Source organism: Rummeliibacillus suwonensis (assembly GCF_007896435.1).
Lineage (GTDB): Bacteria > Bacillota > Bacilli > Bacillales_A > Planococcaceae > Rummeliibacillus > Rummeliibacillus suwonensis.
On the sequence record NZ_VCBL01000001.1, the window covers coordinates 1,986,628 to 2,044,050 of the forward strand.

Genomic DNA, 57,423 nt, shown 5'->3' on the forward strand with positions numbered 1-57,423 from the left:
CCTTCCTACTGCTACATGGTTCTATAACACGGATGCAAAATGATATTAATATAGAATTATAGGCATCACTTACTGAGCTTTATCATACATATGAGGAGATGGTACAAATGAAAATAGTAAAGGTTTTACTATCTTTCATGGTCACATTTGGAACTTTGACTTTCTTTATTTTTTCAACAAATAGTGACGCAGCAACAACAAATACAGTAAATGCAAAAGTAGCAAATAGCGTATACGTTCACCTGGAGCCTTCAGCTAATGCGAAAAGAATCGGTACGCTTTGGAAAGGCGATAAAGTCGTTGTATATAGCCAATCCAAAACAGGTTGGGCTAAAATTAAGTTTCATAAAAAAACAGCTTATGTATATTCGTCATACTTAATATTCAGCCCAAAAACATCTTCACCTAAAAATTCAGATAATAAAACAAACACTCCAAAACAGGATAGTTTATCCACTAGCCAAAAAACATCCTATCGTCCTGTAACGACGAATATCTACTACTATATTGAAAATGGTCAAAAAGGTAAAATGTTTTCAAGTAACAAACGTAATTCAACAGGTTGGACCTATTGGTACAAAAAAACAAGTACTGCCCCAAAACAAATCATTTTAATTCGTGAATCTTCTAATGGTTTAGATTACAGATTTGCGAAAATCGGTACCGTTCGTCAAATCATTTATCCTTTTACAAAAAATCAAGTATTTAAAACAAACCACAAAAGTTACAAAGTCGTTTCTATTTCAAATAAATTCACTGTAAAAGCAGGCACATTTAAATCTGTTGTTGGTATTAAAGGCGCTGATGGATCGATCACTTATTACGCTCCAAATGCTGGGGCAATCAAAATAGTAAAAAACAAAAAAGTCATTTATGAAGTTACAAAAATTATATCTAAATAAATCAATTTCATAAATCATTTTCTTCTTAAAAAATACGAACATTTAATAATAACTAATTTTGATAATTGTGTAGCGGAAGACGGCGACTCCTACGGGAAAAGCTTGAGCTGAAAGCCCCGCAGGAACGTAGTGACGAGGAGATTGAAGCCAAGCCCGTGGAAAGCGCCGTCTGGAGTGGAACAAAAACTTCTGAACATTAATGTTCATGCTGATTAGAAATGTTCGTGTTTTCCATCTGGATTTTGCATTATGAAATTGATTCAAATAATTAAAAAAGAACAAAAAAATTTTTTAGTAACTTTTTTATCATTTAAAACAGAAAGCTCTCGCCACTAAAAAAATTGGGACTCTAAATTTTTAATTACCCTATTGCATAGTTTTTCCTAAAGTGTTACTATTTCATTAATTCATTTTTTCTAACAATTGAATATTGTTTCTTATCCAGAGAGATGGAGGGACTTGGCCCTGTGAAATCTCAGCAACCACCGTTTTTGGTAAGGTGCTAATTCCAGTAGACGTATGTCTAGCAGATAAGAAGATTGACTTTGTATATTTAAGGTCCTCTTCTTAAGAGGACCTTTTTATTTTATAATAAAAAGGATGATGAACATGTCTAATAATCATATTTCCACTTGTTTAGCTCAAATCGGCACGAACACAGATCCTCTAACAGGATCCATCAATACCCCTATTTATCTTTCGACTGCATATCGTCACGCGGGACTTGATCAATCAACTGGTTATGACTATACAAGGTCCAAAAATCCAACTCGATTCGTTTTAGAAGAAGGAGTTGCAAAATTAGAAAATGGAGATGCAGGATTTGCCTGTAGTAGCGGGATGGCCGCTATTCAATTAGTACTATCCCTTTTCAAAACAGGTGATGAAATTATCTATTCAGATGACATCTATGGCGGTACTTACCGACTCGCAAGACAATATGAAAACCAATATAAGATCAAGGCTCATTTTTCTTCATTTCAATCAATAGAAGAAGTTGAAACAATTGTTAATGAAAATACGAAAGCACTATTTATCGAATCACCTACCAACCCATTAATGCAAGAAGTGGACATCGCACAATTTGCAGAGTTTGCGAAAAAACATCATCTATTACTCATAGTGGATAACACCTTTTTGACCCCCTACTATCAACGTCCAATTGAACTTGGTGCAGATATTGTCGTGCATAGTGCCACAAAATATATCGGTGGACATAATGATGTGCTTGCTGGTCTTGTTATAGCAAGAGGAGAAGAACTCTCTGAAAAATTGCTATATAACCACAATGCATCCGGTGCAACATTGGCACCCATTGATAGTTGGCTACTACTCCGAGGATTAAAAACCTTACATGTTCGCATGAAACAACATACAGAAAACGCCCAAAAAATCGTTGCATACCTAGAACAAGAACCTTTAGTGAAGGATGTTCTCTATGCAGGATTAGGAGGTATGGTTTCTTTCCGCTTACAACGTTCGGAATGGGTCCCTTCTTTCCTTGAAAATTTACAGTTAATCGCATTTGCTGAAAGTCTGGGTGGTGTTGAAAGCTTTATCACTTATCCTGCCACTCAAACGCATGCAGATATCCCTGAAGAAGAACGAATTGCCCGTGGAGTCGACAATTCATTGTTACGCTTTTCAGTTGGAATTGAAGAAGCTGAAGATTTAATCGCTGATTTGCAACGTGTGTTTGCTATTGTTAAAGAAGAGGTGTCCGTCCATGAGTCAACAAAATAAACAATCCATTGAAACAAACCTAATTACTGCTTCCACAAGAGGCGATTATGAACAAAAGACCGGAGCTGTCAATGTTCCTATTTATCTTTCTTCTACATTTGATCAAAAACATTTCGATTCTTTTGGGCCATATGATTATAGTCGCTCAGGAAATCCGACTCGCGATGCGCTAGAAAAAACAATTGCTGAATTAGAGGGAGGAACAAGAGGTTTTGCCTTTTCTTCAGGCATTGCAGCGATCTCCTCTGCCCTGCTTACTTTAAATGCTGGTGATCACCTCGTCGTAACGAATGAAGTGTATGGTGGTACTTATCGATTGGTAACACAAGTATTAACAAAATATGGTATATCTCATACGTTTGCAGATTTTACAAATCTACAAGAAGTGGAAGCCGCTATTCAACCGAATACTAAGATTTTATATGCTGAAACTCCTGCCAATCCACTTCTTGGTATTACAAATATTCGAGGAATTGTTTCGATTGCTAAAAGACATGGCTTGTTAACCTTTGTCGATAATACCTTTATGACCCCACTTTATCAACGACCTCTTGATCTAGGTGTCGATGTAGTATTGCATAGTGCAACAAAATTTTTGGGTGGTCATAGTGATATTATTGCTGGATTAGTTGTCACAAAAGATGAGGAACTTGGAAAACAAATTTACTTTATGCAAAATTCAATGGGGGCTATTTTGGGGGCTCAAGATTCATTTTCTTTAATACAAGGAATAAAAACACTGAATGCTCGTCTAACCCAGTCATCTCAATCAGCCATGAAGATCGCTTCTTATCTCGATCAACATGAATTGGTAGAAGAGGTTCATTATCCTGGATTGCCTCATCATCCAGGCTATGAAGTCCATGCAAGTCAGGCATCAAATGCGGGTGCTGTGTTATCCTTTACACTCCCCAATCGTGAACTAACCAAAGCTTTTGTCGAACATGTACAAATTCCTATTTTTGCCGTTAGTCTAGGCGGTGTTGAATCTATTCTTTCATATCCTGTAACCATGAGTCATGCAGCGATTCCAAAAGAAGAACGTGATAAACGAGGAATTACAGATGGCCTTCTTCGCTTTTCAGTTGGTTTAGAAAATGTGGATGACTTAATCGCTGATTTTGAACAAGCTTTCCAAGCAGCAAAAAAGATTGCCGTGGTTTCAAAATAAAGAAAAGACTTATAAAAAAAGACTGTTATATGGATTGTTGTTTTTAAACATATGATAATAGCAGTAAAAAGTGACGACTCCTCAAAAAATGCATTTCGCATGTTTGAGGAGTCGCTGTTTTTTGCTTTATCATCTATTAAATGGAGATACTATACAAGACGCAGTGTCCATGTTGTTTTGAACGTAGATGTCTTCTGCTAAATCAAGATAAATAAGTCACTCAACTTTACTTTTCAAAAAGTTTCTCGAATTCTGCATAGCCTTCCTCTGCTAGTTTATTTTTGGGAATAAACCGTAACGCAGCAGAATTAATACAGTAACGCAAGCCACCTGTTTCAATCGGACCATCTGGGAAAACATGACCGAGGTGAGAATCCGCTTCCTTACTACGCACTTCAGTCCTTAGCATGCCGAAACTCGTATCCTTATGCTCTGTAATGCGCACATTTTCTACAGGTTTCGTAAATGCTGGCCAGCCACAACCTGATTGAAATTTATCCTTTGAGGAAAATAATGGTTCCCCTGATACAATATCTACATATAATCCATCCTCAAAATGATCATCAAATTCATTTTGAAATGGAGGCTCTGTTCCCTTTTCTTGAGTTACATGATATTGCATTGATGTTAGTTGTTTCAATCTGTTTTCCTTCTTCATATCAATGAGACCTCCAATGTTCCTTTTGAAATGCAGTGCGTCCTGAGCCGATGGAATAGAGCTCATAGTGCATCGGATTTTTTTTATAATAATGTTGGTGATAATCCTCAGCTGGATAAAATGGCTTTGCTTCTAAGATTTTGGTTGCAATTGGAAGTTTGAATTTTCCTGATTCCTCCAATGCCCTTTTTGACGCTTCTGCAATCTTCTTTTGTTCCTCATTATGATAAAAAATAGCCGTCATATAGGATCTACCACGATCATGGAATTGACCACCCGCGTCAGTCGGATCGATTAAAGTCCAAAAAGTTTCAACTAGTTTTTCATAAGGAAAAATTTCTGGGTCATATGTGATTTGAACCGCCTCAAAATGACCAGTCAAATCAGAACAAACTTGTTGATAGCTTGGATTTTCTATATATCCACCTGTATATCCAGAAATAACAGACTCAATACCTGGTTGCTCATCAAACGGTTTGACCATACACCAAAAACACCCACCAGCAAATGTTGCTTTTTCTGTCGCCATACGAAGACCTCCTATTTTTTAGGAATTACTACATCCAGTATAATGCGATTTTCCTTCAAATTGAATTCTTTTGCTTGTACATTGCCTTCTAAATCATCACTTAGCGGAATATCCATTTCTGTTAAGTTTAAATATATTTGTTCCTCTTTCGGTTGGATCACCATCCAGCTTGGTAAGTCAACGGAATCCTTTAATAACTTTAAGGCTGTCGCAGGAGGAATATCGAGCATGCCCACTTCAACCGTTTTTTGTTTCAACAGTAAGTTGCCTTTTTCAATCGTAGGTTCAAATGTCATAACAATCGGCAAATCCATATCGAAAACTGGCAATGTCCCACTCAATATGACATCTTCTTCATTGATATACATCTTGACCGGAATCTTAGAGCTCTTCATAGAACTGGATATAAGACGATTCGCAATATTCTCGAAGTCATCGGAAGTTGTTTGAACTTGTAAATGACTGCCTTCAGGAAGTTCACTTGCAGTTGGAGTTGGTGTCCCAGGAACTGGTCTTGTTAATAAAAATACAATAGAAACAATCACTACTACCACAAGTGTAGCGAGGAGTATAAATGCTACTTTCCATCTATTCATCAAAAGACTCCTCCTTAAAATCGAATTGACCTTGTGATAGTTTGTTCAGATCATATTCACGTAATGTTTGAATAATTCGTGCTGTCATTAAATCATACCCTTTTGCATTTGGATGAAAAAAGTCTGTATGATAGACAAGATTATTATTTGAATCGAACAAATCCTCAATATTAACAAATGCCGCATGTGCATCGTTATTGGCAAAACTCCGAATGTCCGAATTCCATTCTGTTATAATCGTATTCATATCCGATTCTTCTTTCGTAAAGATGGATAACGGATTATAAACACCGATCAACAAAATAGGGGCATTGGCATTCCGTTCGCGGATTAGAGATAGGATAGTTTCATATCTTTGTTGAAACTCAGGTCTTTTTTTATCAAAGGCCTGTTTGTTCAATTCTGTAATATTGGAACGAACGATCTTCATTAAATCGTTGCCACCAATGGTTAATGTAATAAAATCTGCCTTTTCAAGCGCATCATCAATTTTCCCTGATTGGATTTGATCGATCAATTGTTCACTTCTTCGGCCTCTTTTGGCTGTATTTGTAACAGTTACAGCCTTCACACCTTGCCATGATTCCATGTCTTTTTCTAAACGTCCAACATATCCTTGTTTGCCTTGTTCATCTCCAACTCCTTGCGTTAAAGAATCCCCTAATGCAACATATTGGATATCTTTCGACTTGATCATTTTCGTAACGGCTATTTTTTTACTTGCCTCTTTAGAAATGCCCATACTATCCGTAATCTCACATGCGGATAAAATCAATATAGATAACATTAGTATTATCCATTTTTTCAATTTCATTTCTTCCTTTCATGTCGACCTTGTCGCTCAGAATGAAAGAAAGCAGGGAATGGTCATAACTCCCTGCCGCCTATAATTAGTCTGTATAATATGAAAAACCAATTGCTCCTGCTCCTGTGTGTGTGCTAATAATTGGCGACGTATAGCCAAATTTTACATCATGATAGCCTGACTCTTCAATCAATGCTTTTAATGGTTCAAGCATATGAAGACCATTTGCATGGGCTATCCCCACACCTTTAACCTTTTTTCCATGGGTTTCTTCTTGGAATCGCTTAAACAAATATTTGACAACTTGTTTATGGCTGCGTACTTTTGCAACAGGATTATATGCTCCACCTTCAAGTGAAGCAATCGGTTTAATATTCAACAATGAACCTACTAAACCGGTTCCCTTACCTATACGGCCACCTTTAATTAAGTTTTTCAATGTATCTACAACTACTAATAAATTTGTATTTGAACGTACATGATCGACTCTTTTCAAAATTTCTTCCATTGTCTTACCTTCTTGAGCCATTTTCGCGGCTTCTAACACCTGAAAGCCAAGAGCATAGGAAATAAAGCGAGAATCCACTACGACAACTTTTGTATCTGACATCATTGCTGCCGCTTCAGCAGATTTTACTGTACCGCTCATACCGCCAGTCATTGTGATGACCAATACTTCATCTCCATTACTACCTAATTCATCAAATAGTTCTTTAAATACGCCTACTGCCGGCTGAGAACTTTTAGGTAGTTCAGATATATTAGCCATCTTCTCAAGAAATTCAGCAGGACCAATATCCACGCCATCGATGTATGTTTGGTCATCAATTTGAATAGTTAATGGTACTATATGGATATGGTACTTTTCAATCTCTTCTTTTGTTAATTCACCGGTCGAATCAGTCACAATATGAATTCGTCCCACATTGACACATCCTTCAATAGATTCGTTTCATGATAAAATGATATTGCTATATAGTAAACTAAAAGTCTATTATATTTGAAAGCCCTATCATTTATTTTACTAATGAATCTCTCTTTCAGCATGTGACATTTGTCAATTGTTTTGTGGATATTAAGAAATAGCAAAGAAATCGATTACAAAAATTCACTATATTGGAATACTTTTTGACTTATACGTCCATTAGAAAAAGAATTCACTCTCTATATACTATGCAGTTATTGAAAAAAAACACGTTTTTGACGTATTTTCATCAATAAAGTGAAACTTCACACGAATGAAGGTTTTCTTCATCCCACACTGTATACAAGTTAGAATCCTCTAGCTTTTCCAGGTAATCGATTCCCCAACCTATCCCTTGCTTTTTCTAGAATCTTAATACAAAGTGTTGACCACACTCATTAACATAAGATCAAAACAGCTTCGATTATATGATAAAGTGAAGCTTCCATCAGTGGGGTTCTTCATCCCCCACTGAAATAGAGGAACTCAGGTTAAAAGCGCCACGTCCTTTGGCAACACCTGAGGGACCAACATCTTGTTGGCCCGAACCAATCGGACTTTTACGGGCAGTTGTTCCCCACCTATCTTTCTCGTTTCTCTCTAAACCTTGAGGTGGGGGTCTTACTGCCCTTTAAAACGGGATAAATCTATTATACTATTTTTGATAGATTAAATAAGAAAATTTTATACCTTCTTTTGTTTCATGCTCTTCTGATTCAGATACGATCTTCCATTCATCGCTTATTTCGGGGAAGAAGGTATCTCCTTGAAATGCATGTTGAATCTTTGTCACATACAAAACATCTGCGATTGGAAGAGCTAATCGGAAAATCTGCTCTCCCCCTATAATCATGATCTCTTTTTCTTCCTTTTTAGCGACATCTAGAGCCTCTTCAAAAGAATGTACAATTATAATTCCTTCAGCCTTGTAATTCAAATCTCTTGTGATCACAATATTCGTTCTTCCAGGTAAAGCCTTTCCAATCGACTCAAATGTTTTGCGCCCCATAATCATTGGCTTTCCCATCGTAGTCTTTTTGAAATAAGCTAAATCACCTGGTAAATGCCAGGGCATCTTATTGTTATAACCCATTACACGGTTGTCATCAAACGCAACGATCAATGAAATCATCCTTTTAAACCTCCTCACACAGAAATTGGTGCTGCAATACGCGGATAAGGATCATATCCCTCAATTGTCAAATCCGCCATTTCATAATCAAAAATCGAATCCTTATTCGTTTTAATCACTAGTTTAGGTAATGCCTTCGGTGTGCGGGATAATTGCTCTTCCACTTGAGCTAAGTGATTTTTATAAATATGCGCATCTCCTAAAGTATGCACAAAATCTCCTACCTCTAATTTGCATTCTTTAGCGATTAAATGTGTCAGCAATGCATAGGATGCAATATTAAAAGGAACTCCAAGAAAAACATCTGCACTGCGCTGATACAATTGACAAGACAATTTACCATCCGCAACATAAAATTGGAAAAGCGAATGACATGGTGGTAAAGCCATGTCATCCACTTCAGCAGGATTCCATGCAGACACAATATGGCGTCTTGAATTCGGATTCTTTTTAATGGATTCAATCACATTTCGAAGCTGGTCGATTGTTCCACCTTTCACATCAGGCCATGAACGCCATTGCTTTCCATAAACCGGCCCAAGATCGCCAAATTTCTTTGCAAATACTTCATCTTCCAAAATGCGTTTTTGGAAAACCTGCACTTGCTCGTCATATTGTTCTTTAAATAGTTGATCTTGTAATACGCGATGACCAAAATCTGTCATATCTGGTCCTTTGTAATCTTCACTTTTTACCCATTTTTCAAAAGCCCATTCATCCCAAATATGATTATTTTGTGCAATTAACGTACGTACATTCGTATCCCCTTTTATAAACCATAATAATTCTGTTGCTATTAAACGAAAAGCAATTTTTTTCGTTGTCATCAATGGGAAACCTTCTTGCAAATTGAATCTCATCTGATAGCCAAAAACGCTCCATGTTCCCGTTCCTGTACGGTCTCCCTTATCATTGCCATTTTCTAAAATATGACGGCAAAGTTCTAAGTATTGTTTCATCGACAAAGCCTCCCATTACATACTATTTTTAATGATAACATTGACGATAATGGTCGTAAATTATGAATTTCAATTTTACCAATAAAATGAGAAGGAGCTTATTTTAGACAATACATAAAACTTATATGGAAGCAGGTGTGTTGATTTGGAGTTTATAATAAAGAATATTTCTTATTTAGGCTCATATATTCACCCTAATTTTTTCTAATTAACAGGGCTGATATGGAAAAAATAATTATTGAAAATATGATTGTTGAAATAGTAGCTATTTATTGCCTAAAAAGGGTGTACCCATAATAATTAGGCACACCCTCACTTACCATTTTTCAAAAATTTCTATACTTTGATTCATGATAGATTTTCAAACAGATCTCTATTTTCTGAATCAGAACTTTGTGAATCAGAATCGAAAGAATCTTCATTATCTTTGTTTTCCAAATTATCTTGAGAATTATTTGTCCTATTTCCCTGAATAGATTGAAGATTATTGCTTATTTTTTCTTGAATAGATTGAAGATTTTCTGCTAAATCACTCAAATTTTGCTGCTTATGTTCTACATTCACGCCTCGGCTTGCATCATCTTCGATTTCTGATTCCATTACCCTTTTTTGTCCTTCCAGCTTATTTGCAAGTCCATGTAACATATCAGCTTGATCTAATGATATTGCTTGAGTAAATAACCTTTCCTCATCACTTTTTGGAGCCTGCTCATCTTTATCCTTATCTAGTCCCAATGCATCACTACGAGTTTCCGCTTGTTTTTCGGCAATTTGAGAATCAATATCCGCAATTTGCTTTTCATAATCCTTCAGTTGTTCTTTAATACTCGATAAATCGCCACCTGAATCAAGCGTATTTTGCATCAAATCACTTTTTTGTTCCATCAATGCTTCACGCTGCTTCATTAAACTTTCAACCATCGAATTTTGCCTTTCCTGTTGCATATTGCCAAATAACTGACGTGCTTGACCGCTAATCGTCACAGTATCTTTAAAAATGCTACTTTTTGAAAATATACTCTGAGACAATGTTTTTGAAGTTGCCGCTACACCAATCGTATAAATTGTAGCATCCTGCATAGATATTCTCATTAAAATCACCTTCGTGTAATATTATCGTCTAGAAATGAACGATCTTTAAAAACTACTTTCCATAACCATCATAAAACGATCATCTAGTTACTTTATGAAAAATTATTGTCATTGTTCATAGATTATCTGTTATCTTTATTGGGGCTGTCTCCTGTTTACATGCTCATAAAAATTCTGAAAATTAAAACTTATTATCACTCACTTTACACGAGTGATAATAAGTGGTATTATAATAACTGTAAAGAGGATCAGTAAAGTGATTCCCTTCCGAAGAAAAAATAAAAAAAAGAGGTAATGTACTATGTCAAACTTATTTCCAACAAGTCGTAATTTCTTTTTCCCACAATTCTTCGATCAAGCATTTGATTCTTTCTTTACACCTATGAACCAACCAAGTGTAGACATTGAAGAAAAAGACCATTCTTATGAAGTTACCATGGATCTGCCTGGTATGAACAAAGAAGACATCAATGTCACTTACAACAACAATCTTTTAACTGTGGAAGCAAATCAAGACCAAGAAACAGAAAAGAAAGATGACAAAGCAAACTACATTCGCCGCGAACGTGTAAGTCGTTCTTTCAAACGTCAATTTGTTATCGATAATGTACAATTTGAAGGTATTGAATGCAAATATGAAAACGGCGTACTGAATATCGTTTTGCCAAAGAGCGATCAACAATTAGTTGAAAATAATCACAGAATTGAAATCCAATAACTTTTCCCGAATGTTTCCTCTTGCGTTTCATTTAGGAAAAGGAAAGCCGGATGTGCCATCAACATCCGGCTTTTTTATGTTTTACTGATGATTGATGATACTTGAATATATCATAAAGTACAATGGAGATTTTCCCCCTTTAATAAAGACGGGAAGACTTACTACCTTACTTGTTCATGTGGGGGTAAACTCACTCACTCTAAAAAGCCATTACAATTCGTATAGTTTATCCCATTTTGCATATACTACAGATTGAGTGGAATTTTATAAGGTCCACCCAAAATTTATATAAAAAGAGGTATGTTCAATGTCCAATTTATTTCCATCAAATCGTGATTTCTTCTTTTCTCAGCCATCTGTATTTGATCGAGCATTTGACTCTTTCTTTCCCAAAATGAATCATCCTAGCTCTGATATTGTGGAAAAAGAAAATGGATACGAAGTGAAAATGGATATTCCAGGTATGAAAAAAGAGGATATTCATGTCACTTACAATAACAATGTTTTAACAGTGGAAGCTAGTCAGCGGCAAGCGATGGAAGACAAGGATGAATCAACCAATTTTATCCATCGTGAACGTATGAGTCGCTCCTTTAGACGTCAATTTGTTCTCAATAATGTGCAAGCTGACACGATTCAATGCAAATATGAAGATGGTGTATTAGCCATCACATTACCGAAAAACCCTCAACAATCTATAGATGAAAACCATCGAATTCAAATTCAATAATATTATTTCAATCATTGAGAAGACAAAAAGAAATTGAGAAAAAATGGAATAAGGAAAGGGTGCGAAAACCTGCCAACAATGATGGTTTTTCGCACCCTTAATTTTTGTAGGCGCAGAAAAATATAAACCTAGTAAATGGATAAAATGGCACGCGTGTTGATTTCACAAAAATTAGGAGTACCTGCTGGGGATAATTTTTGAAAAACCCTGTATTTTTAGGAATATTTATATAGATCTTCGCTGCGGCTTGCTCGAGTCCTCGAAAATGCATGCGCATTTCCTTCGTGCGGTGTGGATTCGATGAAGCCAATTCAATGTCCCGCGGGAAAAGCGAATAGATGAGACCCCACAGCGTAGCGATTAGCGATTAAGGAGCGGAGTCTAAGGGCGCCACGTCCTGTGGCAACGACTCCGTGACCAACATCCTGTTGCCCCCAGCATTCGCCCGCAGGAAAGCGAGTAAGCCTTCGCTGCAATCAACGAATCTCCCTATTTTTATGGATTATATTAGATAATCAACATACCTGATAAAATGGATACCATTTATCTTGGTAATGAAAATCCTTTCCCAATAATATCGGATGCATTTAAAAAGATGACAAATGATTCGGTTGCTTGGCTTTGAATCAGCTCTTTTAAATAAACCGCCTCTGATTGCTCCACTACGCTAAATAGCAACGCTTTTTTATTGCGAGAGTAACCACCTTCCGACCAAACTTTTGTAAAGCCACGATCAATCTCATTTTTTATAAGATTCGTTACTTGCTCCTCTTGTTCCGTAATGATCAATACTAATTTTGAAGAAGAAGAATGTAATTGAACAAAATCGATCACCTTACTGCAAATATAGATTGTAATCATAGCATAAAGTGCTAGTTCCAAGTCAAAGATAAACATGGCAGCAACAACAATCATCGCGTCAATAATCATTTGTGCATAGCCGCTTGATAGTCCCGTATATTTTTTGATCAGCTGGCCAATAATGGTCGTGCCTCCAGTTGAACCATTTCCTCTAAATACAAGTCCTAGACCAACACCTGTCATAATCCCACCATAAATCGCCGCTAGCATCGGGTCTTGAACACCATAAGATAAATTAGACGTTACCCAAATAAAAAAAGGTAAAAGAATGGTACCAACCAACGTTTTGATACTAAAATCTCTACCTAGTAGAAAATACCCTAGGATAAAGACCGGGATATTAATACACCACTGCACAATAGCCGGTGTCCACTGGTATAAATCATACAATAGTGTACTAATCCCCACCACACCACCTGCAGCTAATCTGGCTGGCAATAAAAACACATTGTAAGATACGCTAACCAATAATGCGCCCAATGCAATCAAACTATATGAGCGTAGTTCTTTTGAAAAACTCATCGAAAATTCCCTTTCTTTTTTACTAAATCTTATTTAAACAGTTGTTATCGATTCATAAATCGATCCCCATATATCATATGACAATTCTTTTTATGATTCTACCAATCATTTCTCCTGTAACTTAACTGACAGGCCCAATTCTTTCACGTACAATTTTATCGGACCATCCAATCCAGCGTTTAGATAAAATAGACGAACTTTCTCCAATTATTTTTACTTTATGACAGCATGATTGTTATAATATTTACATAGTAGAAAAGGAGGAGAAAGTCATATTCACAGGAATCTATTTATTGTTAGCTATTGTCATAATCATTGCATTGATTTTTACGCTTACGAATGGATTACATGATGCAAGTTCAGTTGTTGCAACGATGATTGCTTGTAAAGCTGCTAGTCCAGTCCAAGCGATATTGATTGCTTCCATTTTTGGTCTACTAGGTGTCTTTTTTAGTGGAAATCAAGTTGCCGATACTGTATCAGCTATCATAAAAGTTTCTCCTAGCATTAATCTTATACATATATTAATCGCTTCACTTTTAGGTGCAGTAGTTTGGAACATCGTCACTTGGAGAATCGGCATTCCTTCCAGTTCAACACATGCTCTTGTTGGCGGCCTTATCGGAGCAGCTTGGATAGCAAATGGGCCCGATAGCATTTTATGGGGCGTATCTGAGCTATTTTCAGGTAATCATCAAGTGGTTGGGATCATGAAGGTTATCGTCTCACTTATTTTTTCACCAGTTCTAGGTTTCAGCATTGCATATGTGATTCAAAAAATTTCTATGTTGCTGTTAAGAAATGCTAAATTCAGCATTAATCATACCATCAATAAGTTGCAGTGGATTGTGGCGGCAGCACTCGCATTCAGCCACGGAGCCAATGATTCTCAGAAAATAACCGGACTGATTTCACTAGCACTAATATCTGCTGGTGTCGTGAATTCACACGCTGTTCCACCTTTTATAAAAATAGCCATTGGTTTGATCATGTTTCTCGGTACCGCATTAGGCGGATGGAAAATAATGAAAACAATAGGAAACAAAATATATGATCTCAGACCTATTCACAGTTTGAATTCCATGATATCTTCTGGGACCTCTATTCTGTTTGCTACCTTTACTGGTGCTCCAGTTTCCACAACACATGTAGTTGTAGGTGGGATTATGGGTGTAGGTTCAGCAGATGAATATCGAATGGTCAATTGGAACATAGGGAAGGAAATAGTGACTGCCTGGTTTATAACCATTCCATGTTCTGCTATAGCTTCTAGCATTATCTACTTTTTAATAAATGGGGTGATTTTCTAATGAAAGAGAATAATTTTTTTGATAAAATATTCCCTAAAAAATATAATTTCTATTCCTTGCTTTTAGCTCAAAGTAAAACAAATTATGAAGTCATTCATACTCTGGACAAGTGGATCAAGGATAGAGACGAGTCCGGTGCTAATGAGTTGTTTATTAAGAAAAAAGAGGCAGATAAAATACGGCTTCAGCTTGAGCATGATCTTATAGAAGCATTCGTCACTCCTTTTGACAGGCAAGATCTATACTCCATTTCTGTGGAAATGAACAAAATAAGTGACTGTTCTATATCCATCTTTAAAACCATTAAATCTTTAAACATCGAAGCAGATTCTACAATAATAGGAATGTCTAGCCTATTAAGCCAAGGAGCTATAGAACTTAATGAGGCCATTTTAATTTTAGAGAAAAATCCCGCTGAATCCCAAAGTAGAATTGAAGAAATTAGAATCGCACAAAAATCAATGGAAGATATCTATATTTCAGGTTTATCAGAACTTTTCATAAATAAAGATTCAATTACCATTTTAAAATATAGAGAAGTATATAATGTTTTAAAAGAAGCGGCCATATTACTTGGAGATACAGTAGATATATACCACAGAATTTGTGTTAGAGTGATTTAAAATATCAGGTGTGTTGATGGTCCATTTTCTTCACAAAAAAGAGTATATTCGCTGATTTCCGCTACGGCTTATACGCTTTTCTCGTGATTTATTCTCTCTTCTCATGGGTGGATTTGCTCTTTTCGAGGGTTTATTTGCTCTTTCTGAGGATTTATTCGCTCCCTCGGAAGGGTTATTCGCTCTCTCAGGAGTTTTATTTGCCCTTTTCGAGAGGTTATTCGCTCTCTCAGGATTTATTTGCTCTTTCGGAAGGGTTATTCGCTCTTTCCGAGACTTTATTTGCTCTCTGCGGGACATTGACTTAACTTTCTGAATCAACACGCCTGTTAAAATATTGATGATCCTTTATGCTACTCCTGCACGAATATCAGCTAAACAATATGTACTTTTGTTATTTTGTTTTACTCCTCACAAAAAAAGCTTACCTATGGGCAAGCTTTTTTATGACAACCATTTAGGCGGAGTATTTTTCGACCAATAGATTTCTCCTAAATCATAGTGTGAAGCGAATTGGTCTGTATATGTGTGATAATGGAAATTATAATAATATCCGTCGAATGGTCGATTTTCTGTACGTACATGAAAACGGATCACATCTTTGCCAGTGGATGCATTGTAGATATGAAACATTTTTTCTGAGTAGTTACCACTTGGTTTTTCAGTGATTGCTAAATTTTTCATTTCTTCTTGATTGACATTGTCTAAAGTCATGTGAATAACTTCTTCGATTTTTGGAAAGATAATATTGTCAAATTCGTTACTAATCTTTGGGCCAATTTTACTGCCGAATTTCACGTAGGCTTGTTCTTTCGCTTGCGCTAAAACGGCTTCAGATACTGCTTCAGCATCCTCTGCTTCATGAACTTGAACTGTATCTATGTAATTTTCAGTTGCTGTCGACTGCTTGGAAAGTTGAGTTCTATGGTTATTATTGTGTTCTAATAAGTTTTCCCATATAGCATGACTTGGTGTGATGAGTCCAAGTGTCAAAACGGCGACTGTTGAAACTAATAGTTTTTGAAGCCAATTTTTCATAACCATCTCACCTACTTTTGAACATTTTTTTACATCTCTTATATACTAGATACGAAATTTGTAAGTAAAGGTTTCATCTTTAGGTAAATCATTGTACAATAATGTAGAAGTAATTTGTTCGTTTTTGTACAAGAAGGAGGGCAACTTTAATGTCAATTGCAATCGGTATTGGATTTTTACTGCTATTATTCTATTTAATGTCTCTTTGTATTACAGACTAAAACAATCCATTATATGATGGCAAGAGCTATGGGAACTTCTCTCATAGTTCTTCTTTTTTTCTGCAATTAATGGCCAGTAAAATCAATTACTTCAAGACTCCAGTAAAAAAGCAGCAGATAAGTAAGGAATCCATTCCCGGTAGATTCAAGCTCATCCCTTATAAGAGATGAAGAAAATCTTCACAAGATGGAGTTTCACTTTATCAACTCGTGATAATAATAGCTGACAGTCTTAGTTCGCAATACTAATAGATTGGTGAATATATTTTGGATCTAGCAATGTTTTCATAATAAAATTTGCAACATCCGCCCTCGCTATACTTTTCCCCCTTTCAGGGATCCCCTCTACTGCCTCTCGATAGTTTCCAATCGGTGCATCATCGGTCAACCCCATTGGTCTAATGATTGTATAGTCCAGATTATAATGGACAATTGTGTCAACAGCATGTCGATGATCCATTAATGGATATTTCAATGTTTTCATCATCATCTTACCAGAAATCCCTGGAATCTCTCCATCAATACCAGCAGAAGCTACATAAATGATTCGTTTTATCTGATGTTTTTGCATTCCAAACGCAATATTTTCCACCATTCTCCCTAACTCCGTTGATTTCTTCAGTCCTTTGCTAGAAGCTAGGCAAGAGATAACAGCGTGCTGTCCTTTAATCGCAGCAGCCACATCATCTGCCTGTAAAGCATTGCCATGATAAATATGTAAAAATGGGTGTGAAATTTGTAGTTTTGAAGGCGTACGGACAAATGCTGTAACTTTCATCCCTTGTTGAAGGGCTAATTTCACTACATGTTGTCCAACTCCACCAGATGCTCCAAAAACAACAAGCTTCATTTGATCAACTCCTTTTCATTTATCCCGCTTTAACGGGCAGTAAGACCCCCATCACAAGATTTAGAAAGAAACGAGAAAGATAGATGGGGGAACAACTGCCCGTAAAAGTCCGATTGGTTCAACTAACCATCAGTGGGGATGAAGAAAACCCCCACTGATGGAGTTTCACTTTATCCCGCTTTAACGGGCAGTAAGACCCCCAAGATTTAGAGAGAAACGAGAAAGATAGATGGAGGGCAACTGCCGCATGCGTCCAATTGATTTGGGTCAACAAGATGCTGCCGCAGGACGTGGCGCTTTTCACTTTCGTTCCTCTAGCCCAGTGGGGATGAAGAAAACCCCTACTGATGGAAGCTTCACTCTATTATAGCGAAAAGAAGAAGTTATTTTCATGTATAGAAAGATTTACTTATTCAAAAATTTTTACCACCATATGTCATCCAACGAAAACTTATGAATATGCCAATTCGGACTTTAACCTTGGAAAAACAAATATGATTGATCAGCAGTATTTGAAGAATAGTAAAAATACCGCCATTAGTAAAACAAAAAAGACCTGCGACAAAAATCCGATCGCAAGTCTTCAGTCATTCAATAACACCATAATGAAACTTGGCATTTAAACGAATATCACGTTTAAAATGATAATGCTCAAATAGAGAGGAACGAAAATGTGCTTTTAAAACTACTCGCTTCTTTGCTACCCGTTTTGCTTCTGCGACCCATTCATCTGTCAATTGTTCATGCAAACCTGCAAACCTTAAAGGTGCAAAGTTCGTTGACTCTTCGATCGTTTCCTCAAACATAGGATCCATATATACCACATCAAATGATTGATCCGGCTGTTTCTTCAGATAATCAATCGCAATAGCGGGAACAACGATAATTCTTTGCATGCATTTTAACAATGGTAATTCTGTAATATCATAATTTTGCATACCTTCACGAACAATAAATGCAATATTAGGATTGCCTTCACACCCAACAACTTTTCCAGTTTCTCCAACAGCAAAAGCGGCTAACATGCTATCTGAACCAATGCCTAGTGTACAGTCGAGTACCGAATCACCTTTTTTCAGATTCATAGCATTTAAAAAGGGATCGTGTTCCCCTCTTGCAACTCGCTTCAAACGAAATGCCGCAGAACTTGGATGAAAGAAAAATGGTTTTTCTATTCCGTATGGATAATATTCATACCGATTTTTACCTGCCACAATAACGTTTGACTTTTCAAACTGCGCTATCTTTTTGACAGATCTTTTGCGTCTTTCTACAAAAGGAACATGTAGTGACTGGCAAGCCCTTTCAGCTAATTGTTGTGAAGTGGGATCAGGACGCCCAGCCGTTGTAACAAGCGTTTTTAATCGGCACATACTTGGTCAAGAACACCTGCTAAATGATCACGAACTTGTTCCATCGCAAAGCCTTCGATTTGTTCACGTGGAATAAAATAGGCTAAATTGCCATCTTTCCAAATCGCTATAGATGGTGAACTTGCTGGTATCTCTTCAAAAAAGCTACGCATTTGCGCAGTTGCTTCACGGTCCTGCCCTGCAAAAACAGTAACCAAATGATCTGGTTTATGTTCTGTCTGTGCAATAGCTTCTATTACGGCTGGACGAGCAAGACCAGCCGCACAGCCACAGATGGAGTTAATCACGATAAGCGAAGTCCCTTTTGATTCTTGCATATGATCAGCCACTTCATCCACTGTTTTCAATTCTGTAAAACCAGCATGAACTAATTCCTCACGCATTGGTTTGACAACACCCTTTATATACTCTTCGTATGCATTCATGGTTTCAGCCTCTTTCAAATTTGTTTAAAATCCTTGATACATAAGGTTTTCACTATTTCCATTGTAGCGAGTATTTCAAAGAATTTCATCTTTTTTCTCTCTAAATGTGAGATTTTGGTGATTTCCATGTAGGATTTTTTATTCATAAATAGTGTAATGGTCCGTTTATATGCAATATATATTTGTTTAAGCAATGAAATATGTGAATTTTTTCATTCATTTATATTACAAATTATAAATTTGAATAGCATTTCTTTGTAAGTCAACAATGCTTTTTATTTTCCAAAAAGGTAAAGAGTATCCCTAGACAATAAAAATATAATTAAATTCAATGTTTTTTTATTGAAAAACGATAAATTTTGTTTTAAAATCATTTTAAAATTAATTTAATGAGGTGTTTTTATGAAACAGGTTACGACACTCTTCTTAAAGGTTGCTGTTATTTTTATCGGAATTCCAGTTCTTGTGTTGTGCATCTTTTTGGTGCCTGAGTTAGGGAATGCTACAGCAAAATTCCTTCCAAAATTTCCTTATATAAAATATCTTGTTTTACTTGTTTTTTATGTATCAGCTATACCTTTTTACTTTGCTTTGTATCAGGCTTTCAAGCTGTTACGCTATATTGACAAAAATAAAGCTTTCTCCGAATTATCTGTAAAAGCTTTAAAGAAAATTAAACACTGCGCCATTACAATTAGTATTTTGCACGTGTTCGTCTTGCCACTGTTCTATCTCTTTGCCGAGAAGGACGATGCTCCAGGTGTTATCTTTATCGGATTAGGTGTTCCTTTTGCTTCAATGGTTATCGCAGTCTTTGCTGCTGTTCTTCAAAAGCTGTTAAAAGAAGCGATTGATATAAAATCAGAAAATGATTTAACGGTCTGAGGTGAATAAGATGGCGATTATTATTAATATTGATGTGATGCTGGCCAAAAGGAAAATGAGCGTTACAGAACTTTCGGAGAGGGTTGGAATAACAATGGCTAATCTTTCTATATTGAAAAATGGAAAAGCAAAGGCGATTCGATTATCAACTTTAGATGCGATTTGTAAAGCTTTAGAATGTCAGCCTGGAGATATTTTGGAATATAAAAATAACGAAGACACTCAAGGATAATAAAGTATAGAAAACTGCTCCTCTGAAATAACTAAAGCCTAATTTCTCAGCTGTAACATCCGATAAATTAGGCTTTTTATATTTTACGGCAATCAAATTAAAACCCCATATCAGGCGTGTTGATTATCCAATTTAATCCATAAAAATAGGGGGATTCGTTGATTGCAGCGAAGGCTTGCTCGCTTTCCTGCGGGCGAATGCTGGGGGCAACAGGATGTTGGTCACGGAGTCGTTGCCACAGGACGTGGCGCACTACAACTCCGTTCCTTAATCGCTACGCTGCGGGGTCTCATCTATTCGCTTTTCCCGCGGGACGTTGAATTGGCTTCATCGAATCAACACCGCACGAAGGAAATGCGCATGCATTTTCGAGGAGTCAAGCAAGCCGCAGCGAAGATCTATATAAATGGTTTTAAAAATACAGAGTTTTTCGAAAATTGCACTAAATATGTATTCCTAATTTTTGTAAAATCAACACGTGTGACCCCATATAGTAGTTTAAAAACACTTGCCACTTTTCACGTAATAAAAAGTATATAAACGATCATCTATCATCATCTAAATCATTATCAAAAAAAGATTTTTTCTTTTCTTCTGTAATTCCAATCCTTTTCTTCATTGTCTGACCAATTATTGAACTATTAATCCCTTTTCTAACAGCTGATTCTATCACTATATAAAGAATAAATAAGCTAAATAGATAAATCACTATAGAGATAAAAGTATTCATAACGATTCCCCCATTTACTTTTTCTCTATATTCTACCATAGGATAATCTTATGACAGCTTGAGCTAATTTGCCTGTATTTCGTTAATTGGAAAATAAAAATGTAGCAATAAAACTATTATCGTTCTTTATGAAACATAAAAAGCGCTTACTATCAGGTGTTATTAAGATATGATTTTCATTAGTTATATAAGGAAATTGAAGATAGGCACTCTTTAAGACTGTTTTGAAGAGGAATTAAGTTACTATTAGATTGAACTTTAATGTAAAAACTTTTTAAAAATGTCTTACAGTTAAAATATAAGAACCAATACTTTTCTGCTTCAATCTGTTCTTTTTGACTTTTTAGTTTTGTCGGTACATTTTGAATCAATGTTTCTATTTCTTCTTGTTCCAATCCTCTATTTAGCATTTCCATTATAGGTATTAAAATCCTTTCATCTTCATCGTGAGCATAAACACTTGTAGACACAAATATCTTATTCCATAACGTTTTTAGAATATCTAAATAGAACTCCTGATTTATTTTTGGATTTTTTACAAGTTCATCAAAAGCATCAGCAACATGAGCTATACTGTGAGCCCATCCTTTTACAGCGATATATCCTCTTAAATCATTTTCTAAGCTAATATAATCGATTAATTTATCCTTTATTTTATATACCATACTTTGGGAGAGAAAATTATCTTCATTATCCCTGTATAAGATAAGTGCTATTAAAAGAGAAGTAAAGGATCTTGTAAAAACTGTATCAGTCTCAGTTCCTCCAATTCCTTTAAATAACAAGTCGCTCAAACCTAAATCTAATAATTCAATTAATAGCGCATGCTCAAGTAGATTTTTTTCTATAATCAATTGATAAAAAGAGCCATAAATCAATTGGTCTCTAAGTTCACTATCAATTGAACCGATATGTTTAATCATAGATTTAACTATAAAAACCTTATTTTCCTCATTCCAAATCTTTTTCTTGTTCTGGATCTCCTTTAAAACCTTTTTTAATTCGTTTTCCTTTAAAAGAACTGTATTAGTTAGTAAATTCATTATTGATCCCCCTACAGTTTTCTATAATAATATCATAATTTTTGGGGGAGGACGTTGGATCTACGTCAAGTATCTGGACACACAAAAGTTTATTTTTTGGTGTCCATACATCTATACTACTTTCATACAAAACACTTTCTTTTTACAGTTAAATGTAAATATATTATAAATTTTAAAAAAATACTTAATTTGAAAATAATTACATGTTATAATTTTTATGTATTAAAATATTAAGAAAAGAGGTTATAATATGAAAGCACAAAAAATTTTAACATGTACACTTTTTTCTTCAGTTCTTTTGGGCTCAACAATTTTTACTGTTTCTACAAATGCCAGCGCTTCTTCAAATACTAGTGCATCTGAAAATACCCAAGTAAGCCAATTTGTGAAACCTAGTGAATTAGAAAAAGTTATACAAGAAGAAAACTTATCTGTAGAAGAATTAATTGCGTATGGTAACTATGTGAAAGCAGAATCTTCACAAGGCAACTCTCTGTATTGGAAAGGAGCAGCTGTAAAAAAAGCTGTTAAATTTATGGTTGATCATTCTAATATTATTCCTTCAAAAACTGTTCGAAATGCAGTGGATAAATATGGTTCTAAAATTATTAATGCGATCGATACAGCGGAAACATATACATGGTACGGAATAGCAAATGCATTAAGTAAAGCAGGTATACCTGATAAGTATGCTGATCTGATTGCCGATTTTATTGTTACATTCTTATTATGAGACTATGATTAAAAAATTTTACTCTCTACTAATCACTCTTCTTATTTTTGGAACTATATTATTCCCTATCCTGATTATAGATATTCTTATCATTTATTTTACAAAAAATTATTATTCTAAGTTAATATATTTAGTATTATTTCTTTTAATTTTTTATATACTTGATTTGCTATTAGGTATATTTATAGACAATATATTAAAGATTAGTAATGATTTTAACTTATTCAAAGTTAATCATTTATTTTCTGGAATTTTTGACTTTTTAGGAAGCTTTATTATTATCATCTATCTCGATTCCTTTTTTAATTCAATCAATTTGTCTATTAGCATTAAATTATTGATTGCTGGATTACACACATTACTATTCTATCTAATCAATAGATTTCATGATGAAAATGATCAAAATGATATTCATATTGAATCTTCTGAGATAATTAAGTCTATTGAAAAGGAAGTAAATTGCATTTTAAAAAAGGAAGATGAAGATATGTTAACTTGTATAAAATTAATGAGAGAGAAATACCCAGATGTTCCCCTAAAAAATATTATAAAGATCGTCCGTAAAACAAATAATATCAATCATTAATTTTATACAAAATCAAGCCCTCTTCCAAACAACAGAGGGCTTTAAATTGTTTTCATTCAATCTTTTAACCAACAAAATATATTGACTAAATACTATGAAAACTATTTTAGAAGTATTTTTTCCTCCATAACAGTTCGTTTAAATTCCTTTCGATATTATTCCACAAGTTTACTACATAGTAAAAATAGTTTTATATTGTATCAAGCGTGTTGATTATCCCATTTTCTCTACAAAATATAAGTGTATTCACTGATTTCCGCTACGGCTTGCCCGCTTTCCTGCGGGCGAATGCTGGGGGCAACAGGATGTTGGTCACGGAGTCGTTGCCACAGGACGTGGCGCCCTTAGACTCCGTTCCTTAATCGCTACGCTGCGGGGTCTCATCTATTCGCTTTTCCCGCGGGACATTGAATTTACTTTCTGAATCCACACCGCACGAAGGAAATGCGCATGCATTTTCGAGGAGTCGAGCAAGCCTTCACTCCAATCTACATAAATGGAGCTAAAAATACATGTTTTTTTAGAATTTTGTGCAATTTATCACCTATTTTTTTCCTAATCAACACGCCTGATATTGTATACTTAACTATATACTAATTAGAATCGGGGGATCATCATGTCATTAGATACGAATTCATATGTTTGGAGACCTTTTTCCATATCACCGCCACCGTTTACTCAACAATCCGCATTGAACACGCTTATATTAATAACAGATTAAGAATCTGCGAAATATAAGCTGTTTCGCAGATTCGAAGGAGTAAACGATGAAATCTACGATACAGTTTATCTTATCAATGATCATTTTTGGTACAATCGGTTTTGTTATCCGATACATTGATTTAGCTTCGAGCGAAAGAGCTTTATTCAGCAGCTCCATTGGCTGCTTATTTTTAATATGTATATTTTTAATGATGAAGAAAAGTATGCCTTGGGCAGCCATCAAAGTCCATGCAACCATCTTATTTTTTTCAGGAATAGCATTGGCTGGTAATTGGATTTTTCTTTATCAATCATACGATCATACGACGATTACAAACGCCACACTAAGCTATTATTTTGCACCTGTGTTTGTCATGATTCTTGCACCGTTCGTCTTGAAGGAGTCATTATCCATTAAGAAAATCATTTGCATTGCAGTCGCAATTATTGGAATGATCTTCATTATGGGGAATAGCTTCAGTACATCTGGAAAACAAGATCTAATAGGCATTTTTTATGGCTTGATCGCCGCTGCCTTCTATGCCGCGTTAATGATCATCAATAAATTTATTTTAGGAATCGGTAAATTAGAGCTAACCATTATTCAACTTGCTATTACCTCTTTACTTCTTTTGCCATACGTATTTTTGACAGAGGGATTTGGGATTTTTGAAGTACCTACTTCATCTATTCCATTTATTATCATCTTAGGTTGTATCAATACTGGTATTGGATTTTGGTTATTTTTTTCTGGTATGGAAGGATTGAAAGGACAAAGTATTGCGATGTTAAGCTATGTAGATCCATTCGTAGCTATACTTGGTTCATCGATCATATTACGGGAACAAATGACCGTTATTCAAATGCTTGGCGGAGTACTGTTATTAGGGGCTACCTTTGTGAGCGAATTGACCTTCATCAAATTCTCAAGACATTTATAAAGGAATAGGTTAATAACGTACTAAACAGTGGGAGATATTCGTCTCCCACTGTTTTTAAATAGGAACTTGCGGAAAAATTTACCTTGAAATCATTTTGGTTCATCTTTTTGAATCAATGAATTTTCTAATTCTATAAATTATCAAACGTGTTGATTAGAAAGAAATCAGGAAATATATTTAACATAATCCTAAAAAAATATATTTTTCGCCTTTCTAATAAAGTGAAGCTTCCATCAGTGGGGGTTTTCTTCATCCCCCCACTGGGCTAGAGGAACGGAGGTGAAAAGCGACACGTCCTGTAGCAACACCTGAAGGACCAACATCCTGCCCGCCCAAACCAATCGGACGCATGCGGCAGTTGCCCTCCATCTATCTTTCTTGTTTCTCTATAAATCTTGAAATAGGGGGCTAACCGCCCATTAAAGTGGAATAAAAGAATTACTAACCATTGAAAATTTTTTGAATGTGCTAATGAAGAGCTTTCGTCTCCTATTTTTCATTTCAGTTGTGTATTCTTCATACCCTTTCCTTCGTTTCATAAGATCAGACTCATTTCTTATGCTTGTATCATAAAAATAAATCTCACACCAAATGAATAGCCTATTCATACAATACATACGGAGTTCGTTCTTATGAAAACTAAAAGAGGTGATGAGAATTATGAGTAAAAGTGTAGATTATGCCTCTCCATCCGCTCAGTTTACTTTTGATGTCAATAAAAGCCCTTTATTTATCAAAAATAGCCAAAATTACATTAACGTATTAGGGATCAATCAGTTGAATACATTAGACAATGTATCTCTACTCGATATTTTTCTTAGTCGAAGTAACATCGTAGAGCCCCACTATCATCAAAACGCATCTGAACTTGTCTATTGTATTTCAGGTGCTGCTGTTGTATCCATGTTAAATCCATTTACAAATCAAATTCACAATTATTATATTACACCAGGCCAGGTGACAAATATCCCACAAGGCTGGTGGCATTATGAAGTAGCGGCAGTTGATCATACGCACCTTCTGGCCATTTTTAATGCTCCTACCCCGCAAGTCATTTTAGGTTCTAACATTTTGAAATTTACACCTTCCAATATCATGTCCCATACTTATGGCTTCAATGAAAATCAGTGGAAACAACTAACCGCATCCATTAAACCAAACACCTATATAGGACCTCAATAAAAAGAAGTAGATGGTACGATTTCGTTCAGCCATTCTAAAAAAGAAATCGTAGTCAATTGGTTTAACTACGGTTTTATGATCTCTTATGACAAGCAACAAATTCTACCATCTCTATCTTTTAACTCACTTAATAAGATACAGATATTTAAACTTGAAAGTTTTTTTCAAAGATGTTGTTCGTTTATTTTCGCTTACTAACAATAACGTTTCCCTACAATCAGAACAGAAAAAGGCCAGGAAAACATGAATCTTATATTTTCACATTCTCAGAAATCAAAATATGATCGTATATTACATGATTAATATGCAACCTATAAATATGGTTAAAACATTTCTTTAGTAAAAGCATATAAATTTGAAGTGATATTATTAAGACTCTCTATGATCTCACTAAAATCTTGAGCAAGTTTTGCTTCTTCAGTAGAGGCAATCGTTATTTGCTTCATATTTTCCTGTAAATTTCCGATATTATTTTTTACATTATCAAGAGAGGTTTCTATTTCTTTTGCTGAATCTGCTGTTTGATTCGACATTTTTCGCACTTCTTTTGCAACAATATTAAATCCAGCGCCATGCTGACCTGCACGTGCCGCTTCAATTGAAGCATTTAATCCAAGTAAGTTCGTTTGTCTAGAAATAGATTTAATAAGTTGCGTAATTTCATTTGTTTTCTCGGAATCTTCTAACGCTTTTTGAGATTGAACATGAATTTCCTCACTCGTTGCAGCTAACTCTTCTGAATGAGATGCAATGACATGAGATTTATCCTGTAAATTCATCACAATTTGTCGAACAGTATCAATATATCCCTCTAGTTTTTTTTCTTTATCTAAAGGTTTCCCAAATGCTAAAACGCCCACTAATTTATCCTTTTCATAAACAGGAAAAGCATATGCATTGATAGGCATACCATATACACTTTCATCTAAATAAATATCAGAATTTTTCCCATTCAGGGCGGTTTGAAGATTTTCATCATCTTTTAAAACTTTTGCCCCTACTTTATAACCAATTTCTAAATTTTCTCCTGGTAAATATTTTGTTATCGTTTCATTTTCTTTTTCAACAACAACTACTACGGCCTCTTTCTTTAATGCTAAATGTATATAATCAGCCGATATCGTTAAAGCTTCAATAATATTCAAAATAAAAACCTCCACAGTTTAATAGTCAATTATGCTTTTTAGTAATTATTACCCATTACATTGTCATTATAGCAAAAAACAATTTACAAATATAATATTCTTCATCAAAATTTAATGAAAAAGTTTTTCTTGATGAAAGCATATGGAAAAGGCAATCATATAGTCTTAGGCCTCTACTTTCTTACTTCATTGAAAAAAGATCCATTTTTCTTTTATTTAATTTCAAATGATAAATGTCCCAGAAGAATTCTTAAAGCTTCGATTCTCAATAAATCGAATTTTCTTTATAGAGACCCATAAAGACCTATATTTATATAAAAATCCAACAGTAAGCCTACTGGCCCGTTCTTTTCGTTTTCCTATTATTAGGTATAAAGTGTGTATTCATAAAGTTTTTAATCCACCCATTATCATTTTCCCAATTACACGGAATTGTCTCTTCTTCAAGAAGATAAAAGGATTTTCCATTGCAAAACAACATCTTTCTGTTTAATATGGAACTTTTCCACACAAAACTAGATGAACATCTTAATCCCAAAAAAGATTAGGATCATCCCTATTACATAATCAATATATTGTAATTGGTGTAGATCAACGAGCCGATTTAGATATTTTCCTGATAAACTGGTAAATCCCAAAAATAAGAAAGTTGCAGTTATACAACCGAACGCATATAGTACAGTTGGAATGAAACCAACAAGTTTATGCGAAGCTATTAACGAACCAAACGTCCCGGACCAAAAGACAATCGTTAATGGATTAATCAACGTTATTTTGATGCCATAACTAAAACTATTGCCTTCAAATGCTATTGACTTGTTAGTCTTTTTGCGAGCATTTCTTATAAAAGTTACCCCAAAATAAATAAGTATGACCATTCCTAGGAAACTGATCATGTTTTTTATGTGAGGAATTTGTAGCAGAGCGGATACGGACGTGAACGATAAACAAATATAAAAAGCATCTACTAATGCAACGGCGCAAGTCATTTTGAGTCCTTCCATGAATCCTTTATTGATTGACAAATGCAATACTGTAAAAAATACTGGACCGACAGACAATTGAAGCAACAATCCTAGCATTAATCCCGATATATATTCCATCTCATTTCTCCCCCACATTTCTGCCTTTATACTTTGACAATATTCTTTTTCTTGGCTTTCTTAATGAAGTTGAGACCATCCTCATAAAGTGAAGCTTCCATCAGTGGGGGTTTTTCTTCATCCCCCACTGATGGTTAGCTAAACCAATCGGGCTTTTACGGGCAGTTGTCCCCCCACCTGTCTTTCTCGCTTCTCTCTAAACCTTGTGGTGGGGGTCTTACTGCCCGTTAACGCGGGATAAATTTTAACCATTGATTTTCGTCCATTATACTTTTATCTATCGGACGTATAGCTGCAAGCTTTTATTTTTTCGTAATATGTACAATTCAATTGTGCCTAACCCCTATTTAAAATGCTTAAAAAGAATCATTTTGGGACAAGTTTCAAAATGATCAGCCAAGAATAAAATATTTATCATATGAGTTGAATTTTACGATCCTTTATTTGAAAGTGAGGAGAGATAAAATGAAAAATAATCAATCTTCTCAAAAACCCGAATTATCTGAAAATTATGCAGCAAAATTAGCTGTCATCGCGGGAGCCATAACCACACTTGGCGACGGACTTGCAACTATTGCGGCCGCGATTGCTTTACAAGAAGCAGAAAATAGTGATTCTAAAACGTCGCAAAATAATACAAATCATTCTAGACAACTCGATCAAATTCAAAGACAATTGGACCAATTGTCTCGTAGAATGGATAAGCTTGAGCGCAGAAAATAGGAACTCTTCAGTTACGAGATATGAATTATTTCTAAATAGTTTTATCTTGTGGCTTCGTTAAATATTCAATTTGCGTAATAAATAACTCAATCAATTTTTAAAAATTCCAATTCCTGTGATAGAATTTGAACATAATCCTACATAGGAAGGGACGTTTTTTCATGAAAGAGTATTTTGTCAAAAAAGCGAATGGTATTCTTCGTTATCATGATTTTCCTGGTCAAGAAATACCCATTCTATTTATCCATGGGCTTGGATGCGCTGGCTCATTTGATTATCCGCTTGTAGCAGCACAGGAAACCCTAAAAAAACACCGTTGTATTTTAGTTGATCTTTTAGGTTCCGGGTATAGTGACAAACCAGATGATTTTACTTATACAGTTAATGATCATGCAGAATATCTTGCGGATTTTGTTACTTCCATTGGATTGCAATCTTTTGTCTTATTTGGTCATAGTCTAGGAGGAGCCATAGCACTGTCTTTAGCCACTAAATGCCGTGCTCAAATCGATAGAATAATCTTGAGTGAAGCCAATTTAGATAAAAGTAGTATGGGCTCAACCAGCAAGTATATTGCGGATTTTGATATGCAGGATTTTCAAGAGAATGGTTTTAGTAAATTGGTACAAGAAAGCCGAACAAACGGAAACCAAATGTGGGCAGCAGCCTTATCATCATGGTCGCCTACAGCAGCTTATCTCATTTCTAAATCAGCGGCAGAAGGAGAAGAACCATCATGGAGAGAACTATTATACTCGCTTGATTGTCCTAAAACCTTCATCTTTGGAGAGAATTCATTACCCGATCCTGATCTGCAGGTACTTAATGCTCACAATATTCATATTGAAGTTGTAAAAAATGCGGGACACTCTATGGCTTGGGAAAACCCTCAAGGATTGGCTTGGGCAATCGAACAAGGCATCCAAGCAAGATAAACTTTCATGGGTCATGGCTTCTAGCTACACATGAAAAAGATGATTACACAGGAAATATACATATTAGTTTAGAAAAATTTTTTAGACTTGATCATTCAAATCAGCTTTAAGGAATGTTTTTCCTTAAAACCTATTGATGATAAGGCGAACATTCATACAGTGGGTAGTTTTCTTTATCCCACTGTATGTTAGTTGACCCAAGCTAGCGTTTGCAAACAGTCGCTCCTACACCTATCCCCTTGTTGATTACTTAAATCCTAAAGCGTGGGAACTACTACCTTGTTCATACGGGATCAATTGCGTCCTAGTGTCATTACGTCCAGATTTTTTCGAGCTTGCTTGAAAAATTGCCCTGATTTAGCGAAAGTTTGTACATCCCATTTCGCCTCCTATAGAAGAGGTGAGTGTCTTCTGTACCTGTCACGACTCTTTCGGTACATAAAATATTGGCTCCTGTCGCTACAGCTTTCGCCGCATAAAACATTGCTGAATCAAGATAAAAATTCATGTTTTCAAGCTTTTGAGCAATTCTATAATTTCTCTTCTCAACTTTTGTAAATTCTCGCTAAGCATTTGCAATTCTATTTTAATTTGTATAATTTTTTCTTCCATCCACTACACCCCTATTCTATAGCTCTCTATTATATCTATAGTTCTATGAATAGGTATTATATCCCTCTTTATATATTTAAAATGGAAAATAAGTAAAATAATTAATTTTTATGTTAGAAGTAAAAAAATAAACCCTCACCATAAACTGAGCAACATCATCGTTAGGATCCAGCTTAGAATGGTTGAGGGTAATTATGTACCTGATTTTTATTGAACTTTTTCAATAAGTACTCCCTTGATCTGATCAAAATTTATACAACATAGTCCTTCAATCATGATCATATCTAGTTCATTAATCCGTACACGCTTTAAAGATGGCAGATCATTATCTGTATAGTAATCTAAAACTTGCCCATTTTTAAATCTCACATAGACATTGTATTTATCTTCCATTTCTCCACCTCCTATGTTTTTAATTCGCTGCTTTCTACAACTTACCTTTGAAAATATTTGGATAAATTATGACAACTAAATGCTCACAACTCGAATCTCGTTGAATATCGATGGGCTCATTGAAAAACAGAATTGCACGTATGTCTGATTGAAGACCGACTTTCACTTTAGCTATATTTATCTTTGTTTTAATCCCTTATCTTTCTTTCATAAAAATCTGCAAAATACGATCCTGCGCTGTTTTTCCATTTGTACATCACAAAAAAATAGCACGTTGGTAGTTAGTATCCCTTAACATGCTATTTTCTGTGTAAAAATCTTCAGGTATAGGTATTTTTCTTTCTTATTTCTTCACATCGACAATTCTACCCTCTGTTACAGGGGCCACTGTTTTTAGTTTTGTTAAATGCTCTGCTAGGTTCTCCCAATCTGATAGGCCAAGATCTGTTACACGACCTTCTTCATATGCTTTAGCAAACACCGTATAACCGTCTCCACCTTTTGCTGTAAAAGCATTTGTTGCGATTTTATAGGTTTGTTGATCTTGAATCGGTTGGTAATGGCCGCTTTCATCCTTATACGAAATTGAAACGACTCGTTCTCCTACCGGTTTTGAAGAGTCAAATTCTACTTTACCGCCAGATACATGTAAGAAACCGCCGTTTTCTTTTGGATATTCTTTAAAACTGATTTCAAAGGCTGATTTTAATTCGGCACCTGTTAATGTCATTGTGGCAAGTGTGTTGCCAAATGGTAAAACAGTAATCACTTCTCCTACCGTGATATCACCGGCTGGGATTGCAGATCGAATGCCCCCACCATTTTGCAATGCCAACACAATATTAGGATCATATGTTTTTGCTTTTGCCAGCATACCATCTGTCACGATATCACCTAGTGCCGTTTCACTATTTCGTACACTAACGCCATTACCTTCTGCATCCGTTCTTGGGTTTGGAAGTTCGCTTTCTGCAATCGCTCCAATTGATTGGTTCGAAATTTCTTTCACTTTATCCGAGTAATCCTTTAGCATTGTAGCTACTTGTGGATCTTCGGGTAAATCATTTATCTTGATCAGCTTACCATCTGATTTCACGATTTTACCATCACTATCAAATTCAACATCTACTGTTCCTAAGAAATCGCTATATTGATAGGCTTGTACAATGACTGTCGAATCTTTTGCTTTGTTGTGATTATCTTTATCGATAATTACAGGTTGATCTAATTGTGTATGACTATGTCCACCGACAATTACGTCGATCCCTTTAACGGATGCAGCTAACATTCGATCATTATCAACAACTGGATTATCATCATAGCCAATATGCGTTAAAGCAATAATTTTATCAACATCTTGACCTTCGAATGCTTTTACTGCCTTTTGAGCTTCTTCAATATAATTTTCAAAAGCTATACTTCCTGGACTTGAAATATCTTTTGTTTCCGCTGTCGTTAAACCAAATATCCCCACTTTTTCGCCATCGATTTCTTTAATAATGCCGTTATAAATCTTACCTTTTTCAGGCTCACTTGAAATCAAATCGGTGAATAACCCTTTAAAGCGATCATCCGCTGAAAAATCAACATTTGCACTAACGAATGGGAAATTTGCCCCTTTAATAAAATCCGCAAGCGCTTGATGACCTTCTGGGCTTGATCCTAAATCAAACTCATGATTTCCAAATGTCATGGCATCATATCCCAATGCATTCATAAATTTAAGATCGGCTCTTCCCTTAAACTCATTGAAATACAGTGTTCCACTAAATACGTCACCTGCATCTAGTAATAGTGAATTCGGTTTTTCGAATCTAACATTTTGAATAGCTGTGGCTCTTTTAGCTATATTATCTAAATGTGCATGCGTATCATTTGTATGCATAATGGAAAGCTCAAAGTCCTGTTCTTTACCATTCACCACTCGAATTTTCTTACCATCTGATGTTGTGATCAGACCATTGGCTAAAGTCGCACCACTGTACCAGAGCCCCTTATATTGAACGACCCCTTTGTTTAATTTGGAATCCTTATACAATTTTCCTTTATAAAGAGTTAAACCTTTATTCAATTTCGGGCCATTATATAAATTACCTTTGTATAATACGAGACCATGATTAACCTTTCCTTTAACGTATAATTTACCTGTTTTCTCAACAATTCCTGTATAAGGCTTACCGTTTTTGTAGTACTTACCTGTTTGCTTGACAATCCCCGTATAGGGCTTACCGTTTGAATAATAGATACCTTTATATTTGCCTGTTCCCTTTTTACCATTTTTATAGTAAACGTTGCCTTTTAAGCCTTTGTATAGTTTGCCATTTTTATAGAGTTTGCCTTTAAATAGTTTAAATCCTTTTACAACTTTGCCATTCGACTTTTGGACAAGCTTATTGTGTGAAATTTTATATCTAGATGCTGCATCTACCTCTAGTTGTGTAGTACTAATCGTTCCAAATATAACTGCACTCCCTAAAATCAGCGACGCCAGCGGATTAACCCGTTTCAAATTATACATTTCTACTCAACCGTCCTTTATCATATTTTTATTACTACTTTTAACATAGTAATATATACCATTATAAAAAATAATATCTATCTTATCCTATGTATAACAAAATATTTTCAATAAATTAATATAACCTCAATAATTAAATTTAGGAATGGATAAGGAGAGAAATAGGCAATGATCCTACTTTTTACTATAAAAAATTTTTCATACATGGTTGGAGACAATCATTTCACAAAGTTTTCTTGATTATGCCAGTGAAGTTATGTTGATGCAGGATAAAATGATCTTTTAACAGCCAAAAAGCACGAATGTTGATAAAACAACATTCATGCCTTTTCATTCTCTAAATATTTAGGTGAAAATTTTTCAAGACAAACTCTTCTTAAATAAGCATTTACTATTTGACTCATTATTTTAATGACACATAGGTACTCACTTTTTGATAAAATGCATGATAAATTGTACCAATTATAAAGGATATTCCCCAACAGCTTGCAAAAATAATTAAGCAATATCCAATCATTTTAAAAATAATCAGCTGATCATTTGTGGCAATAATATCTTCTATAATCCCTAGCTTTCGCCATAGCAAAGGCCGGACTGTACTCTGTTCATGAATTAAATAAATACCAAAAACATATTTTGAAGCGAAATTGATGTTCGGTGATTGTATTTTTAACTTTTTAAAATATTGAAATAAGCTATAAGCCATGATCAATACAAGTGGAGAATTGTATGAATATAATTGATCCATTAAACCAAAACGATATATTAGTAAACTATTTATGAGTGCGAAAAAGAAAAACATGAGTAAATAGATATTCCGATGAAGATCTTTTATAAGAAAATCATACATTCGAATGTATGCAGCTAGAATATAAAGAAATAAAAAGTACACAAGCCCATATCCATCTGAAACTCCCACTAACGTATTGGGATAAATAAATTGCCAAACATTACAAATCAGAAAGCCAATTAAGATTAAACGCGCATGTTCTTTTTTATCTATCCCCCCTATCAATTTGTTGATAAAAGGTGATAGAGCATACATAGCAAAATACACTGTTACAAACCAATACTCACCTGTGAACACTGAAAATAACGATTTTACGAATATAGCTATATTAAAGACGGTATTTCCTACGAGGACATTTACAAGATAAATCATCGTTGAAAAAAAGCTTACTTCTAAAAATAAATGAACTAACTTCTTCAATTTAAATGTTGAATTTGTAAGAAAATATCCACTCACTAACACATACAGACTTACGGCAATAATAGCCAATGATCGGATAAAGTAATATAATCCTTCATTGAAACTGGATAAAAAACTCGGTACATCCACGTACTTCGAGATTCCATGTGTTCCAATATGTAAGATAACAATCATAAACATAGAAATAATTCTTAATAACTCAAAATTCGAGTCTCGTATTTTTCTTTTAACACTGCTTTGCATTATAGACCTCCGAATAATATACTACAAAAACGAATCCATCATATCATATTATAGAAAATAATCCGTCGTTATTTATAAAAATGTTCTGATATTTTTTTAAAAATTATATTAAAAATACACTACCTAATAATTATTTATCAAGCAGTGTAAATAAATATAGCTATCATTTTTTTATCAAAAAGTGTTGTTCTATGAAATTCTACATAAAGCGAAACTTCACCCAGTGAGGGCCTCTTTCATCCCTCACTGAGTGTTAATCGAACCATTGATCTTTTGACAGTAGATCTCATCTCTGCTTTTTCTGTGTAAAAACCTTTGCCATGTACAAATTGAGAGCAGTTGCTCATGAAAGTTTACTTACACCTTGAAGAATTCTTTCTGCCCATTCATTCCGGTTAAAAAACTCTTCACTTATAAGTATTTAAAAATAGATGCCTATTTATACTTTTTGGACAAATTCTTTTTTGGCAGTGATATATAGACCGGATTTCGTTTTTAAACGATACACATTGCCATAGCGAACTACACCTACGATCGTATAAACTGTATTTTTAGGACACAGTTCTACTCGATTCTTTTTGTCAAATTTCAAAGAATTATAGGCCCAGCAGTTCTTTTTGATTTTATATTTGCCTGTTCCACTTTGATAGTAGTTACTAATTGTCACTTTTTTTGTATAATCCAGTTCTTCTGCAATCACTTTGGCAATAGCTTGGCATAGCTTTTCAAAGTTTTCACGATAGGCAGCCGCATCCTTCTCACTTGTCACAAAACATACCTCTAATAAAATGGCTGGTTTTATCGTATTTTTGAGGAAATACAGCTCTTTACGTTCTTTTGCCCCTCGATTCGTAATACCCAGTGCCGTTGCCATAGCCTTTGCCATTGCAGCTGATAGCGACTTCGCATCATAGTATAAGCATTCAGAGCCAGTCGCACTTGCAGAGGCACTATTAAAATGAACACTAATATCCAATAAGCGTGATTTACTGTTGTGATAATTAACAATTGTTTCCAAATTTTTATTTTGCGTCGTTGATGTAGTATCGTGGAATTTATAACCCGCGCCATTGTACTGAGTGGTCAAAATCGTATATACGCGATCGACCACTTTCTTTGCTTCGTTATGCTCGTTTAATACACCAATAGCACCCGGGACCTTTTCTCCATGACCTGAACTGATTACGAATTGTTTTACCATTATTTTTTGTCTCCTTTCATGATTTCTAATGCTTTTTTGATGGGTTCTGGTACATTAATGCCTAATTTAATGCTGTTTTCACCTAAAGATGTGATTTCATTGATAATGAATAAAATAACTACTCCATCTGGAATGATTTGTGATAAATCGAATCCTTGTTGAGCTAATATCCTATAAAGAAGATTTGCAACAACAATCCACACCCACATCACACATTTTTTTATAATGCCTTTTAATCCTCGTTTACTTGAAAGATTCCCCCAATTTGCTGCTATGCCTGTCAAATAATCAAATATATTTAAGATTAATAAGGTGGTTAATAGTATACTCCACCCCCCTAAAAAATAAGAAACCATCGCTCCTACTACTAAAATTACTGTCTTTATAGCATGCTCCATTTTCCAACACCTCATATTTGTCTGCATATAATGGGATTTTAATTAGACGAGTTATTGTAATATACTCAATTTTTACTTAAAAATAAACGGCTTTTGCCTTTGTTTTCTATTTAAATAAAATAAATTCAACATAAGAGGTCTTATTCAATCAGAATATTTAAATATTCAAAAAGAAAAGTGAGGGATTAGCTGATGTTGTTTTGGATTATATTAGTTTGGACATGCATATATATTAAATGGATTGATGTTATGACAGGGTTTGTATTGGAAAAAATCTTACCAAGTGTGTTGATTAAGAAAAATGATGATGAATATAATCGTGAAAAGCTCCTATTTTAACTTCGTTTTTATGGATTGTAGTGGAGATATCAGTTGATTATCTATCTTTTCATGAATAAAACTGGATAATCAGCACACTTGAATTTTTACATAAAAAATGGAGGGATTTTAATTTGAAAAGACCAATTGGGGTAACTATCATTAGTTACTTATCTATTTTTGGAATAGCTGCTTTAATCTCCACAACATTTTTCTTTAACCAAATTGCCAATAAATTTGGATTTGCAGAAAAATTGGGATTATCTGATTTTCCTGAAGAACTATTCCGAGTTCTCCTAGCGATCGTGACGTTAATCATTATTTATGGATATATGAACTTAAAGCCATGGGGTTTTTGGCTGATGGTTTCCTATTGCATTAGTTTAGGAACCATTAGTTATCTTATAATTCTTTCTAATAACAAACGGTTGTTTATCGGAAATTTCGTCTGGTCATCTATTGTCTTCATCTACTCCATAGCGGTTCATAAATCTTTCTTTAACGAGAAACACACTCAGAAAATAAAATTTGTGAAATAGTTGCTTTTTCTTTACTTTAAAAATTCACCTGATTCAAGATAGGTTTTGATAAAGTGAAACTCCATCAGTGTAGGATTTTCTTCATCTCCACTGAGCTAGAAGAACTCAGGTTAAAAACGCCACGTCCTGTGGCAACACCTGAGTGACCAACATCTTGTTGGCCCGAACTAATCGGACTTTTACGGGCAGTTGATCCCCCATCTATCTTTCTCGTTTCTCTATATCTTGCGATGGGATCATACTGCCCGTTAAAACGGGATAAATTGAATACATTCGTCTGCTTTACGAAAACATTCATGGAATACATCTGATTGAAGCATTTCGAAAAAGTGATCTGTTCTTTGAATACAAATATTTGATAAAATAAAGCTTCCATCAGTGAGGTTTTCTTCATCCCCCACTGGAATAGAGGAACTCAGGTTAAAAGCGCCACGTCCTGTGGCAACACCTGAGTGACCAACATCTTGTTGGCCCGAACCAATCGGGCGCATGCGGCAGTAGCCCCCATCTATCTTTCTCGTTTCTCTCTAAACCTTGAGATGGGGGTCTACTGCCCGTTAATGCAGGATAAAAAAATTTCTTGTCCTGCTATTAAATTATGTATTTGTTCTATCATAGATTTTAAATTTGCTTGTTTGTCCGCATACTCAAACAAGTCCAATTGACGATTCAAAGTTAAACGACTCCTCACCAATAATAATTTTTTCATGGTGGGCTCACTTAGGATGACCTGTGCTCCGCCAGTGTGTTCTCTATAGAATTATTAAGAAAGAAGATTATTGTTAAATTTTCATATATGAATCAATTTCATAAATCATTTTCTTCTTAAAAAATACGAACATTTGATAATAACTGATTTTGATAGTTGTGGAGAGGAGGACGGCGACTCCTACGGGAAAAGCTTGAGCTGAAAGCCCCGCAGGAACGTAGTGACGAGGAGATTGAAGCCAAGCCCGTGGAAAGCGCCGTCTGGAGCGGAACAAAAATTTCTGAATTCTGAATTCTGAATATTAATGTTCATGTTGATTTAAAATGTTCATGTTTTTTATCTGAATTTTACATTATGAAATTGATTCATATAGATAAACAAAGATCATATTGTTTAGTTTTTATATTTTTAGAAGTTTGCAAAAATTGAGTTAAAAAATGGGTGCTTAAATGTGTAGAAAACACGATTAAGCCTTCCCATTTGTGTGTAGATTATTGATCCATATATGGTCTCAATGCATTTACCCAAATCGCATAGCCTTTTCCATTTAAATGCAGTCCATCACTCGTATATTGGCTATCTAATTGGCCATCCTTTAAAAATTGATCATGAATATTGACCATTGGGATTTTATGTTTGCTTGCTAGCTTTTGAAGGCCGTCATTTAAAAGAACCACTTGTGAATTATGTACACGATGACCGTATAATTTGTTATTCACAGGTAATACAGACGTCATAATGATTTTTGTATTGGGGCTTTTTTCTTCAATATCGGAAAGAATTTTATCATAATTATTTAACGTTTGTTCTCTTCTAAAGCCTTTTGCAATATCATTTACGCCAATCATTAAAACGATTCGCTTTGGCTGTCCGTCTGTAATAGTGTCCAACCTTTTCAAAAGACCAAACGTAGTATCTCCACCAATCCCACGATTTAAAATAGGCTTAATTGGAAATTCTTCTGCCCATTCATTGTATAATATCATACTATCACCCAGCATGACTGTGGATTCTTTTGTGATCGCTAACCGTTCAAATAATGTTTGTCGCTGCTCATAATGTTCTGGACGTAATACAACTGATTGAGAATCCATCACTTTATGATCCATTTTTGTTTTCACATCAGCAAAGCTATTCGTTTGAACAAGTACAGTTATCAAAGCAGTCAACAATACAATATTGACGATAAATGATACTTTTAATCTTTTTGTCATAAAAATCACCTTCTAGCAATAATCCTGTTATTTTGTTACCTTTATGACTCTATTCTATATTTTTTGGTTCCCATAAGCGAATAAAAGCTTTTTCCAACGTTTAATTTTGGATACTCTAAACATTTTCTTTTATAATTTTTTGCGTGATTATTCAATGAAGCAAATTCAATATCTTGCGGGAAAGTAAGCAATCTATAGGGGAAATCCGTTGATTATCTTAATGGGCAAAATTAAATAATCAATAGACATGATCATTCTATTACAACTGTTACATTTATTTTACTACTTCAATACAGCTAATCATCGGGAGCTTCGATTATTGAATACTTTTTCGATAGTTTGTGCTGCTTTATCGTTAAAATACATTCCCTGCTCAATCAGATGATTATTCTCTAAACATACACTTATAAACAAGTCCATTCTTTTTCATTCAATCCCTCTTTTATAAATACATAGAGAAAAAAATAGGAAAAAGGACAATATAAAAATATAATCTGCCATTTACGTTATCGCGTTTTGATTAAAGTTTTGAATGATAGATATGATATTGAGTTACAATGCAAAAAAACTTCTTGAAAATACAATACCCAATCCTTATGGCATATCGGATTGGGTATTGATCATTCATTGTGCAAAACCGTATTAACATGGTAATTGTACAAGTTATTTCTGATTTGACTATACGCGCGATATCTGAAGTTAGGGGACTATGAAAGCGAACGTATGTAAATAAAATAAATAGTAGCACAAAGTAAACCATTTGTTACATCACTGTTTTGCACGTATAAACATGTCATTTTAAAAACTATACAAATATATTGGATTCTTCATGATTCTATTATAATGCAAATATATCATAAATATAAAAAATATATGGTCGTTTTTGAAATTAATTTTGAAAATTATTTTACAACAATTGAAATTTTATTTTTTCAAACGCATCATTTCACACAAATATTGGATACAATCGACAGCCATCATAGAAACTGAATGATTGTTAGGCTGAAATCCACTCTAATACCTCTATTCGATTGCCAAAAGGATCAAAAAGATAAATCCTATTTGCACCTGGAAGCTTGTCATCTTCTATAAATGGAATGTTGTTTTTGGCAAGATGCCCTTTCAATCCCTCGAGATTATTGATCTCAAAAGCGGGATGTGCTTTTTTAGCAGGTAAAAAAGGTTCTTCAATCCCTATATGAATTTGAATATTTCCTGTGGCAAACCAAACTCCACCATTTTTCTTCAATGTATCTGGTTTTTCAATCTCTTCAAACCCCAATATATCCTTAAAAAAGGGGCGATAGATATCTTCACTGTTTTTGGGGGCTGCTAGCTGGATATGATCAATCCTTTGAAATCGGAACGACATTTAGTCCACTCCTATCACATTTAATACTTCCTCTTACATCATTTTACATCTAGCATACATCATAAGTAAATTTTAACTTTTTTATATTTTTTCATAAATAAAACTTATGGCTCTTAACTATCAGCACTTGGATATTCCTTTGAAAACTTCCTTATCAATATACCTGATTTTATTTAAAAAATTTTTCAAAAACAAAGACCACTCTTCCTTGAAGAGCAGCCTTCGTTATATAGTATAAAGAATCACTAGTACTGTAGACACTATGATATCTAATTATTTTTCCCATTACTATAGATTGGATGATGATACAGGATCATTATTAATTATTGTTTTTCAAGCTTCTTTCGTTACACTAATTGTAAATGAAAGGTTTGAAAATCATTCGTTTATTTCGTAGCCTATTTGAACAAAATCTACTTATTTCAATTTGTATAGTTCTATCATATTCACTCAGTCTAAAAATAGACGCTTCCTATTTTAAAAATTTTTGAAATAATTGTGTGCTTTTATAAGCAATCACTCCCACTTGTCCTCTGTTTTTCACTTGAATCTTTAAAATAGATGTCTTATGGTCAGCCAATGTGAGATAAAATCTGTGAGGCAATTCGAGCTATTCATTTTTTCAAAGATGATGCAAAATCATGAAAAGCTACTTGTGTAAAACCTGTATAATCTGATCCGTCTATTTTGGCTTGTGCAGTATCTCCGTCAAAGTCTTTTAGTGTTAGCCATTGACCATGTATATCAATATATTTTAGTGGTATATAGTTTTGAAATAACACTGTTTTTTTATTTTTTTTCATATTCCATTTATAGAAATTAGAATCATTTTGTAAAGTATAGTAAAAATTATTTTTACCGATATTGAAAGCTTGTGCGTTCATAAGGAATTCATATTTTTGGCTTGTAGCTGGCGTTTCAGAACGATATTTCCATACATGATCTTTTGCTAATTGTTGATCGCTGATTAAAAAATAATTTAAACGATAGCGATCACCGCGGTCAGGCATAGGATCATTCCAAGTGATATCTAGGTTGTACCATTTGCCATTTACTTTTACTTTATTCCACGCATGATTTGACCCTTTTACTTGACCAGTAATATATTTCGTCTCAACACCTGCTTCGGTAAGTATCCGATATGCTGCTAGTGCATAGCCTTGGCAGACAGCCTTATGATCGAACAGTACCGCATATGCAGAATGACCTCCGTCAGTTGCATCTGAACTGTACTTCGTATGAGATGCTATATATTTATTGACAAAATAAACTTTTTCAAAGTCAGTCATTTCTTTTAAATGGTTATGCTTCACAATATATGCTATTTTACGATTAATCTTCTGTTCTTGTTGTGATGTTGTTAAATAAAAAGACTCTACTTTTATTTGGATAAAGCCCATTTTAGACGAAATATAATAAGAGTAACCCGTCAAATTACCAAATCCATAATTGGCGGTTGTGCTTAGCTCATCGATGATATTCTTGAACATTTCATCGACTTCTTTTGATTGATAAATAGGGATTTTTGTTGAAATGGTAAAATCAGGGTTAACTTGATCTAAATTTTTTAAAACTTCTTGCTTTATTTGCGCTTTAGTTGTAACTGCTGGAATATCGTCATCTGCATAAACATCATAGTGTAAATAACCTGCTGTACCAAGACATAGTAAGAATCCTAGTAACAAAGCAAGAAATCTTTTCATTAATTTCTTCTCCTTTCCAACATTTTATCTATCATAAATGAAGTGAATTTTTAAGATATCTGTATGAATCAATTTCATAATGCAAAATCCAGATGAAAAACACGAACATTTCTAATCAACATGAACATTAATATTCAGAATTTTTTGTTCCACTCCAGACGGCGCTTTCCACGGGCTTGGCTTCAATCTCCTCGTCACTACGTTCCTGCGGGGCTTTCAGCTCAAGCTTTTCCCGTAGGAGTCGCCGTCTTCCGCTCCACAATTATCAAAATTAGTTATTATTAAATGTTCGTATTTTTTAAGAAGAAAATGATTTATGAAATTGATTCGTATACATAACTATAAATCTAAAATAAGAAAAGTAGACAAGTAATTTATGGTACATTATCCAATGTCAATAGAACGTCATGGATATTGAACATAGTATTCTAACACTTTCCAATTTGACAAAAAAATTTAGATGAGGTTTTACTTTTGATAATTGGGGAAAAATGATACAATAAGGGCAAACACAACGGAAGGGACGATGGGTGGACAATGATTCAATAATCTTATTTTTAACGATTGAAATTTCATGTTTCGATTTCAAAAATAGGATTAGTCTGCTCATTTTCTCTATATACAGTTAAAGCTATTGATAATAGCTTGTTTAAATAGGCAAAAAAGCGACTAATCCTTCCAAAAACTTTGGGAGGATTTTTTCTCTTGATTCAGCAATTTTTTTGCGAAGAAAGCGTACAACAGAAGCAGATGTTTGGTGCGACGAAAACGTAGTGGCAGGAGCCAAATCTTTTTTTGTACTGAAAGCATAGCGGCAGGTACCGCCTCTATAGGTAGCAAGATGAATGCGAGCCCTACTCAACAGGTGTACAACGTCCGCTGAATCAAGATGAAGTCTCTAGTTGATGTCACGAATTTTAAAGAAAAACTTTTCAAGCAAGCTTATCGGAAAAATCCGGATATCATTACGCTAGAGTCTAATGGATCCTCCCTAAAAAAGAGAGGTGTATAATATGCAAGAACTACTGAAACTTCAACATATAAGCTTCGAATTTCAAGATCAATCGTTGCTGGAAGATTTAAATACCACGATTCAAAAAGGAGAGATTATTGGACTTATCGGCAAAAATGGTGCTGGAAAATCCACACTCCTGCAACTTATACAAGGAAATTTAAAACCGACAAAAGGCCAGCTCATACAAATTCCGAAGAATATGACCACTTTTTATGTAAAGCAGGAAGCTGAAACATACGAATCTGAGAATATCGATCAATTAGAGGCAACGCTCCTATCAAAATGGCATGTCCCCACTGCTCATTTTTCTTCTTTAAGCGGTGGTGAAAAATTAAAAGCGAGATTAGCTGAAGGCTTTTCAAAGGATGTCAATCTTTTATTACTTGATGAACCGACAAATCATTTAGATCAAGAGAGTACAGAATTATTGATCAAGCAAATACAAAATTATCAAGGGACAATTGTCGTTGTTTCACACGATAGACGTTTTCTTGATGTCGTTGCAACAAAGATATGGTCGATTGAAGAAAAAAGATTATTTGAACATAAAGGAAATTATACGAGTTACATGCATCATCGAGAGCAAAGAAGGCGTTCTCAACAACAAGAATACGAAAAGCAACAAAAAATGATCAAACGAATTGAATCCCAAATCAATGAAATTTCCAACTGGTCTCAAAAAGCACACGCACAATCAACAAAACAGGAGGGAGTGAAAGAATACTATCGTGTCAAAGCAAAAAAGATGGATATACAAGTAAAATCCAAACAAAAACGTTTAAAAAAGGAGCTTGAGAAAACAAAAGTGGAAAAAGTGGCTCCTGAGTATTCCGTTCAATTTTCAATTCACTCAAACCAAAAACGAGGAAAACGATTTTTAGAGGTTAAAAATTTAACAAAGTCGTTTGAAAATCGAACCTTGTTTCAAAATGCTCATTTTACGATCCAGCATGGTGAAAAGGTCGCTATAATCGGACCAAATGGTAGTGGAAAAACAACATTCTTGAAGGTTCTAATGGAGCTTGAGAAAGCAGACGGTGACATTTGGATTTCTCCAAGTGCTAATATCGGCTATTTAACACAGGAGGTATTTGATTTACCACTCGATCAAACTCCGGAGCAGTTATTTTATAAAGAAACTTTTCAACAACGTGGAAAAGTTCAAAACTTGATGAAGCACCTTGGTTTTACCGCAGAACAATGGAAAGAACCCATCTCCAATATGAGTATGGGTGAACGTGTTAAATGTAAATTAATAGCCTATATCTTAGAGGAAAAAGACGTCCTTCTTTTAGATGAACCAACCAATCACCTAGATTTACCATCACGGGAACAATTAGAAGAAACATTAGCCAGTTATAATGGTACATTGCTTGTTGTATCACATGATCTCTATTTTTTAAATAAGATTACGACCAATAAGTTAGTCTTTATGGATCAAACGATTCAAAAACAATTTGACGCGCCATCAACTGAAAACAATAATGGCAACTCTGAGCTCCGACTAAAACTGGAAAATGAACGACAAGAGGTTCTAGGCAAACTAAGTTTTTTATCTCCAAAAGATAAAGAATATGCTAAATTAGATCAAAAATTTAATGAGCTGACCAAGCAAATCAATGCATTGAAATAGTCTCTCTTACTTCTTTCTCCACTGCCAACTTTTAAGCATGTGATACGAACAAAACAAAGAGTGGTGTCCAAAAAGTATTAAGTATTTCGTTTTGCATTCAATTCCATGATCCTTTTTTGTCATTTCTAAACTGTTGATTTCCGTTACAGGCGTTCAGCCGCAGAGTCGTGCCAGCCGTAGCGGAAATCAGCAAATACACTATATTTTGTAGTGAAAATTAAATCATCAACAGTTCAATCATTTTATTAAGATAGACACTTATCAAACAGCCATTTTTATCAAATTACAAATAATAAAACACACATAAGTACATCGCTGCACTTCCAGCTAGCACAAATAAATGCCAAATAACATGATTATAAGGAATTTTACGATTTTGATAAAAATAAGTGCCAACTGTATATAAAATCCCACCTATTAATAATACAAGAGCCCCATTTGGTGTAATATGTTCAACTAATGGACGGTACGCAATGACGATAAGCCACCCCATCACAATATACAGCATTAGCGATAAAGCGTTAAAGCGATAAATGAAAAAGTGTTTAAAAATAATCCCTACAATCGTGAGTCCCCATTCGATACCGAAAATGACCCACCCAAGTTTTCCTCCTACTCCAATTAGAGCAATTGGTGTGCAAGTACCTGCGATTAATATATAAATGGAGGCATGATCTAACTTAGAAAAAATAAGTTTGTACTTTAGAAACCTATGAAATAAGGTGGAAGCTAAATATAGTATCATCATGGATACACCAAAAACAACGAAACTTACCATATGTAACGTTGAACCATGCTCATTTGCTTTGATAATCAGTAGAACTAGGGCGGGAATAGAAAGCAAAAAGCCTAAGCCATGTGTAACGACATTCCAAAATTCTTCCTTCTTATATTTATTTTCAATTTGCATAACCGTTTCACGTACATTTGTTGATTCATTCATGAAACAATCCCTCCTAAAGAAACTCTTCTTACTATTAAGTATGCTTTCTTTAAGGGATTTATAGTATTACCATATGTCATCGATAACTTATTACAAATATCATATGCATCCCTTTCAATGTTACTGATTATGGAAGAAAATGGACTGTAATAATGAGCAATTGGCGTTAAAATACAACTATTATGTCAAATGTATTCACTAATTTTCTCCCAATCAAAACACTTGATATTCCTATGTTTATACCATTATTGATAATTATATCTGATCATTTAGTCAATGATAAATATCCCCATATCACCAAAAGACCTACCACGACGTAAAAAAGAGCTCGTCCAAAAGAAGATTGCCTTACAGCCTCTATGAAAATTTCTTTAATAGTGACAACCACGATAATGCCCAATGCAAAACTAATAATAAGTGCCCATAATATTGGGTATTTCATGCCAATAATACTTCCTACAATCGATCCAAAGGCAACTGGCAAAGAAACAATACTAATGATAAACAAAAATACTTTAAATCGGAGACCTGCTAGAAATAAAGGGATAAACGTTGCGATCCCTTCAGGAATATTATGCAAAATAAGCGCTTGAAGTATCGGCTTACTAATTCCAAGATTCTGACTCGCTCCAAATGCTATACCTAGCGGAAAATTATGAATGGCAATACTAATCGCCAATAAAAAGCCCGTTTGAATAAATCGATCCTTTTGGAAATTTTCCGTTGAAGGGGCTATCTTATGAGAAAATTCGTGAATATTTATAAAACTAAAAACACCTAACAAAGCTCCAATCGTAAAGACAATCCAGCCACCAAGATAAATACTTTCGGGTGCGATCTCTAAAGAAACCAATCCTAATATCAAACCCGTGCATAAAGCATTGATCGTAGAAGCCTTTTGCTGAATTTCTTTTAAAAACAGCGCAATAATACCACCAAAACCGAATCCTACTACAGTAGCTAAAAAAGCAACAGTCCCGACATAAAACATCTGATCACCCCAATCCCTACATATAAAGATATATGGGAATATAAAGGAATTTATTCAAATGAAAATTAGCTTTACACGCACGATTAAATCGCTCAAAATAATTGCTGATACAAATGAATTAATCATAAAGTGAAACTCCATCCGTAGGGGGTTTTCTTCATCCCCCACTGAACTAGAGGAACTCAGGTTAAAAGCGCCTCGTCCTGTGGTAACACCTGAGTGACCAACATCTTGTTGGCTCGAACCAATCGGGCTTTTACGGGCAGTTGATCCCCTATCATCTATCTTTCTCGTTCTCTATATCTTGAGATGGGAATCTTACTGCCCGTTAAAGCGGGATAAAGTGAAACTTTCATCAGTGCGGGTTTCTTCCCACTGATGAATAGTTAAACCAATCGGACTTTTATGGGCAGTTGATTCCCCATCATCTATCTTTCTCGTTCTCTATATCTTGAGATGGAAGTCTTACTGCCCGTTAAAGCGGGATAAAGTGAAACTTTCATCAGTGCGGGTTTCTTCCCACTGATGAATAGTTAAACCAATCGGACTTTTACGGGCAGTTGTCCCCTATCATCTATCTTTCTCGTTCTCTATATCTTGAGATGGGAGTCTTACTGCCCGTTAAAGCGGGATAAAGTTTCATTTCTAAATGCCTCTTTCATTCTGCCCTCATTTTTTATGATAATCTCTCTGAAAATATGTTAACCTTTTTTATAATTTTGTTTACATATTGTTTTTTACGCGGTATGATTATGCCAATACATCTATCAAAATAGATGTTATTCATTTTAATATTTATCGGAGGTTGAACAATAACAACAAAAGAAATGGTTTATGCAGCACTATTTACTGCATTAATCAGCGTATTAGGAGTGGTTCCCCCCATTTCACTAGGTTTTATACCTGTACCTATAACAGCACAAACACTTGGTGTAATGCTTGCAGGATGCTTTTTAGGAAAAAAATCAGGGACGATTAGCTTAATTCTATTTATCATATTGGTTGCTTTAGGTTTACCGATATTACCAGGTGGACGAGGCGGTCTATCCGTACTAGTTGGACCATCTGCTGGATACATATTAAGTTGGCCACTTGTAGCATTCCTTATTGGCTATGCCTCAGAAAAAGTATGGGGTTCTTTAAAAACATGGAAATTATTTATCATTAACTTTGTTTTTGGTGTGGTACTTGTGAGTCTAATTGGTGCACCCATTATGGCGATCATCACACATACTTCTGTTTGGGCAGGCCTTGTCGGTGCGACAGCCTTTTTACCTGGTGATACCCTAAAAGCGATTATTGCTGCTTTTCTTGCAGTGCAACTAAAATCCATTAGCCCAATAGAACAAAAATCACAAAGTTAAAATCGATAGAATGGTGTGATTACATGCAAATAATTGAATCCATATTACAGCACGCATTGACTCAACCTAATAAAATTGCCCTATCAGATGGTCAAACACAACAAACCTATTGGCAATTGGTCCAGAAGATGAAGAAAGTTGCCTATGGCTTACAACAAATCGGCTGCCACAATGATAAAATCGCAATCTTATCAAAAAACCGCATGGAATTTGTAGAGGTCTTTCTTGGAACCATATATGCTGGCTGTATCCCTGTTCCCCTCGACCCTAAATGGAGCTCAAATGAGGTGAAAGTGATTGTTGATAAATGCCAGCCAAAAGTGATTTTTGCAGAGATAGACTATATCCAAAAAAACATGGATGATTTTCAACATTACAGCGATTATCTATTCGCATTTGCAGATGATGAAAAAGGATCCTATTCTCAATGGCTAGCAGGGCTTCAAGCATTGGACACATTCAAAACAAATGAGGTACTGTTTATTGCTTTCACATCAGGAACTACTGGAATGCCAAAAGGCTATATGAGAACTCCCCTTTCTTGGATTAAAAGTTTTAAGGCGACAATAGATGCCTTTCAATTTAGCAATATGGAGCATATTTCGGCACCTGGTCCTTTTGTACAATCCCTCTCTTTGTTTGCTTTAATGCAAAGTTTATATGACGGAGCAACGTTTCATCTATTTACGCATTTCGATGTCGAAGCTGTCATCGATCGGTGTAAAGAAACACCTGATATGATTTTATTTGTTGTGCCAACAATGATCGAAAGAATGCTGGAGGCCGTCACAGAACCATTGCCCATCCAAGCACTTATTAGCTCAGGGGCCAAATGGAATGATGCATCCAAAAGAAAAGCTAAAAAAATTTTAGGGAATACAAGGTTATTTGAATTCTATGGTGCATCTGAAGCAAGCTATATCAGTTTTTATGATGTAAATGATGATCGTCAATCAGAATCTGTTGGAAAACCTTTTCCAGGTGTCAAAATTTCTATACGTGATCAGAATTTTCAAGAAGTGCCTCAGGGTGAAATTGGTCAATTGTTTATCAAAAGTGACATGATCTTTTCAGGGTATTTCAATATGCCTGAAGAAACGGAAAAGGTATTTTATCGAGGATGGCTTAAAATGGGTGATTACGCCTTTGAAGATGAAGAAGGCTATTTATATATAGCCGGCCGCGCAAAAAATATGATTATTTCTGGCGGTCTCAATATTTATCCAGAGGAAGTTGAACTCATCCTAAAATCTATCCCAGAAATCGTAGAAGTGATGGTGCTTGGCATCCCGGACCCTTATTGGGGTGAAAAAGTAATTGCCCTCATCCAGTGGAAAGGTTCCAAACATTTAACAGTCGAAGAAATAAAGACATATGGTAAACGATACTTACCAAGCTATAAACTACCAAAAGAAATCGTGGCAATCGAACAATTTATTTACACAAGTAGCGGCAAAATTGCCCGTCAGAAAATGAGGGAATCTCTACAGAAGGTGAAATCATGCGAGATGCAGTCATCGTAGCGGCCAAACGAACACCTATTGGAAAAATCGGTGGTCAATTCCGCACATTAGAGCCTGAAAAATTGTTAGCACCACTGATCAAAGAAATTTTACAGGAAACTCAAGTTTCAAACGATTTAATCGATGATGTCATTATCGGCAATGTAGTTGGACCCGGTGGCAATATAGCAAGATTATCTGCTTTAGAGGCTTCACTCCCCTTCTCCGTTCCTGGAATGACCATTGACAGACAATGTGGTTCTGGTTTGGAAGCGATTAATATTGCTATGCGAATGGTACAAAGTGGAGCGGGAGATGTTTATCTAGCAGGCGGTGTTGAGAGTACGAGTCGAGCACCTTGGAAAATGAAAAAACCATTATCACTCAATGGCATGCCCGAACCTTATTCACGTGCACCCTTTACTCCTAGTAGCTATGGAGACCCAGATATGGGGATTGCCGCAGAAAATGTTGCACAAAAATATGCCATTTCAAGAGAGGAACAGGATGAATACGCCCTCCTCAGTCATCAAAAAGCGATTCAGGCAATTCAAACTGGAAGATTTCAAAAAGAGATCGTACCAATTGAAGTGGATGGAAAATGGATTTTCCTTGATGAATGTCCAAGGGCAAATACAAGCCTTGAAAAATTACAACAACTCTCTCCCGTCTTTTTAAAAGAAGGGACAGTAACCGCTGGCAATGCTTGTCCATTAAATGATGGAGCAGCCCTTCTTTTAATCATGTCATGGGATATGTGCCAAAAACTCCATCTTCACCCTATTTTAAAATTGGTCAATGCGCAGGTAGCTGGTGTAGATCCCCATTATTTAGGAATAGGATCAGTCCCAGCCGTCCAAAAATTATTAACACGCCAACATATCATGATCAATGACCTAGATATCATTGAATTTAATGAAGCCTTTGCCTGTCAGGTATTAGCAAGCTTGAAAGAATTGAACATCCCCACTCACAAGGTAAATCGCGGAGGTGGTGCAATTGCTTTAGGTCACCCTTATGGTGCATCTGGAGCGATCTTGATGACCCGCTTATGCAATGAAATGCTCCTAGAACCTTATAAAAGAGGGATAGCTACTCTTGGTATAGGCGGTGGAATGGGCATAGCTACTCTTGTGGAGGCGATGGAATGAGTGAAATACAGCAATTACACATAACGGAGCAGTGGATTCGAGAATATGCTCGAAGCATCAACTCTCCTTTGCAATTTTTTCAAGGAAAACTGATTGCCCCTTCTACAATGCCCATTATTTTTTGGCCATTTTTTAAAGAAACAGCGAACCAAGATTCCCCTGTGTTACACGGTTCTCAAAAATTCCTTTATGAAGAACCGATGACAGCCGGAATGCTATTAGATTGTGAACTGGCGCTTCTAAAAATGGAAGAGAAAAAAGGGAAAACTAGAAAGTTAACGTTGTCTACATACGAACTGACATGCAAATGTGAAGGGAGATTAATTGTTGTTGCCACAACTATTTTAATTCAAGTAGGTGAAACGAATGAAAAAATTCATCACAGCTGAAGAAATCCTTCACTATGCAAAAATCTCAAAGGACAATGCATCTATCCATATAGATAAAAGGGCTGCACAAAATGCTGGATTTGAACGTCCCATCGTTCATGGCATGTACTTAATGGGATTCGCACAATCGATTTATTTAAAAGCACATCCTCACCAGTGGATCAAACAATATGAAATGCGCTTTCTACACTCACTATTAGTCGATCAAGAAATCGAATTGGATTTTGACGTTCAAGAAAATTTTGTACAAGTATGCTGTTCCACTTTAGGGCAACAAAGCATTGCTTTAGGAACTTTCTATGTAAAGGAATGGGATTCATGAAAAAGGTTGTATTAATTACTGGTTCTACTAGAGGGATTGGAAAAAGTATTGCAAAACATCTTAGTGACGCTGATTATCACGTTGTTATAAATGGAACAAATTCCATACGAATCGATGAAGTCGTTTCAGAGATTCAAGCTACTGGTGGAAAAGCTGTTGGATATTGTGCAGATATTCGACATGCGGCTGCTGTTTCCTCCCTTATCGCATATACCGTTCAAACATTCGGGCAAATCGATGTCCTGATTCACAACGCAGGAAATTTAGCAGATCAAAAGTGTATAAATATGACAGATGAAAACTGGCAATCAGTGATAGATGTCCATTTGAATGGTGCCTTTTATTGTATTCGTCGTGCTTTACCCTATTTGGTAGAACATGGTGGAGATATCATTTTGATGACATCTACAGCTGGATTAATGGGTTCAGTTGGTCAAGTCAACTATAGTGCTGCAAAAGCTGGGCTTCTCGGCATGCTTTGGACACTCGCGGAAGAATTGAAGCGTTACCGGATTCGAGTCAATGCTGTTTCCCCTGCTGCTCTAACAGATATGACAAGACCTGTCATTGAACATTTAACTGAAAAATATAAAAAGCGGCAGGAACCTTTCCCTGACTTTTGGAAGGTTGGTTCACCAGATGATGTCGCTATTTTTATACGACAATTGCTTCATCACTCGGATAAGCATCTAACAGGAGAAATCTTCGGTGTCAATGGCACGAAAATCACAAGATGGCAAAAGCCCACGATCACAATGTCTGCCAATAGTCCAGAAGAGTTTTTCCGTACATATAAAGACCAAAAGGGAAGTGATTAGATGCTTACATTTGATCATGTCTATTTTTACTATAAAAAAGAGAAACCTATTATAGAGGATATCAGCTTTACAATCGAGAAAGGGGAATTTGTCTGTATCGTAGGTCCCAATGGTTGTGGCAAATCAACGATCGCGAAATTAATCGATGGTCTATTAATGCCTAAAAAAGGAACCATCCGAATAGGAAATCATCATACAAAAGATCCTAACGATTTGATGAAAATAAGGCAGCGTGTTGGATTTGTGTTTCAAAACCCCGAAGATCAATTTATCACTACATCTGTTTTAGATGAAGTGATTTTTGGGCTAGAAAATATCTGTGTGCCAAGAGAAGATATGTACAATCGTGCCTTATCCGCATTAAAAGTTGTCAATATGGAGGATTATTTGGATGCCATGCCCCATGAATTATCGGGTGGGCAAAAGCAACGAGTTGCAGTTGCTGCTATCATTGCCATGCAACCAGAAATAATCATTTTTGACGAAGCTACTTCTATGCTGGACCCTGAAGGAAGAAATCAGATACTAGCCATTATGCATCAACTTCATAGCGAAGGGATGACGATTATTCATATCACTCATCATATGGAGGAAGTATTACAAGCAGATCGTATTCTGCTTGTTGCGCAAGGCAAAATACATTTTGATGGAAAACCCGCTCCCTTTTTTCAAACAATCCCTGTTGAGAATTTTCAACTTGAACAGCCGTTTGCTGTACGATTACATCGATTATCTGGACAAGCTGTTGCATTGACAGCAGATTGGAAGGGAGCCATTCGATCACAATGGTCTACAAATTAAAAAACATAAACGTTACATATGGACAAAAACAAGTTCTTCATCATATCAGCTGCTCAATAGAGAAAGGAAAATGGATATCTATTATTGGTCAAACAGGTGCTGGAAAATCTACTTTTGTAAAAGTATTAAAAGGATTGGTTTCCTTTCAAGGGGATTATGAACTAAACGGGCAGCCTGTAAAACAGGATTCAAAAGGCAATATTGGTGTAATCCCTGAAATAGGTTTTGTATTTCAATATCCAGAGCATCAATTATTTGAAACCACTGTAGAAAAAGAGCTTTCTTTCGCACTGAAGCATAAAGACATGACGAAAACAGTCATTTTAGACAGGATATCTACTATTTTACCGATGGTTAACTTATCAGAAGACATTCTTCCTCTTGCTCCTTTTCAATTAAGCGGTGGGCAAAAAAGAAGAGTTGCTATTGCTTCTGTACTAATGACAAAGCCAGAGGTATTGATCGTTGATGAGCCAACAGCGGGATTAGATCCGATCAATCGAACAAATCTGTTACAGCAATTAAAAAATTGGCAACACAAAACGAAAGGAACGATCCTCTTTGTGTCTCATCAAATGGAGGATGTGGCGCAATATTCTGATGAAGTCATGTTATTTCATAGAGGATATTTAATGGGGCATTTTCCTGTGGAAACACTTTTTTTGAAGAAATCTTCGTTACTCAAACAAGCCGGATTAGCATTACCAGAATCCATACAGCTTTTACAGTTGGTTGAAGAGCTTTCTGGGGAAAACATTCAAGTAACAAGCTGTAAAGAAGCGGACATATTTGCCAAGGTTATACCGATTTTAAAAGCGAGAGGGTTAGATGATGAATAATTCTATTTTAATCGGACAATTTTTCGAAGCAAAATCCATATTTCACCGTTTAGATCCTCGCTCTAAAATCATATGTATTTCTGTTATCATGTTAAGTTTTATCACATTAGAGACGATCACCAGCTATATCGCTGCAACGTTATTGATGTTCCTTCTATTGCGACTATCGAATATACCGCTTAAGATCTTTCTGAAAGGCTTAAAGCCCCTTATATTTATATTATCCTTTACCTTTTTGTATCATTTGTTTTTAACGAAAGGGACTACTGTGATATGGTCTTGGAATTTTATCCATATAACGTTAGAGGGGCTTATTCAAGGGATTCGCTTTGTGTGGCGCATTATTTTGCTTGTGCTCATTGCCTCCTTTTTAACGCTGACGACCAAACCATTGTCATTAGCTGCTGGGCTAGAAAAATTACTAGCACCACTCAGTAAGCTGCATCTACCTGTCGAGCAGCTCTCTTTAATGATCGTTATCGCGATTCGATTTATCCCGACTATTTTGCAAGAGTTGGATCGTATTTTGTTAGCACAAAAGGCAAGAGGCTTTGACATCAACGCACTACCTATTCATAAACGTTTATTTGCCTATATTCCTATGTTAGTTCCCCTTCTTTTTACGACAGTCCAACGTGCAGAACAGCTAACCTATGCAATCGATGCACGTGCTTATGGGAATGGTAAGGGCAGAACACACTATATCGAATTACGATTTCAAAAAATAGATTATCAGATCATTAGCAGTACATTACTTATTGCACTAGCGTTCGTACTATTAAAACTAGGGGGAATTTAAATGCATATATACGGCTCAGTTATAGATGATGAAACACGTTGTATACATTACCATACAGAAAAAGACATTATAGCGATCAAATTTGCATGCTGCGATCGCTATTATCCTTGCTATAAATGCCATGAAGAACATGCTCATCATCCTATCCAAAGATGGTCAAAAGAACAATTTGATACTTTGGCTATTTTATGTGGAGCATGCCACACTGAGCTGACAATCCGCCAATATTTGAATTCTACTCATTGCCCCCATTGTCATGCACTTTTCAATGATCGATGTGAAGCACATTATCCGATTTATTTTGAAATGGAGGATCAAGCATAAGTTGGACCAGCAAGGGTTTTATGTAATGATTATGCCAAAAAGATTCTCGCCATTGAGAAAGAAGCACCAAGTTATGAAGCAATTCAAAAATATATTTCTGGAACTACCAATAAAAGGTGGATCTATGATGGCATAATGGAAGAAGGATTTGGCTTTGCTGGTCAAGTGACAGGGATGATCCATGATATCCCTACTGTTTCAGAATTATTTAAAAGAATGATTGGCGAAGCAGAGGAAATACGACGTAAAAGGGGAAATCCATCATCTTTTTCGTTTTAGTGACTGGTACTTATTCTTTTTCACCACATAACCTTATAGTTTGAACTAGTTTTAATATAGACATTTCGTGGTTATAAGGAACCAATAATATAATGTGTTGTGCCATTCAGATGGTAATGCCAAATTCTCTTGTTATACTTCTTTTTAGTACCTTTTATATAAGCAGCTTTTATCGTATTTACTACGTCAGAACTTTTTCACTAAATTTTATCATCATTAAATTATTTATTGTAGGAATAAAATTAGTATATATCAATCATTCTCTCTCGGAATATTAATTTTCGGGGCTAAATTTTGCTTCATTAGAATAAAAAGTGAAGGAGGAATTGGTATCATCTGGTACAAGAATTGTTGTTGATTCTGTTAGTTCTAATTCTATAGGGAAAGCTTTAAAAAAACCTTTATTTCTTTGATTAGTCGAAATTTTTAAATTCGCTTCTGTTGAAAATAAAGTAATATCCTCCATATTTACAGTTAAAATATTTACAATGTGAAACATTTGTAAAAAAGTTTTTACATCTTTAATTAATATTTGTGCAAATTTATAATTACCTACTTTTTGAAGGAAATTAAGATCTATCTTTTTCACTTTACAATACTCAATAATATTATCCTCCATCATATGATGAACCTGCATATAAAAATAAGCCTTATTAATTTTTAGTTTTTCAAAACTTAATTTCAATAGTTCTTCCGTTATCAAATTTTTATTTACAATATTTACAAAATAACTATAATCTAATTCACCATCAAATTTAAAAGGTGCCAATTCTTTAATTTCATGCCTGCCCATCCTCTGTAATTTTATACACACTTAACTTTTATCTCCTTTCTTAAAACTTAAAACCATACCCATTAAGCATCGTAACAATAAGAGCCCACTTCTTGGTCCTCTTGATCACGAATGCTTAACACATCGCCTCGTTGATTGAACGCTTGTTAAGCGCTGTGCTTCATTATAGGTGTACTGAAAATGTTCATCCTGTAATAGGTTTCCATCTGCATCATATTGGTAGTTCGTATCGTTTTTCTTTTCAATTTGATTCGCATCGTTGAATTGTGCGACTTGTTTTAGTAAATCCCAATTAAGTATTACGGTATTTTGATCGCCTGCTAATTCTAAAAATAGAAGAAGATTCCCAATATGCAAAAGATATTGGGAATCCTACGACTTAAATTAGAGTCTATTGTCAGAATTGTTTTGGTAACTGGTACTTATTCTTTGCTCTTTTCTCTATTACTTTACTAAGAGTTCGAGAGTTTTTAACGACCTTTCTTGCTGCTTCTGTTGTATGTTTTGATTTTGCCTTTTTTACTTCTAAATAACCTTTAATCATACTATATAAAGTTTGTGTAACAAATACTACGTCTTTTAAATCTCCAACAACTGTGGCAACAACATATGCTACGCCAGTCATTAATGCGTAAAATATTCTATTAGGCTTTAATCCATTACCACTTTCTAAAAATAAAGAAAATCTATTTTTAAAATTATTTTTGATAAGCCATCACTAATTATGATAAAAATAAACATCCAAAAAACGGAAATTTTGTTTTAATTCATATATTTTAGGAATAGCATACATTGCACAAAATATAATGAAATTGTGATTCTATCACTCTAGTTCCCACATTTAAAGTAAATATAACAATGAAGATGTAAA

At 35.1% G+C, this 57,423-nt stretch carries 63 protein-coding genes and 1 riboswitch; of the genes, 30 read left to right on the forward strand and 33 right to left on the reverse strand.

The genetic code is table 11. The features are described 5' to 3' along the window. Positions 1-107 precede the first annotated feature (107 nt). From FEU33_RS09105 to metC, 3 genes are all read left to right on the forward strand, one after another. On the forward strand, positions 108-902 hold the full coding sequence (locus tag FEU33_RS09105) for an SH3 domain-containing protein (protein ID WP_186731371.1): 795 nt from the start codon (positions 108-110) through the stop codon (positions 900-902). Positions 903-1,336: 434 nt separating this feature from the next. After that, positions 1,337-1,439, forward strand: a riboswitch (SAM riboswitch). A gap of 72 nt (positions 1,440-1,511) precedes the next feature. Continuing rightward, positions 1,512-2,645, forward strand: a complete 1,134-nt coding sequence (locus FEU33_RS09110) for a methionine biosynthesis PLP-dependent protein (protein ID WP_146549065.1) — start codon at positions 1,512-1,514, stop codon at positions 2,643-2,645. Beyond that, complete coding sequence (gene metC, locus FEU33_RS09115) at positions 2,629-3,816, forward strand: cystathionine beta-lyase (protein ID WP_146549066.1); 1,188 nt, start codon at positions 2,629-2,631, stop codon at positions 3,814-3,816. Before FEU33_RS09110 ends, metC begins: the two co-directional genes overlap by 17 nt. 226 nt (positions 3,817-4,042) lie before the next feature. Here the strand turns inward: metC and msrB are convergent, their stop codons facing one another. The 8 genes from msrB to FEU33_RS09155 all read right to left on the reverse strand — a co-directional run bounded on the left by msrB (position 4,043) and on the right by FEU33_RS09155 (position 10,560). Continuing rightward, complete coding sequence (gene msrB, locus FEU33_RS09120; protein ID WP_146549067.1) at positions 4,043-4,474, reverse strand: peptide-methionine (R)-S-oxide reductase MsrB; 432 nt, start codon at positions 4,472-4,474, stop codon at positions 4,043-4,045. A gap of 1 nt (position 4,475) precedes the next feature. After that, positions 4,476-5,003 carry a peptide-methionine (S)-S-oxide reductase MsrA gene (gene msrA, locus FEU33_RS09125; protein WP_146549068.1) on the reverse strand — a complete coding sequence of 176 codons (528 nt, stop codon included), beginning with the start codon at positions 5,001-5,003 and terminating at the stop codon, positions 4,476-4,478. Between the two features lie 11 nt (positions 5,004-5,014). Beyond that, positions 5,015-5,599, reverse strand: a complete 585-nt coding sequence (locus tag FEU33_RS09130) for a YpmS family protein (protein WP_146549069.1) — start codon at positions 5,597-5,599, stop codon at positions 5,015-5,017. Continuing rightward, a complete protein-coding gene (locus tag FEU33_RS09135) occupies positions 5,592-6,407 on the reverse strand; it encodes a GDSL-type esterase/lipase family protein (RefSeq protein WP_146549070.1) in 816 nt (271 codons plus the stop codon). Before FEU33_RS09135 ends, FEU33_RS09130 begins: the two co-directional genes overlap by 8 nt. Before the next feature lie 82 nt (positions 6,408-6,489). After that, complete coding sequence (locus FEU33_RS09140) at positions 6,490-7,329, reverse strand: DegV family protein (protein WP_146549071.1); 840 nt, start codon at positions 7,327-7,329, stop codon at positions 6,490-6,492. 694 nt (positions 7,330-8,023) lie between these two features. Continuing rightward, positions 8,024-8,500, reverse strand: a complete 477-nt coding sequence (locus FEU33_RS09145; RefSeq protein WP_146549072.1) for a dihydrofolate reductase — start codon at positions 8,498-8,500, stop codon at positions 8,024-8,026. A gap of 14 nt (positions 8,501-8,514) precedes the next feature. Then, positions 8,515-9,459 carry a thymidylate synthase gene (locus FEU33_RS09150; protein ID WP_146549073.1) on the reverse strand — a complete coding sequence of 315 codons (945 nt, stop codon included), beginning with the start codon at positions 9,457-9,459 and terminating at the stop codon, positions 8,515-8,517. Positions 9,460-9,807: 348 nt separating this feature from the next. Next, positions 9,808-10,560 (reverse strand): hypothetical protein, encoded by a 753-nt coding sequence (locus FEU33_RS09155; RefSeq protein ID WP_146549074.1) that lies wholly within the window; start codon positions 10,558-10,560, stop codon positions 9,808-9,810. 292 nt (positions 10,561-10,852) lie between these two features. Between FEU33_RS09155 and FEU33_RS09160 the strand changes: the two genes are divergently transcribed. Further along, entirely contained in the window at positions 10,853-11,269 is a 417-nt protein-coding gene (locus FEU33_RS09160; protein ID WP_146549075.1) for an Hsp20/alpha crystallin family protein, read from the forward strand. A gap of 307 nt (positions 11,270-11,576) precedes the next feature. Continuing rightward, positions 11,577-11,999 carry an Hsp20/alpha crystallin family protein gene (locus tag FEU33_RS09165; protein WP_146549076.1) on the forward strand — a complete coding sequence of 141 codons (423 nt, stop codon included), beginning with the start codon at positions 11,577-11,579 and terminating at the stop codon, positions 11,997-11,999. 311 nt (positions 12,000-12,310) lie between these two features. Here FEU33_RS09165 and FEU33_RS18800 read toward each other — a convergent pair whose 3' ends face one another. After that, positions 12,311-12,475, reverse strand: coding sequence for a hypothetical protein (locus FEU33_RS18800; protein WP_186725800.1), 165 nt, complete (start codon positions 12,473-12,475; stop codon positions 12,311-12,313). Positions 12,476-12,542: 67 nt separating this feature from the next. Further along, a complete protein-coding gene (locus FEU33_RS09170) occupies positions 12,543-13,382 on the reverse strand; it encodes a YitT family protein (RefSeq protein ID WP_146549077.1) in 840 nt (279 codons plus the stop codon). Between the two features lie 293 nt (positions 13,383-13,675). Between FEU33_RS09170 and FEU33_RS09175 the strand changes: the two genes are divergently transcribed. Then, positions 13,676-14,692, forward strand: a complete 1,017-nt coding sequence (locus FEU33_RS09175) for an inorganic phosphate transporter (protein ID WP_222433417.1) — start codon at positions 13,676-13,678, stop codon at positions 14,690-14,692. Continuing rightward, entirely contained in the window at positions 14,692-15,315 is a 624-nt protein-coding gene (locus FEU33_RS09180; protein WP_146549079.1) for a DUF47 domain-containing protein, read from the forward strand. Before FEU33_RS09175 ends, FEU33_RS09180 begins: the two co-directional genes overlap by 1 nt. A 441-nt stretch (positions 15,316-15,756) precedes the next feature. Here FEU33_RS09180 and FEU33_RS09185 read toward each other — a convergent pair whose 3' ends face one another. After that, on the reverse strand, positions 15,757-16,350 hold the full coding sequence (locus FEU33_RS09185; protein WP_146549080.1) for a YpjP family protein: 594 nt from the start codon (positions 16,348-16,350) through the stop codon (positions 15,757-15,759). 453 nt (positions 16,351-16,803) lie between these two features. Further along, complete coding sequence (locus FEU33_RS09190; RefSeq protein WP_146549081.1) at positions 16,804-17,421, reverse strand: NAD(P)-dependent oxidoreductase; 618 nt, start codon at positions 17,419-17,421, stop codon at positions 16,804-16,806. 247 nt (positions 17,422-17,668) lie between these two features. Here FEU33_RS09190 and FEU33_RS19285 point away from each other — a divergent pair, with 247 nt between their 5' ends. Beyond that, complete coding sequence (locus FEU33_RS19285) at positions 17,669-17,791, forward strand: hypothetical protein (protein WP_279590439.1); 123 nt, start codon at positions 17,669-17,671, stop codon at positions 17,789-17,791. Between the two features lie 217 nt (positions 17,792-18,008). On the opposite strand, the gene FEU33_RS09195 is transcribed toward FEU33_RS19285, so the two are convergent. Together FEU33_RS09195 and FEU33_RS09200 are read right to left on the reverse strand one after the other, a co-directional pair. Further along, complete coding sequence (locus FEU33_RS09195; protein ID WP_146549082.1) at positions 18,009-18,794, reverse strand: class I SAM-dependent methyltransferase; 786 nt, start codon at positions 18,792-18,794, stop codon at positions 18,009-18,011. Then, positions 18,782-19,219, reverse strand: coding sequence for a BrxA/BrxB family bacilliredoxin (locus FEU33_RS09200; RefSeq protein ID WP_146549083.1), 438 nt, complete (start codon positions 19,217-19,219; stop codon positions 18,782-18,784). Before FEU33_RS09200 ends, FEU33_RS09195 begins: the two co-directional genes overlap by 13 nt. A gap of 402 nt (positions 19,220-19,621) precedes the next feature. Here FEU33_RS09200 and FEU33_RS09205 point away from each other — a divergent pair, with 402 nt between their 5' ends. The 3 genes from FEU33_RS09205 (at position 19,622) to FEU33_RS09215 (ending at position 20,876) form a co-directional block, all read left to right on the forward strand. Next, positions 19,622-20,104, forward strand: a complete 483-nt coding sequence (locus FEU33_RS09205; protein WP_146549084.1) for a DUF2975 domain-containing protein — start codon at positions 19,622-19,624, stop codon at positions 20,102-20,104. Positions 20,105-20,114: 10 nt separating this feature from the next. Continuing rightward, positions 20,115-20,336, forward strand: a complete 222-nt coding sequence (locus FEU33_RS09210; RefSeq protein ID WP_146549085.1) for a helix-turn-helix domain-containing protein — start codon at positions 20,115-20,117, stop codon at positions 20,334-20,336. A gap of 162 nt (positions 20,337-20,498) precedes the next feature. Beyond that, positions 20,499-20,876: a hypothetical protein gene (locus FEU33_RS09215; protein WP_146549086.1), complete on the forward strand. Its 378-nt coding sequence runs from the start codon at positions 20,499-20,501 to the stop codon at positions 20,874-20,876. A gap of 4 nt (positions 20,877-20,880) precedes the next feature. Here FEU33_RS09215 and FEU33_RS09220 read toward each other — a convergent pair whose 3' ends face one another. Together FEU33_RS09220 and FEU33_RS09225 are read right to left on the reverse strand one after the other, a co-directional pair. After that, positions 20,881-21,066 (reverse strand): hypothetical protein, encoded by a 186-nt coding sequence (locus FEU33_RS09220; RefSeq protein WP_146549087.1) that lies wholly within the window; start codon positions 21,064-21,066, stop codon positions 20,881-20,883. A 179-nt stretch (positions 21,067-21,245) separates the two neighbouring features. Then, the gene (locus FEU33_RS09225; protein ID WP_146549088.1) at positions 21,246-22,109 is read right to left on the reverse strand and encodes a DUF2785 domain-containing protein; all 864 of its coding nucleotides are present in this window, start codon (positions 22,107-22,109) and stop codon (positions 21,246-21,248) included. Between the two features lie 250 nt (positions 22,110-22,359). Between FEU33_RS09225 and FEU33_RS09230 the strand changes: the two genes are divergently transcribed. From FEU33_RS09230 to FEU33_RS09245, 4 genes are all read left to right on the forward strand, one after another. Beyond that, positions 22,360-22,842 carry a hypothetical protein gene (locus FEU33_RS09230; RefSeq protein WP_146549089.1) on the forward strand — a complete coding sequence of 161 codons (483 nt, stop codon included), beginning with the start codon at positions 22,360-22,362 and terminating at the stop codon, positions 22,840-22,842. A gap of 4 nt (positions 22,843-22,846) precedes the next feature. Then, entirely contained in the window at positions 22,847-23,428 is a 582-nt protein-coding gene (locus FEU33_RS09235; RefSeq protein WP_146549090.1) for a hypothetical protein, read from the forward strand. A gap of 767 nt (positions 23,429-24,195) precedes the next feature. Continuing rightward, on the forward strand, positions 24,196-25,071 hold the full coding sequence (locus tag FEU33_RS09240) for a DMT family transporter (protein WP_146549091.1): 876 nt from the start codon (positions 24,196-24,198) through the stop codon (positions 25,069-25,071). A gap of 660 nt (positions 25,072-25,731) precedes the next feature. Continuing rightward, on the forward strand, positions 25,732-26,253 hold the full coding sequence (locus FEU33_RS09245) for a cupin domain-containing protein (protein WP_146549092.1): 522 nt from the start codon (positions 25,732-25,734) through the stop codon (positions 26,251-26,253). A gap of 323 nt (positions 26,254-26,576) precedes the next feature. Here the strand turns inward: FEU33_RS09245 and FEU33_RS19290 are convergent, their stop codons facing one another. Continuing rightward, entirely contained in the window at positions 26,577-27,398 is an 822-nt protein-coding gene (locus FEU33_RS19290) for a methyl-accepting chemotaxis protein (protein ID WP_146549093.1), read from the reverse strand. Between the two features lie 515 nt (positions 27,399-27,913). Further along, on the reverse strand, positions 27,914-28,501 hold the full coding sequence (locus FEU33_RS09255; RefSeq protein ID WP_243881287.1) for a LysE family transporter: 588 nt from the start codon (positions 28,499-28,501) through the stop codon (positions 27,914-27,916). A gap of 465 nt (positions 28,502-28,966) precedes the next feature. Here FEU33_RS09255 and FEU33_RS09260 point away from each other — a divergent pair, with 465 nt between their 5' ends. Further along, positions 28,967-29,224 carry a hypothetical protein gene (locus FEU33_RS09260; RefSeq protein ID WP_146549094.1) on the forward strand — a complete coding sequence of 86 codons (258 nt, stop codon included), beginning with the start codon at positions 28,967-28,969 and terminating at the stop codon, positions 29,222-29,224. A 161-nt stretch (positions 29,225-29,385) separates the two neighbouring features. Then, complete coding sequence (locus FEU33_RS09265) at positions 29,386-30,159, forward strand: alpha/beta fold hydrolase (RefSeq protein WP_146549095.1); 774 nt, start codon at positions 29,386-29,388, stop codon at positions 30,157-30,159. An 819-nt stretch (positions 30,160-30,978) separates the two neighbouring features. Here FEU33_RS09265 and FEU33_RS09270 read toward each other — a convergent pair. From FEU33_RS09270 to FEU33_RS09290, 5 genes are all read right to left on the reverse strand, one after another. Then, a complete protein-coding gene (locus FEU33_RS09270; RefSeq protein ID WP_146549096.1) occupies positions 30,979-31,164 on the reverse strand; it encodes a hypothetical protein in 186 nt (61 codons plus the stop codon). Positions 31,165-31,507: 343 nt separating this feature from the next. Continuing rightward, the gene (locus FEU33_RS09275; protein WP_244951005.1) at positions 31,508-33,682 is read right to left on the reverse strand and encodes a bifunctional metallophosphatase/5'-nucleotidase; all 2,175 of its coding nucleotides are present in this window, start codon (positions 33,680-33,682) and stop codon (positions 31,508-31,510) included. Positions 33,683-34,085: 403 nt separating this feature from the next. Then, complete coding sequence (locus FEU33_RS09280) at positions 34,086-35,135, reverse strand: acyltransferase (RefSeq protein ID WP_146549097.1); 1,050 nt, start codon at positions 35,133-35,135, stop codon at positions 34,086-34,088. Between the two features lie 439 nt (positions 35,136-35,574). Next, positions 35,575-36,336 carry an N-acetylmuramoyl-L-alanine amidase gene (locus tag FEU33_RS09285; RefSeq protein ID WP_146549098.1) on the reverse strand — a complete coding sequence of 254 codons (762 nt, stop codon included), beginning with the start codon at positions 36,334-36,336 and terminating at the stop codon, positions 35,575-35,577. Continuing rightward, complete coding sequence (locus FEU33_RS09290) at positions 36,336-36,734, reverse strand: phage holin family protein (RefSeq protein WP_186725802.1); 399 nt, start codon at positions 36,732-36,734, stop codon at positions 36,336-36,338. The genes FEU33_RS09285 and FEU33_RS09290 overlap by 1 nt, the downstream gene beginning before the upstream one ends. 452 nt (positions 36,735-37,186) lie before the next feature. Between FEU33_RS09290 and FEU33_RS09295 the strand changes: the two genes are divergently transcribed. Next, entirely contained in the window at positions 37,187-37,591 is a 405-nt protein-coding gene (locus tag FEU33_RS09295; RefSeq protein ID WP_146549100.1) for a hypothetical protein, read from the forward strand. Positions 37,592-37,655: 64 nt separating this feature from the next. Here FEU33_RS09295 and FEU33_RS09300 read toward each other — a convergent pair whose 3' ends face one another. From FEU33_RS09300 to FEU33_RS09320, 5 genes are all read right to left on the reverse strand, one after another. Then, positions 37,656-37,889: a hypothetical protein gene (locus tag FEU33_RS09300; RefSeq protein WP_146549101.1), complete on the reverse strand. Its 234-nt coding sequence runs from the start codon at positions 37,887-37,889 to the stop codon at positions 37,656-37,658. Next, positions 37,840-38,082, reverse strand: a complete 243-nt coding sequence (locus FEU33_RS09305) for a hypothetical protein (RefSeq protein ID WP_146549102.1) — start codon at positions 38,080-38,082, stop codon at positions 37,840-37,842. The genes FEU33_RS09300 and FEU33_RS09305 overlap by 50 nt, the downstream gene beginning before the upstream one ends. 709 nt (positions 38,083-38,791) lie before the next feature. Further along, positions 38,792-39,514, reverse strand: a complete 723-nt coding sequence (locus FEU33_RS09310; protein WP_146549103.1) for a GDSL-type esterase/lipase family protein — start codon at positions 39,512-39,514, stop codon at positions 38,792-38,794. A gap of 997 nt (positions 39,515-40,511) precedes the next feature. After that, positions 40,512-40,886, reverse strand: a complete 375-nt coding sequence (locus tag FEU33_RS09315) for a VOC family protein (RefSeq protein WP_146549104.1) — start codon at positions 40,884-40,886, stop codon at positions 40,512-40,514. Positions 40,887-41,500: 614 nt separating this feature from the next. Then, positions 41,501-42,589 (reverse strand): transglutaminase domain-containing protein, encoded by a 1,089-nt coding sequence (locus FEU33_RS09320; protein ID WP_146549105.1) that lies wholly within the window; start codon positions 42,587-42,589, stop codon positions 41,501-41,503. Positions 42,590-43,602: 1,013 nt separating this feature from the next. On the opposite strand from FEU33_RS09320, the gene abc-f reads away from it, so the two are divergent. After that, the gene (gene abc-f / locus FEU33_RS09325) at positions 43,603-45,237 is read left to right on the forward strand and encodes a ribosomal protection-like ABC-F family protein (protein WP_146549106.1); all 1,635 of its coding nucleotides are present in this window, start codon (positions 43,603-43,605) and stop codon (positions 45,235-45,237) included. 283 nt (positions 45,238-45,520) lie between these two features. Here abc-f and trhA read toward each other — a convergent pair whose 3' ends face one another. Both trhA and FEU33_RS09335 read right to left on the reverse strand, forming a co-directional pair. After that, positions 45,521-46,180, reverse strand: coding sequence for a PAQR family membrane homeostasis protein TrhA (gene trhA, locus FEU33_RS09330; RefSeq protein ID WP_243881289.1), 660 nt, complete (start codon positions 46,178-46,180; stop codon positions 45,521-45,523). Between the two features lie 265 nt (positions 46,181-46,445). Then, on the reverse strand, positions 46,446-47,171 hold the full coding sequence (locus FEU33_RS09335; protein WP_146549107.1) for a ZIP family metal transporter: 726 nt from the start codon (positions 47,169-47,171) through the stop codon (positions 46,446-46,448). A gap of 827 nt (positions 47,172-47,998) precedes the next feature. On the opposite strand from FEU33_RS09335, the gene FEU33_RS09340 reads away from it, so the two are divergent. The 11 genes from FEU33_RS09340 to FEU33_RS18805 all read left to right on the forward strand — a co-directional run bounded on the left by FEU33_RS09340 (position 47,999) and on the right by FEU33_RS18805 (position 55,759). Beyond that, positions 47,999-48,535 (forward strand): biotin transporter BioY, encoded by a 537-nt coding sequence (locus FEU33_RS09340; protein WP_342355265.1) that lies wholly within the window; start codon positions 47,999-48,001, stop codon positions 48,533-48,535. A 23-nt stretch (positions 48,536-48,558) separates the two neighbouring features. Continuing rightward, a complete protein-coding gene (locus FEU33_RS09345; RefSeq protein WP_146549109.1) occupies positions 48,559-50,058 on the forward strand; it encodes an AMP-binding protein in 1,500 nt (499 codons plus the stop codon). Next, positions 50,037-51,188, forward strand: coding sequence for a thiolase family protein (locus tag FEU33_RS09350; protein WP_146549110.1), 1,152 nt, complete (start codon positions 50,037-50,039; stop codon positions 51,186-51,188). The genes FEU33_RS09345 and FEU33_RS09350 overlap by 22 nt, the downstream gene beginning before the upstream one ends. Next, a complete protein-coding gene (locus tag FEU33_RS09355) occupies positions 51,185-51,577 on the forward strand; it encodes an FAS1-like dehydratase domain-containing protein (RefSeq protein ID WP_146549111.1) in 393 nt (130 codons plus the stop codon). The genes FEU33_RS09350 and FEU33_RS09355 overlap by 4 nt, the downstream gene beginning before the upstream one ends. Then, complete coding sequence (locus FEU33_RS09360) at positions 51,555-51,899, forward strand: MaoC family dehydratase (protein ID WP_146549112.1); 345 nt, start codon at positions 51,555-51,557, stop codon at positions 51,897-51,899. Before FEU33_RS09355 ends, FEU33_RS09360 begins: the two co-directional genes overlap by 23 nt. Next, positions 51,896-52,717, forward strand: a complete 822-nt coding sequence (locus tag FEU33_RS09365) for an SDR family oxidoreductase (protein ID WP_146549113.1) — start codon at positions 51,896-51,898, stop codon at positions 52,715-52,717. The genes FEU33_RS09360 and FEU33_RS09365 overlap by 4 nt, the downstream gene beginning before the upstream one ends. After that, on the forward strand, positions 52,718-53,518 hold the full coding sequence (locus tag FEU33_RS09370; RefSeq protein WP_146549114.1) for an energy-coupling factor transporter ATPase: 801 nt from the start codon (positions 52,718-52,720) through the stop codon (positions 53,516-53,518). Further along, positions 53,503-54,357, forward strand: coding sequence for an ATP-binding cassette domain-containing protein (locus FEU33_RS09375; protein WP_146549115.1), 855 nt, complete (start codon positions 53,503-53,505; stop codon positions 54,355-54,357). The genes FEU33_RS09370 and FEU33_RS09375 overlap by 16 nt, the downstream gene beginning before the upstream one ends. Then, entirely contained in the window at positions 54,350-55,156 is an 807-nt protein-coding gene (locus FEU33_RS09380; RefSeq protein WP_146549116.1) for an energy-coupling factor transporter transmembrane component T family protein, read from the forward strand. Before FEU33_RS09375 ends, FEU33_RS09380 begins: the two co-directional genes overlap by 8 nt. Further along, on the forward strand, positions 55,157-55,480 hold the full coding sequence (locus FEU33_RS09385; RefSeq protein WP_146549117.1) for a CHY zinc finger protein: 324 nt from the start codon (positions 55,157-55,159) through the stop codon (positions 55,478-55,480). A 135-nt stretch (positions 55,481-55,615) separates the two neighbouring features. After that, positions 55,616-55,759, forward strand: a complete 144-nt coding sequence (locus FEU33_RS18805; protein ID WP_186731372.1) for a hypothetical protein — start codon at positions 55,616-55,618, stop codon at positions 55,757-55,759. Positions 55,760-56,033: 274 nt separating this feature from the next. Here FEU33_RS18805 and FEU33_RS09390 read toward each other — a convergent pair whose 3' ends face one another. The 3 genes from FEU33_RS09390 to FEU33_RS09400 all read right to left on the reverse strand — a co-directional run bounded on the left by FEU33_RS09390 (position 56,034) and on the right by FEU33_RS09400 (position 57,177). Further along, on the reverse strand, positions 56,034-56,573 hold the full coding sequence (locus FEU33_RS09390; RefSeq protein WP_146549118.1) for a hypothetical protein: 540 nt from the start codon (positions 56,571-56,573) through the stop codon (positions 56,034-56,036). Between the two features lie 84 nt (positions 56,574-56,657). Continuing rightward, a complete protein-coding gene (locus tag FEU33_RS09395) occupies positions 56,658-56,909 on the reverse strand; it encodes a hypothetical protein (RefSeq protein ID WP_146549119.1) in 252 nt (83 codons plus the stop codon). Between the two features lie 40 nt (positions 56,910-56,949). Beyond that, positions 56,950-57,177, reverse strand: coding sequence for a hypothetical protein (locus FEU33_RS09400; protein ID WP_146549120.1), 228 nt, complete (start codon positions 57,175-57,177; stop codon positions 56,950-56,952). Positions 57,178-57,423: the final 246 nt, after the last annotated feature.

Excerpts from the sequence above, each read along its gene's own strand:
- FEU33_RS09185 (WP_146549080.1), bottom strand. The coding sequence starts at position 16,350 with ATGAAAAATTGGCTTCAAAAACTATTAGTTTCAACAGTCGCCGTTTTG.
- FEU33_RS09235 (WP_146549090.1), top strand. The coding sequence starts at position 22,847 with ATGATTAAAAAATTTTACTCTCTACTAATCACTCTTCTTATTTTTGGA.
- metC (WP_146549066.1), top strand. The coding sequence starts at position 2,629 with ATGAGTCAACAAAATAAACAATCCATTGAAACAAACCTAATTACTGCT.
- FEU33_RS09355 (WP_146549111.1), top strand. The coding sequence starts at position 51,185 with ATGAGTGAAATACAGCAATTACACATAACGGAGCAGTGGATTCGAGAA.
- FEU33_RS09190 (WP_146549081.1), bottom strand. The coding sequence starts at position 17,421 with ATGAAGCTTGTTGTTTTTGGAGCATCTGGTGGAGTTGGACAACATGTA.
- FEU33_RS09105 (WP_186731371.1), top strand. The coding sequence starts at position 108 with ATGAAAATAGTAAAGGTTTTACTATCTTTCATGGTCACATTTGGAACT.
- FEU33_RS09230 (WP_146549089.1), top strand. The coding sequence starts at position 22,360 with ATGAAAGCACAAAAAATTTTAACATGTACACTTTTTTCTTCAGTTCTT.
- FEU33_RS09365 (WP_146549113.1), top strand. The coding sequence starts at position 51,896 with ATGAAAAAGGTTGTATTAATTACTGGTTCTACTAGAGGGATTGGAAAA.
- FEU33_RS09340 (WP_342355265.1), top strand. The coding sequence starts at position 47,999 with ATGGTTTATGCAGCACTATTTACTGCATTAATCAGCGTATTAGGAGTG.
- FEU33_RS09165 (WP_146549076.1), top strand. The coding sequence starts at position 11,577 with ATGTCCAATTTATTTCCATCAAATCGTGATTTCTTCTTTTCTCAGCCA.
- FEU33_RS09225 (WP_146549088.1), bottom strand. The coding sequence starts at position 22,109 with ATGAATTTACTAACTAATACAGTTCTTTTAAAGGAAAACGAATTAAAA.
- FEU33_RS09150 (WP_146549073.1), bottom strand. The coding sequence starts at position 9,459 with ATGAAACAATACTTAGAACTTTGCCGTCATATTTTAGAAAATGGCAAT.
- FEU33_RS09265 (WP_146549095.1), top strand. The coding sequence starts at position 29,386 with ATGAAAGAGTATTTTGTCAAAAAAGCGAATGGTATTCTTCGTTATCAT.
- FEU33_RS09240 (WP_146549091.1), top strand. The coding sequence starts at position 24,196 with ATGAAATCTACGATACAGTTTATCTTATCAATGATCATTTTTGGTACA.
- FEU33_RS09315 (WP_146549104.1), bottom strand. The coding sequence starts at position 40,886 with ATGTCGTTCCGATTTCAAAGGATTGATCATATCCAGCTAGCAGCCCCC.
- FEU33_RS09300 (WP_146549101.1), bottom strand. The coding sequence starts at position 37,889 with ATGAATGTTTTCGTAAAGCAGACGAATGTATTCAATTTATCCCGTTTT.
- FEU33_RS09385 (WP_146549117.1), top strand. The coding sequence starts at position 55,157 with ATGCATATATACGGCTCAGTTATAGATGATGAAACACGTTGTATACAT.
- FEU33_RS09370 (WP_146549114.1), top strand. The coding sequence starts at position 52,718 with ATGCTTACATTTGATCATGTCTATTTTTACTATAAAAAAGAGAAACCT.
- FEU33_RS09260 (WP_146549094.1), top strand. The coding sequence starts at position 28,967 with ATGAAAAATAATCAATCTTCTCAAAAACCCGAATTATCTGAAAATTAT.
- FEU33_RS09400 (WP_146549120.1), bottom strand. The coding sequence starts at position 57,177 with ATGACTGGCGTAGCATATGTTGTTGCCACAGTTGTTGGAGATTTAAAA.
- FEU33_RS09160 (WP_146549075.1), top strand. The coding sequence starts at position 10,853 with ATGTCAAACTTATTTCCAACAAGTCGTAATTTCTTTTTCCCACAATTC.
- FEU33_RS09275 (WP_244951005.1), bottom strand. The coding sequence starts at position 33,682 with ATGTATAATTTGAAACGGGTTAATCCGCTGGCGTCGCTGATTTTAGGG.
- FEU33_RS09130 (WP_146549069.1), bottom strand. The coding sequence starts at position 5,599 with ATGAATAGATGGAAAGTAGCATTTATACTCCTCGCTACACTTGTGGTA.
- trhA (WP_243881289.1), bottom strand. The coding sequence starts at position 46,180 with ATGAATGAATCAACAAATGTACGTGAAACGGTTATGCAAATTGAAAAT.
- FEU33_RS09335 (WP_146549107.1), bottom strand. The coding sequence starts at position 47,171 with ATGTTTTATGTCGGGACTGTTGCTTTTTTAGCTACTGTAGTAGGATTC.
- msrB (WP_146549067.1), bottom strand. The coding sequence starts at position 4,474 with ATGAAGAAGGAAAACAGATTGAAACAACTAACATCAATGCAATATCAT.
- FEU33_RS09145 (WP_146549072.1), bottom strand. The coding sequence starts at position 8,500 with ATGATTTCATTGATCGTTGCGTTTGATGACAACCGTGTAATGGGTTAT.
- FEU33_RS09360 (WP_146549112.1), top strand. The coding sequence starts at position 51,555 with ATGAAAAAATTCATCACAGCTGAAGAAATCCTTCACTATGCAAAAATC.
- FEU33_RS09110 (WP_146549065.1), top strand. The coding sequence starts at position 1,512 with ATGTCTAATAATCATATTTCCACTTGTTTAGCTCAAATCGGCACGAAC.
- FEU33_RS09255 (WP_243881287.1), bottom strand. The coding sequence starts at position 28,501 with ATGGAATATATATCGGGATTAATGCTAGGATTGTTGCTTCAATTGTCT.
- FEU33_RS09345 (WP_146549109.1), top strand. The coding sequence starts at position 48,559 with ATGCAAATAATTGAATCCATATTACAGCACGCATTGACTCAACCTAAT.
- FEU33_RS09200 (WP_146549083.1), bottom strand. The coding sequence starts at position 19,219 with ATGAATGCATACGAAGAGTATATAAAGGGTGTTGTCAAACCAATGCGT.
- FEU33_RS09205 (WP_146549084.1), top strand. The coding sequence starts at position 19,622 with ATGAAACAGGTTACGACACTCTTCTTAAAGGTTGCTGTTATTTTTATC.
- FEU33_RS09380 (WP_146549116.1), top strand. The coding sequence starts at position 54,350 with ATGAATAATTCTATTTTAATCGGACAATTTTTCGAAGCAAAATCCATA.
- FEU33_RS18805 (WP_186731372.1), top strand. The coding sequence starts at position 55,616 with ATGGAAGAAGGATTTGGCTTTGCTGGTCAAGTGACAGGGATGATCCAT.
- FEU33_RS09305 (WP_146549102.1), bottom strand. The coding sequence starts at position 38,082 with ATGCGCCCGATTGGTTCGGGCCAACAAGATGTTGGTCACTCAGGTGTT.
- msrA (WP_146549068.1), bottom strand. The coding sequence starts at position 5,003 with ATGGCGACAGAAAAAGCAACATTTGCTGGTGGGTGTTTTTGGTGTATG.
- FEU33_RS09195 (WP_146549082.1), bottom strand. The coding sequence starts at position 18,794 with ATGTGCCGATTAAAAACGCTTGTTACAACGGCTGGGCGTCCTGATCCC.
- FEU33_RS09350 (WP_146549110.1), top strand. The coding sequence starts at position 50,037 with ATGCGAGATGCAGTCATCGTAGCGGCCAAACGAACACCTATTGGAAAA.
- FEU33_RS09285 (WP_146549098.1), bottom strand. The coding sequence starts at position 36,336 with ATGGTAAAACAATTCGTAATCAGTTCAGGTCATGGAGAAAAGGTCCCG.
- FEU33_RS09375 (WP_146549115.1), top strand. The coding sequence starts at position 53,503 with ATGGTCTACAAATTAAAAAACATAAACGTTACATATGGACAAAAACAA.
- FEU33_RS19285 (WP_279590439.1), top strand. The coding sequence starts at position 17,669 with ATGCGTCCAATTGATTTGGGTCAACAAGATGCTGCCGCAGGACGTGGC.
- FEU33_RS09210 (WP_146549085.1), top strand. The coding sequence starts at position 20,115 with ATGGCGATTATTATTAATATTGATGTGATGCTGGCCAAAAGGAAAATG.
- FEU33_RS09170 (WP_146549077.1), bottom strand. The coding sequence starts at position 13,382 with ATGAGTTTTTCAAAAGAACTACGCTCATATAGTTTGATTGCATTGGGC.
- FEU33_RS09310 (WP_146549103.1), bottom strand. The coding sequence starts at position 39,514 with ATGACAAAAAGATTAAAAGTATCATTTATCGTCAATATTGTATTGTTG.
- FEU33_RS09270 (WP_146549096.1), bottom strand. The coding sequence starts at position 31,164 with ATGGAAGATAAATACAATGTCTATGTGAGATTTAAAAATGGGCAAGTT.
- abc-f (WP_146549106.1), top strand. The coding sequence starts at position 43,603 with ATGCAAGAACTACTGAAACTTCAACATATAAGCTTCGAATTTCAAGAT.
- FEU33_RS09180 (WP_146549079.1), top strand. The coding sequence starts at position 14,692 with ATGAAAGAGAATAATTTTTTTGATAAAATATTCCCTAAAAAATATAAT.
- FEU33_RS09280 (WP_146549097.1), bottom strand. The coding sequence starts at position 35,135 with ATGCAAAGCAGTGTTAAAAGAAAAATACGAGACTCGAATTTTGAGTTA.
- FEU33_RS09220 (WP_146549087.1), bottom strand. The coding sequence starts at position 21,066 with ATGAATACTTTTATCTCTATAGTGATTTATCTATTTAGCTTATTTATT.
- FEU33_RS09290 (WP_186725802.1), bottom strand. The coding sequence starts at position 36,734 with ATGGAGCATGCTATAAAGACAGTAATTTTAGTAGTAGGAGCGATGGTT.
- FEU33_RS09245 (WP_146549092.1), top strand. The coding sequence starts at position 25,732 with ATGAGTAAAAGTGTAGATTATGCCTCTCCATCCGCTCAGTTTACTTTT.
- FEU33_RS09320 (WP_146549105.1), bottom strand. The coding sequence starts at position 42,589 with ATGAAAAGATTTCTTGCTTTGTTACTAGGATTCTTACTATGTCTTGGT.